The sequence below is a fragment of the Bacteroides sp. 11BF genome (assembly GCF_019633765.1).
In the GTDB taxonomy this organism is placed as follows: Bacteria; Bacteroidota; Bacteroidia; order Bacteroidales; family Bacteroidaceae; genus Bacteroides; species Bacteroides hominis.
In genome coordinates this window covers 57,672-115,342 of the sequence record NZ_JAFKPJ010000013.1, presented here as the reverse complement: position 1 = coordinate 115,342, position 57,671 = coordinate 57,672, and the positions used below count along the sequence as shown (strand labels likewise).

The following is a 57,671-nucleotide window of genomic DNA, read 5'->3' as shown; positions in this document are numbered from 1 at the left end:
AATGTTATCGTCACGAAGATAGGGACGTTTCATGTAAGGCGGATTATGATAATTCATTGTGCGTATTTTTGTGGATGACGGCTTTGTGCGGTTTGTCTTTTCCCACTTTTTCCCAAATGTTGCTGATATAGACTGATATTGAACTGATGGATAATGGTTTAAATACTCCGTTTTAAATATTCCGAATTAGTCTTTTTTCATTGATGTAGTGTGCGAGTGAAGCCTGGCATGTATTGATATTTTGTGTATCTGCATCCTCTGTGTAGGATTTTTATATATAAGTCAGAATTTTAAACCTCATAATAAAAAACATTTATTATGTAAGACAATCTCTTTTTATTAACTTGATTCTGTTGGAATAAAACAATAGAATCGATTATGGACAATAAAGTCAATAATGCCTAAATCTATTGCCGCATTTTTTACACTTGTAATTAACATTATAATGATTAATAATTGGCATTAAAATAAAACCTAGCACAACCATCATTAAAGCAATTTTATTTATTAAGGAAGACCTGAGTCCAAAATCTTCAGGCAAAGCAATATAAATACCAGGAGTAAGTATAAGAAACAGGCAAAGGAAAATTAAATAAGTAATATATTTGTGATTACCAATAATGGGTTTTACATTCTCACTTCCACATTTTGGACAAAATGTACTGGTGGTATTAAAATCTTTAAGAATAGGGGAAACTATAGATAAAGCCTTTTCATAATCCTTAGCAAATACATATATAGCAATACCAGTTACGGCACCATATGCACCAGCCCTAGGATTCTGATTCTCGTCATGCTGTCGTAGCGCAATATTATGTTCGTTGAGCAAGTTCACAATTTTGTAAGCGCGAATACTATTTTCGCACTTTAATAATAATTTTTCATCCATGTTTCTATTAGTAACATTCTCATGTAAACTAATTTTGTTCAATTGTTTAAATTCTAACTGTGCCATTGTTCATATTATATTTAAAGATTGAAGGAACATTTTTCTAATATAGTCAAAATAAATTTTATTGTAAGTATATACTAATGTGTTTTGCGTAATTTAACAAATTGTCTAATTTACGAGAAAATCAGATTGCAAAAAGAATATTGATTTTTATAACTCATATTCCAATTATTACTTAGATTTTGTTTTAAAATATAGTATATTCTATAAATAAAATTTAAAGTTGTAGAAAAGGACTAATACTCGTTCTGATTTTAGCAAAACGATCTTTCTATATACCGTTTTTATCTATTGTCTTTTTCATGGTAAGATGAATCTCCTCTACCAACAGGAAAGGCGGATCAATAAGTTTGAGAATGGGCTTTTCTTTATTGTTATGCTTCTTGTATTTTTTTGTATTACACCTCTTCGAGTTCCATCTTTACTAGGAAGAAATTTCTTCTGCAGCAAACAGGAATTATTAATTAGATTAAACTGAGGATTTTTCTCGCTCTTTCTGAGCTAATAAAAGAATTACTCCAATGGTGTAGCCTTATTAGGAAGTACATCACTTACCAATAGTGTAACAGTATCAATGCAACACCGTAGCTATGAGAGGATATTATGAAACCTTCCAATTCACTCATAATCAAATTATTGAAAATTGTTTGATTTTTTGTGTCTTTAGGTATCTCGTGCGACAAGAAGTCGTATAAGTAATTATTCAGCTTGCTGAGTGGAATATATATTGTTTTTATGCGCAAATATTTTCACTTGCATCTTTTACCTAAAAGATAATTATTATAAATATAATAATTTTAGTTATGGCCGTTATTAATTCTTTGGTAGTTAGAGGATACGTTTCTCCTCGTTCTTTTTGTGATAGCGTTGTCGAAACAGAAAACTTGATTCTATGATAAATCTGGTGCTAAACAATATAATTGCTACATAAGACTTTACTTTTCAAGAAATATTTTTTCGTCTTCCGGAAAACCAAAAACATCAGTGCTAACCATCTTCGCGGCTGTCGGTGATTGGTATAAAAATAAAAGACCGGTGTCAGTTCATTCGACGACACCGGTCTTTTATCCTTTTATTCATCAATCAAGTTTCTACTTTACTTCGATGCCCTTGTTCTTCAAAGTCATATTCAGTATTGTAGTATACTTCGTGTACTGAGCATCCGTCAACGTTTTTTTCATCAACTTCAGATTTCCGTAGACAGCGTTACGAACCAGGGTGTCTTTATTCTTTTTTGACGTAGTGGCTCTTCCCATCTGCTCGTCAAAGTAGTTACAAATGTTGGCTACTTCTTCTGTCTGTACAGAAGATAAATTCAGGTATTTACCCAATTTATTCACATTGATGTTACCTTCCCATTTTGCAACTGTAGGTTGATTTTCTGCTGCAAATGTGGTGGCAGCAAGGCAGAGTGCTGCTACTAATGTTAATCCTAATCTTTTCATAATACCTACTTTTTTAATTGTTATTCCTGAAAACTAATCTTTGTCCTTATCCTTATCATAAGGACCCCTAATACCTATTAAAAACAATTGTTAAGCTCTTAGCTTTTTCTTTTTACCTATGCAAATATACAAATATGTTGTTCAACATAAAAGGGGTAGGGAAGGGAAGTAGGCAATAAGGTGTCATTTCTTGATGTATATCAAGAAAGAAGTGTGAAAAAGATAACCTTATTGCGAAAATTGAAATAGTTTTGTAATAAGATGCCTATATGGAACAGAATAGTGTCACCAGAAACGGCACGCTAAAGTCCACAATGAAACCATGAAAGATAGAGACTATGACGAATTCCTGCCCTGAACAACGGGTGATAATGGGAAGAGTCGTATCCATAGTGGTAGCTCCTCCGACTGAAATGGGGGCCAGTTTTCCGAAGAACTTTACCAATAAAGGAGCACAAAGCAAGGCGATGATTTCGCGCATGATATTTGAGAGCAGTGCGATGGTTCCCAGTTCGGCTCCCTTGTATTCGGTGATGAAAATGCTTGAGAGTGAATAATACCCGAATCCGGAACCCACTGCCATGCAATCGGCCGGTGAGCGATGCGATAGAAAGAGACTGACTACGGCACATCCTGCCAGTGTGCCCAGAATGGTCATTACGGGCAGGAAGAATAAGCGCGGATTCAGTGACCGGAAACTTTTCAATGTTTGCGGATCATTGCCTATACTGATACCGACACAAAACATCAGCCCGCATAAAGCATAAAAACTGAGTTTGCTTTGGCTGAAATCATATGGAATCAGATGAAAAAGTCCGCACAGGGTGCCGACGATAAAAAAAGAGACGATAATAAGGCTGCCTTTCATGGCTTCACCTCCTTTTTCTGATAACGTGCATAAAGCAGATACCATAGTCCCCATGCAGCCAGTGTGCTTCCGGCTACGGCTGCTGTGGTGATGATGAAGGCTTCCAGCCCGATGGCGTGCAGTCCTTTCACGATGGCTTCGTTGCCTCCTACGTCGATGCCGAGGAGGAAGAGCAACAGCCATATTAATAATGTGATGACTTTATGTATCCATGTGAGTCTTTTGCTCCGTAACAGGTAGCCAAGCAGCATACCTGTAAGCATGATTCCGATTATTATAAACATATAAATGTGCTTTTAGGGCACAAAGATAGTGGTTTCTTTATAAATCCGGTACCATTGGGGGAACTGCGTGGTTTTTAACCGTCAGCATGTAGTTGGTTTCTGCGCTGAATCCAACCATTCCGGTACCGCCGTTCACATTGCTGGGGAAAGCAATGGGCTCACTTAAGGTATTGTCATAGGCATCTGAGTCGAGCAGGTTCAGTGCCCTCAGATAATAATATTCTTTTTCGGTGATGCTGAGTATGCGGATATAGACATCTGTTTTTATCCATGTATATTCACTTCCCCAGAATCCCCATCCGTAAATATCGTTATAGACAGTCATTGTATAACTTCCGTCCGCGAAACGTGAGTCGTCAAATACGGCATACTTGTTAGTGACACTGCCGAACAGGCCGTTTTCGTCATCTTCTTCCGTACTCGGCTTGCCGTCGGTCAATACCACATCTTCGTTTGTCTGCAACTTAAAACTTTTCGACATGGCCGATTCCCAGTTAATCTGGTCACCCTGTTGCCAATAGTATTTCCAGTATTTCCGCTGTTCCACAATGATCCGATAGAAATTCTTCTCCCCCGGACGGTCGTTTATTTGGATTTGATAACGGAGATGTCTTCTCGGCGGAGTCCCGTAACCATAGTTACTTGGTATTCTCATGATAGAGACTGTATCTACCTTTTCTATCTTCCCGATAGGTTGGGGGACGGTGACTTCCGCCCATGCATGATATGCACCGTCATCTGTCATGGCGTCTATGCGGACTACATCGCCCGGACGGAAAGTACTGTTGATATAAAAACGTCCTTTATCGCTGCTGTACGGATCGGGGCGCAGCGTTTCGCTGAGAGAACCGTTAATGCGTACTTCCACAGTGGCTCCGTCAATTTGTCCGATTTGGTTTCTGCCGGTAAAGTTCAGGAACAGTTCGTTGTAAGTGCTATCGGCGTTGATGATGGCGTTCATCACCAACTTAGGCGGATTCTCCTTCAGGTCGAAAGGGAGATCGTGGTTGCAGGCTGTGGCAGATATAATAACCAGCAGGAACAGGAGTATGTCGGGAATGGATCGTTTCATAAATACTTAGAATTTATATGTATAACTGAATGAAGGAATACAGGGCAACAAAGTGAATTTCCGGATGACCGGTATGCGGTTGCCTTGTGCTTGTTCGCCTTGAGTATATTCAGTCTTTTTGTAGGTGCGGTATACCAAGGTAGGGTTCATGGCATTGTATACATTATATATACTGACGTTCCAGATACGCATGCCATGCCGTGTTTTCTTGCTGAAATTAACACCTACATTGAGCCGGTGCGTGGCGGGAAGGCGATAGTTGTTGCGGTGCTTGACATAATCTCCTTCTTGTATCGATGAATTGTTATCGCCCGGACGGATGATAGCTGTCAGTTCAGTGGGGATTGTGGTTGTACCTCCGGTGGTAAATATCCATGAGGCACTTACGTCGATTCGTTCGTTGAACCGGTGGTTGAGGGTCAGGTCTATATTGTGCCTCCGGTCATATTTATATGGAAAGCGTGCCCCATTGTTTATCCCTCCTTTGGCAAACTTACGGTCACTCTTGGCCAATGTATATGCCAGCCATCCGGTTGTCTTCCCTATGGTTCTCTGTGCCATGAATTCTATACCCATGGAGCGTCCGCGTCCCATCTCCACTTTGTCTTCCCATCCGGTGGAAGAGCCGAGGAAACTGACTCCGTCTTTGTATTCAAGCACATTTTTCATTCCTTTATAGTAGCTTTCCACCGAGAATTCCCATCCGTCGATTCCTGTGTAATAGCCACCCAACGATACCTGATGCGCCTGCATCGGTTTGATTTTATTGGTCACCGGCACCCACAGGTCGGTGGGCATGGCGAACGGCATGGATGAAATCAAGTGTACATACTGGCTCATTTTGGTGTAAGAAGCTTTGATTACGATGTCCTTGTTGAGCTGATAGCGTGCGGAGATGCGGGGTTGTATGGAGAAGTAGTTCTTCTTTTGCACTTGGAAAGTCGAGAAGTGCAGGCCCAGATTCATACGCAGGCGACTGCTTAGATTGAAGTTATCTTCAAGGTAGGCAGATGCTTCGTGGGCAAGGATTTCGCTGTTAGAGGCGGTATAATACGTCGTATCCCGCTCGATGGTTTCTCCGGTCTTGTCGAATATCTTTGAGGTGGATACTTCCGGACGGAAACTATGGTGCAGGTATTGCATTCCGAACTTGACATGGTGTGCGGGGATAGGATTATAGTCAAAATCTATCTGAGCACTCCAGTCCCGGATTCCCGATTTATAGTCGGCTTTATAGCGGTTCCAGGTTATTTGGTTGTTTGTATGTATCTCGTTCTTGGTGAACGTGCTGACGTCAAACTTATAGTTATTGAAAGCGACTGTGGTATTGCTGAACAGTTTGTTGTTAAAGATGTAGTTCCAGCGTCCCGAAACGATGGTATTTCCCCAGTTCATCTTTCCGCCATCCCTGTACTTGTCTTCGTCACCGTAGTAAGTGTCGTCATACTTTGTCATGAAATGGTCTTTGCCATTGTATGCACTGAGGAAGAGGCGGCTCCGGTCGGAGAATTTATGGTTGATTTTGGCATTGATGTCATAAAAGTAATAACTGTACTTTTCTTCTTTCGGCATGAAGGGTTTGGCCAGCAGGTCGATGTAGGAGCGGCGGGCAGAAATGTTGAAAGAAGTCCGGTCCTTGATGATCGGCCCTTCGAAATTGAGTTTGCTGGTCAGGAGTCCTATACTGACTACGCCATGATAGTTCTTCATGTCGCCATCATTGGTGCGTACGTCAATTACGGAGGAGAGGCGTCCGCCGAAGCGGGCGGGGAAAGAACTTTTGAAGAGGGTTACTTTCTTTACGGCTTCGGGAGTGAAGACAGAGAAGAATCCTAATAAATGGTCTACGTTGTACACCGGTACACCGTCCAGCAAGATCAGGTTCTGGTCGGGGCCGCCGCCACGTACATACAATCCGGCAGATCCTTCCATTCCGGCCTGTACGCCCGGCATCAACTGGATGGCTTTCATTACATCTGCTTCTCCCAGTATGCTGGGAGTGTTTTTTATTTGTGTCATCGGTATCTCGCTGGCACCCATTTGAGTGGCCATGATCCCCGATTCGGTCTTGTCCGACACGACGACCACTTCTTGCAGCATGTTGCTGTCTTTCATCCGGATGTTCAGCAGGGTGTCACGGGTCAGGGTCAGTACGTGTTGCTGGCTGGTGTAACCCAAATAGGAGAAGCTCAACTGAGCTTCTCCTTCTGGCAGCGTAATGCTGTAGAAACCGTAAGGATTGGTGGTGGTTCCTTGATGATGACGACTCTCAAGAATATTGGCACCAATCAGCGTTTCGGCAGACGCCCCGTCGGTTACGTATCCACTGATAGTAAACCTGCGGCTTACGGGTTTGGGAGGTATTTTTTGTAACAGGATGTGCTTTCCTGTTATTTTATAGCTTATCGGTTCGTTGGCAAACAACTGGTTCAGAACTTCTCCGAGAGGTTTCTTCTGTACGTTGAGGCTGACTTTATGGTCGAGTTTCACCTCTTCACCGTAGATGAAAGAGAAACCGGTGGCTTGTTCTATATGCCGGATAATCTCTGAGAGGCTGGTGTTTGGCAGCTTGAGGGTGATCCTGGGCTCCGGTGTCTGCGCGTTGATAGTCGAAAAGAATATGGAAACCACACACATCAGAATGTAACTTCTGATGTGGTGGAAATCCGGATTGGATTTTCTCATGTTTAGTTAAGTTTAGTAGTAATCGTTATTTCTTCATTGTTGTGTGAATAGTTGAATTTACCGACTGTATGCAGCAGATCGAGAATCTGATCGAGTCCTTCTCCGTCGGAGAATCGTGCCGTAATCCGGTAGTTCTGCAATGCTTTGTCTGCTATGGAGATGTTTACACCAAACGTGTTGGACAACTGTCGGGCGATCTCCTGCAGGGGAAGGTTGGTGAAGACTAATTCGCCATTCCGCCAAGCTATCTCTTCAGCAGCGCGATCTGAAACTTCAAGGGTCATGCTCTTTTTCACCTTATTATATATAGCACTTTCGTTTGGCTTCAGAACCATGCGCACAGAATTGGCTTTATTGCTCACCATCACGGAACCTTCGAGTAGGGTGGTTTTCACTTCCGGATCGTCCGGATAGGACTCTACGTTGAAGTGAGTTCCCAGTACCTCTACATTGACCGACTCTGTCTGTACGATGAAAGGGTGTTCCCGATTCTTCGTCACTTCGAAATACGCTTCTCCTTTCAAGTCCACTTCCCTGTGTTTCCCCTTGAATTTCTTGGGATAGGTGAGAGAAGAGAAATGGTTCAGTGTCACTTCCGTTCCATCGGGTAACTTTATAGTCCGTGTGTCGGCCAGTGTAGAAACGGTTTGCAAGGCGGCAGGTTTCAGATAGCAATAAGTGCTCCATCCGATGTAGCAGAACAAAGCGATGGCGGCTACTGCCGAGAAAATGCGTATAGAGAAAAGCCGGTGTGCCGGACGTGGCAATCGCTTCTCTAATATCTGATAGCTTGCCGCTGCCGAGAATCTTCCTCTGGGCGAGCGGGTGGAGGCTATGAGTTTCTCCAATAATCGGTTAAGTTCCTGGTCGGTATACTTCATTTTTTATTTCGTTATTTTTTCACCAGCCGGATAGACATTTGGGTCGTTTCCGACTTTCCGTTCTGAGGCCGGCAGATAAGCTGAATGTATTCATTCGTTCCCACTTTCTGGGGATAGACCAGAATAGTGGCTTTGGCCGATTTACTGCCTCCCTTGATGGTGACTTTATTATCTTTAATCTTAAAAAACTGTGCCGAAGAACTTCCGGGTTTCGTCGGACGTGAGGGTGATTCGATGAAGACAATCCGGTCTTCTTTCGTTTTATCAACCGCAATGATCTTTACCTGGAATTCGGCTTCCGCAGTATTCTTTTGGTAAGAGAAGTCCTGCGCTTTCTTTTCGAATCCCAGATATTCCTTGGGATAGGAGTTGTTGCCGTTTTCGCATGCAGTGAAACACAGTGCCATCGTAAACAATGCAAAGGTTGTAGGTCTTAATAACTTCTTCATAAGCTAAGTCTTTGTGTTTTGATTAAAATGAATTTCACTGATAAAGACAGAGCGTTCGAAGGATCTCCCTATCGGGAATATGCAAATAAAAGTTAAACCTTGTCCATCGTTTCCGGTCGGTGGTTCATTGTTTATCGTTCATCGTCAATATCGCTTCTTTCAGTCGGATTGTTGCTTTCTGGAGTTGGGCGTCTACGGTCTTTGTGCTGATGCCCAATTCTTCGGCCACCTGTGCATAGCTTTGTTTTTCTTCGCGGACGCGGATGAACACTTCTCTGCAACGTTCGGGCAGGCGGTCGAGCGCCTTCACATAGATGGCGAATAGCTCTTCACTGATCATTGATTCCTCGGGCGAATCGCTTTGTGCTTCCGGTTCCGGCAATACTTCGGTGGATACGGTTGTGCGCCTGTTTTCTTTTTCCAGATAGTTGAGTGAGGCGTTTTTCACCAGTATGAAGCAATAGTCCTCAATGCTTTTGACTTCGGGCAACGAACTGCGTTGTTCCCAGAGTTTCAAGAATACATCAAGTACGATCTCCTGCGACCATTCTTCCCGCTTTACGTAATAGTAGGCAATGCGGTAAAGCCGGTCGTACGTCATATCGTAGAAGGATCGGAACGCCGTTTGCGAGTCCAGCTCCTTCATTCGTCTTAATAGTTTTCGAACCTCTGATTCGGTCATGACTTTATAATTTTAGTTGTCCACCCGGAGAAGATCGCTCATGATGCTGTCGGAAATAAAAATTCCTTCTCGGGTGAGGCGCAGAGCACCTTCGTGTATTTCTAATTTGCCGTTTTCTAAAGAAGGACGTGCCATCTTGAGGCAGTATTGTTCCAGTTCGGTTCCATAATCGTTGCGGAGGCGTTCGAGTGAAATTCCCCATTGAGTGCGGACGGAGGTAATGACAAATTCATTGTACCGGGTAGTTAAATCCCGTTCTTCCCGTTCAAAGTCCCGTTTGCCGCTTTCGATGCCTGCTATGTATTTCTCTATCGACGAACAGTTCCATTCGCGTGTTGCTCCGTCGAAAGAGTGTGCCGACGGACCACAACCGAGGTAACTGGCCCCTTGCCAGTACGAAGTGTTATGGCGTGAATACATTCCCGGCTTGCAAAAGTTGGATATTTCGTAGTGCTCATATCCTGCTTCCTGCAGCCGGTCTATCAATAAGGTGAAGAACCGGACACTGCTGTCCTCGTCCACTTCTTCAACCTGGTGTTTTTGCAACATTCTATAAATAGGAGTACCTTCTTCATAAATCAGGTGGTAGGCCGAAACATGCTCCACATTGAGGGCAACGGCTTGTTGCAGGTCCTTTTCCCAACGCTCTGCTGTCTCACCGGGAAGTCCGTAAATCAAGTCGATGCTGATGTTGCGGAACCCGTAGGTACGGCATAATTCTACTGCACGAATGGCTTGAGTGGCATTGTGGCGTCGCTTCAATAACGTAAGCGTGGCATCATCAAAAGTCTGGATACCCATACTGATGCGGTTGAATGGCAAGCGGGAGAGCATTTGCACATATTCCGGACAGAGGTCATCCGGATTGGCTTCAAGCGTTATTTCATGGCAATTTTCCATTCCGTATACACGCCGGACGGTGTCGAACACTTTCCGGAAGTCCTCTTCATCAAGTTGCGAAGGAGTACCTCCACCAAAGTAGAGCGTTTCTATGGGCTCTCCTTTCAGGTAAGTATATCTCATTTCCAGCTCCTTGCAGAGGGCTTTGATGTAGTGTCCTTTCCGTTCGCTTCGCGTGGTGGAGTAAAAATCGCAATAAATACAGCGTGTCTTACAGAAGGGGACATGTATGTATATGCCTGCCATGATAGTCTGAGTTATTTTTGCGTTTTAAATTGCAAAAGTAAGGTTTTCGTTTTAGTAAACAACTTTGCAGGGCATATATTCTTTCTTATTTAACGGGAGGAAAGTTCCTTTTTAACCATTTGACAATCTGATTATCCGATGATCTCAGAATGCTTTCGTTTCGTGCCGCTCTGAAGGTTGGAGAAAAAAACGCCTGCATTTGCCGGTAGGATTTTCCCATGTGTCACAGATCTGTGATATCTGTTCTCCAATAGATAGCTGTGCGGCGGAATCCTGCCCTTTTTCTTCTATTTCCCTCTTCTTTCGGTGATTCTGTTATATATAGTTTGACTGGCTTTACAGAACAACCGGAGGAGAAAGAGGCATTCATACGGCCTTTTTGTTATAACAATATATGTAATGTGGCAAAACATGAGGAGATTTTCGGAAATGAAGTAAGCATTTCCGGAAAGTGCTTACTTCTTTGGGTCCGAATACTTACTTCTTTTTCCGGAAATACACCGTCTTTGTGCTGAAAAACCGCCGTCTTTTGCCTCAAATACTCCCGTTTTGCGCCGAAAACTCTGTTACTGAATCCTATTTCATTCAGTTTGGCAGAAGGTAGTGTAAGCAGATGTGAGGTGGATAATGCTTTTTAATAGATAATAAAGGAAAAGACTTTCATTCTGACAAACGGTTTATTCTCTTCCTGTTTGTATCAACATGTTACATAACATTGTTTAGTAACACTGTCAGTTTTATTGCTTTTCATTTGATTAATGCCTAATTTGCGCCTCAGTAAAAAAAGGGTATGCGAAAAACACATACTGAATCATTCATTTAAATCTTATATATCATGAAAGTATATCAGACTAACGAAATTAAGAACATTGCCCTTCTTGGCAATGACGGCTCAGGAAAAACCACTCTCACAGAAGCGTTGCTCTATGAGAGTGGTATTATAAAACGTCGCGGCAGGATTACTGCCAAGAATACCGTAAGCGATTACTTTCCGGTGGAACAGGAATATGGATATTCCGTCTTTTCAACTATTTTTCATGTGGAATGGAATGGAAAGAAACTGAACATCATAGACTGTCCGGGCAGCGATGACTTTGTAGGTGCTGCCATGACGGCACTCAACGTAACCGATACAGCTATTTTGCTGCTGAACGGACAATATGGACCGGAAGTGGGAACACAAAATCATTTCCGCTATACCGAAAAACTGGGTAAACCGGTAATCTTCCTGGTGAATCAACTCGATAACGAGAAGTGCGATTATGATATGGTGCTTGAACAACTGAAGTCCATTTACGGACCGAAAGTGGTTCCCGTCCAGTATCCTTTGGCTACAGGCCCGAATTTCAACTCACTGATCGACGTGCTGCTGATGAAGAAATACTCTTGGGGACCCGAAGGTGGAGCACCCACTATTGAAGAGATCCCGGCCGAAGAGATGGACAAGGCTATGGAAATGCACAAAGCCCTGGTAGAAGCCGCTGCTGAGAATGATGAAGGCTTGATGGAAAAATTCTTCGAACAGGATTCACTGACAGAAGACGAAATGCGTGAAGGTATCCGCAAAGGATTAGCTGCACGTGGCATGTTCCCCGTATTCTGTGTATGTGCAGGCAAAGATATGGGTGTACGTCGTCTGATGGAGTTCCTGGGTAATGTAGTGCCCGGTGTATCCGAAATGCCGAAAGTGCACAATACCCGTGGTGAAGTGGTGGAACCCGATCCCGATGGGCCTACTTCACTCTATTTTTTCAAAACAGGTGTGGAGCCGCATATTGGCGACGTTCAATACTTCAAGGTGATGAGCGGAAAAGTGCACGAAGGAGATGACTTTACGAATGCCGACCGCGGTTCGAAAGAACGTGTGGCACAGATTTATGCTTGTGCCGGTGCCAACCGTATCAAAGTAGAAGAGATGGTGGCCGGTGATATCGGCTGTACCGTGAAGCTGAAAGATGTTCATACCGGAAACACGCTAAATGGTAAAGGTGCCGAAAACCGGTTTAATTTTATTAAATATCCGAATTCTAAATATTCACGCGCCATCAAACCGGTGAACGAAGCCGATACAGAGAAGATGATGGTTATCTTGAACCGTATGCGCGAGGAAGATCCGACTTGGGTCATCGAACAATCGAAAGAGTTGAAACAGACCATCGTACATGGTCAGGGTGAATTCCACCTCCGTACTTTAAAGTGGCGTCTGGAGAATAATGAAAAACTTCAGGTGAAATTCGAGGAACCGAAGATTCCTTATCGTGAGACCATCACTAAGGCGGCCCGTGCCGACTATCGTCATAAAAAACAATCGGGTGGTGCCGGACAGTTTGGTGAAGTACACTTGATCGTAGAACCATATTATGAAGGAATGCCGGTGCCCGATACATATAAGTTCGGTGGACAGGAATTTAAGATTAATGTGAAAGGTACCGAAGAAGTTCCATTGGAATGGGGCGGAAAATTGGTATTTGTTAACAGTATTGTCGGTGGTTCTATCGATGCCCGCTTCCTGCCTGCTATCCTTAAAGGTATCATGTCCCGTATGGAGCAGGGACCTCTCACCGGTTCGTACGCCCGCGATGTACGTGTCATCGTATATGACGGAAAGATGCACCCGGTAGATTCTAATGAAATCTCGTTCATGCTGGCCGGACGCAATGCTTTCAGCGAAGCATTTAAGAATGCGGGACCGAAGATTCTCGAACCTATTTATGATGTAGAAGTCTTTGTGCCTTCCGATAAGATGGGTGATGTGATGGGAGATCTCCAGGGACGTCGTGCCATGATCATGGGCATGAGCAGCGAAAACGGTTATGAAAAGCTGGTCGCTAAAGTGCCTTTAAAAGAGATGGCTTCTTATTCGACAGCGCTCAGCTCGCTTACCGGAGGTCGTGCTTCGTTCATTATGAAATTTGCAAGTTACGAACTTGTTCCGAGTGATGTACAGGATAAATTAATAAAAGACTTCGAATCCAAGCAAACAGAAGAATAATGTGGTTACAGCCTGCCGGACTACGGGCTGCAAATGGCTGAACTGCTGAGTTATAAAGCTACGAGGAGTGTACAATGTATGTGCAACTGCTCGTAGCTTTGTTCTTTTAAGGCATTCTGCTTGTGGTTGTAGCTGCCGTTACATGCCATTGACAGTTCGTCGGTCGTCTCTTGAAACCTGCTTACTCATTAACAATGATTAAAGAAAGTAGATTTTCTGAAGAGAAATCTTTAATTTTTTATTAAATTTGCAAACCAAAGGCATATACGTTTTGTTATAGTGGTCAGAATACGACCTAAAAAACGTCTTTCGGTTAATTATAGAGAACATCCTGTTAAAACAGGTTAAGCTGTTAGGAGTGTTAATTAGGGAGTGTTAATTTTGTTGCTATGAAAAAGTCAACAATCTGGATATTAGGCATTATTATGGGTCTTTCCTTTCTGAGTTTGCTCTATTTACAAGTGAGCTACATCGAAGAAATGGTGAAGATGCGTAAAGAACAATTTAATACATCCGTGCGAAATGCTTTGTTTCAGGTTTCAAAGGATGTGGAGTATGATGAAACGCAACGTTGGCTGTTAGAAGACATTACTGAAGCGGAACGTAGAGCACTGGCTCAGTCTTCTTCTACTACCGAACAGAAAAATGGTTTGATTCAGCAATCGGAGCGTTATAGGTTCAAGTCACCGGACGGAACCCTGTATTCGGAGTTTGAACTAAAGATGATTACCACCGAGCCGTCGAAGGTGCCCAAAGCCATGATTTCGGAGAGACATGGCCGGAATACCATTCCGCAGACATCGCGAAGCTTGACCGACGCTATTAAAAATAGGTATATGTATCAGCGTTTCCTGCTCGACGATGTAGCTTTGCGGATGATTTACAAAGCAAGCGATAAGTCGATTGGCGAACGGGTGAACTTTAAGAAGCTGGATAATTATCTGAAGTCTAACTTTATTAATAATGGTATAGAGCTGCTATATCATTTTTCGGTAATCGATAAAGATGGACGTGAGGTATATCGCTGTTCGGATTACGAAGAGGGAGGAAGTGAGGATTCTTATACCCAACCTCTGTTCCAAAATGATCCGCCTGCGAAGATGAGTATTGTGAAGGTGCACTTTCCGGGAAAGAAAGATTATATCTTCGACTCGGTTAGTTTTATGATCCCTTCGATGATATTCACTTTTGTACTGTTGATTACATTCATCTTCACTATCTACATCGTCTTCCGCCAGAAGAAGCTGACAGAAATGAAGAATGACTTTATCAACAATATGACACACGAGTTCAAGACACCGATATCTACCATCTCGCTTGCCGCGCAGATGCTGAAAGATCCCGCAGTCGGGAAATCACCGCAGATGTTCCAGCATATATCGGGAGTCATTAATGATGAAACGAAGCGGTTGAGATTCCAGGTGGAGAAAGTTCTTCAGATGTCTATGTTCGACAGACAGAAAGCAACACTGAAGATGAAAGAACTCGATGCCAATGAGTTGATTTCCGGGGTTATCAATACGTTCGCTCTGAAGGTGGAACGCTATAATGGTAAGATTACATCGAACCTTGAGGCTACCAATCCTGTTATATTTGCGGACGAAATGCATATCACCAATGTGATATTCAACCTGATGGATAACGCGGTGAAATACAAGAAGCCCGAAGAAGACCTGGTGCTCGACGTGAGAACTTGGAACGAACCCGGTAAACTGATGATTTCGATACAGGACAACGGTATTGGTATTAAAAAAGAAAACCTGAAGAAGGTGTTTGATAAGTTCTATCGCGTGCATACAGGTAATCTGCACGATGTAAAAGGTTTCGGTCTGGGACTGGCTTATGTGAAAAAAATTATTCAGGATCATAAGGGAACCATCCGGGCGGAGAGTGAACTGAATGTAGGAACTAAATTTATTATTGCATTACCTTTATTAAAAAATGATTGATATGGACGAGAAACTGCGTATTTTATTATGCGAGGATGATGAAAATCTTGGCATGCTTTTAAGAGAATATTTACAGGCGAAAGGTTACTCTGCTGAGTTGTATCCTGATGGAGAAGCCGGATTTAAGGCTTTCCTGAAGAATAAATATGACTTGTGCGTGTTCGACGTGATGATGCCTAAGAAAGATGGTTTCACGCTGGCACAGGAGGTTCGTGCGGCCAACGCTGAAATTCCGATTATCTTCCTGACTGCAAAGACACTCAAGGAGGATATTCTGGAAGGATTTAAGATTGGTGCGGATGATTACATCACCAAACCTTTCAGTATGGAAGAACTTACTTTCAGAATTGAAGCGATCCTGAGACGTGTTCGTGGAAAGAAGAACAAAGAAAGCAATATCTATAAGATCGGTAAGTTTACGTTTGATACACAAAAGCAGATTCTGGCTATCGGTGACAAACAAACTAAGCTGACTACCAAGGAATCGGAATTGCTGGGATTGTTGTGTGCACATGCCAACGAGATTTTGCAGCGTGACTTTGCTTTGAAGACTATCTGGATTGATGATAACTATTTCAATGCCCGTAGTATGGACGTATATATCACCAAACTGCGTAAGCACCTGAAAGATGATGATTCGATTGAGATTATCAACATCCACGGAAAAGGTTACAAGTTGATTACCCCCGAACCGGAATCATAATGGAGAGGGGGATATACAGAAATAAAAAAGCCGGAAAACATTCGTTTTCCGGCTTTTTTATTTCTGTTGAAAATATTAATCCGCAATTCTTTTATTGATCGCAATGTAAGAAATGAGTCCGAGTACCACCAATACTATCGAGCCTCCCAAGATAGCGTTGTTGTTCACGTCTCCGGTCAGAGAACAAACAATCAGAATGATTATTCCGACTAAGATTAATATCAATCCTAAATTCTTTAATAAGCCTTTCATGTGTGTGTATTTTAATAGATTATTATATTCCAGTCACAAATTAACGCATAATTCTTTAACGAGCGAAATTATTTTCGCAAAAAAACCATTAATTAGCCATAAATAGTTGATTTGGTTGCTTTCACTTCTCCGTATTGATTAATCTTTGGTATTGAAAAATATCTTTCTCAATACTTCCTGGCTTACGCTTAATTCTTCGACTGTGATGCCGTGCAACGCCTCTTTCAGTGTTCGGTTGGCTATAACACGGGCTTTTTCTTCCAGTTCTTTTCCTGTTTTGGTCAGGTGGATCAGATTGGTACGACGGTCCTTTTTGTCGGAGATACGGACAACCAGATGCTGGCGTTCCATATTGTCGATTAAGCGGGTCATACTCGGTTTATCTTTAAAAGTTGCATTGCACAACTCTTGTTGGGTCACTCCGTCTTTTTCCCAGAGAAAAATAAGAACCGTCCATTGTTCCGGACTGATCTCCAGACCGTTCTGTCTGAAGTTACGGTATAGCTTACGGTTGATGGCGGCAGAAACTTTGCCATTCAGGATAGCAAAGATTAGTCTGATATCAAAATTAAATTGTTCGATCATGAAATTATTGTTTAAGCAACTTTGCAAAGATAAATGTCTTCTTCGACAAATCCTATCCCATGGCATAAAAAAAGATTAAATGTTTGCAGTTCAAAATAAAATGCCTACCTTTGCACCGCATTTTTAAAATCAAATAATTTATTTATTTAATTAAAACGAGTATGAATCAATACGAAACCGTTTTCATTTTAACTCCCGTTTTGTCTGATGTTCAGATGAAGGAAGCGGTAGAAAAATTCAAAGGCATTCTTCAGGCTGAAGGTGCTGAGATTATCAATGAAGAAAACTGGGGACTGAAGAAACTGGCTTATCCAATCCAGAAGAAGTCTACAGGATTCTATCAGCTGATTGAGTTCAATGCAGAACCTACTGTTATTGACAAGTTGGAATTAAATTTCCGTCGTGATGAACGCGTAATCCGTTTCCTGACTTTCAGAATGGATAAATACGCTGCAGAATATGCTGCAAAGAGAAGAAGTGTTAAATCAAACAAAAAGGAGGATTAATCATGGCACAACAAGTTCAATCAGAAATCAGATATTTAACTCCGCCTTCAGTAGACGTTAAGAAGAAAAAATACTGCCGTTTCAAAAAGAGTGGTATTAGGTATATCGACTACAAAGATCCTGAATTCTTGAAGAAATTCTTGAATGAGCAGGGTAAGATCCTTCCGCGCCGTATCACCGGTACTTCTTTGAAGTTCCAGCGTCGTATTGCGCAGGCTGTGAAGAGAGCACGTCACCTGGCGTTACTTCCATTTGTAACTGACATGATGAAATAAGGAGGAAAAGTATGGAAATTATATTGAAAGAAGACGTAGTAAACTTGGGTTATAAGAATGACATCGTAACTGTTAAGTCTGGTTATGGTCGTAATTACTTGATCCCCACCGGAAAAGCTGTTATTGCTTCTCCTTCTGCAAAGAAAATGTTGGCTGAAGAACTGAAACAGCGTGCTCACAAACTTGAGAAAATCAAGAAAGATGCTGAAGCACTGGCTGCTAAGTTGGAAGGTGTATCTTTGACTATCGCTACAAAGGTTAGTTCAACCGGTACTATCTTCGGTTCTGTTGGTAACATCCAGATCGCTGAGGAATTGGCTAAGTTGGGTCACGAAATCGACAGAAAGATCATCGTTGTAAAGGACGCTGTAAAAGAAGTTGGTTCTTATAAAGCTATCGTTAAACTGCACAAAGAAGTTTCTGTAGAAATTCCTTTTGAAGTAGTAGCTGAATAAGCCTATCATATGACATTGAGAAGGGACATTCCAAAACGGGATGTCCTTTTTTTTGAGAGATTATTGGGAAAGTGTCTTTGTTTATAAATAAAGAGATACCCGGCAGAGGTGCTCAGTGTTGAAGAAGGGGAGATGTGGAGGAAACGACTTCCGTAATGGAAAGGTACGGATATAAAAAAAGTCTGTACGTGCTTTTGCACGGCAGACTTTCAATTCTCTCTAATGTTGTTCGAGATTATTCAGCTACAACTGCTTCAGTTGCAGTAGAGTCAGTTGCTGTAGTATCAGCTACCTGAGCTGCTGCTTCAGCTGCAGCTGCTTCAACTGCTGCGATAGAGTCAGCGATACGGATAGAATCTGCAGTTGCTTTTTCAGCGTCAGCTGCTTTGTTACCACAAGATGCGAATGATACTGCTGCGATAGCTACGAACATCAAAACTAATTTTTTCATTTTCTTTGCTTTTTAAATCTGTAATACAATCAATTGCTTATTAAAACGATGCAAAGGTATGTACTTTTTGCATATGTTGTACTCCTAAACCCAACTTTTTTTTATTTTTTTTTTAGAAGAATGTTTCATTATGTTTTTTTGTATGTTTTAAAACATATCTAATCTTCTGCTATACTGTTATATAGATAGCGTTTGATACTTCTTTTCGGAGTCTTCTCAAACTCAGTGGGGTAGAGTTGAATCTGGCTTACTTTTTCGTAGGCTGCCACGCTATTATTCAAATTCTTCAGGTTTTCGTCCATAATCGTTTTCAGGTTATCTTCGTGGTTGAGTCCTAAAGAATCCAGCGCTTCATAATCGGCATATACCAAGGCAACCAGTTTCTTGTTTCGTTCTATGATAAGACTTTCGAGAATGAAAGGCAGATTATTAAGTTTAGCCTCAATTTCTTCGGGAAAGATGTTCTGTCCGCTCGAACTGAGTATCATCGTCTTCAGGCGGCCACGGATGAAAATATTACCTTCATCGTCCATAGTGCCTAAGTCCCCGGTGCGCAACCAACCGTCTTTAGTGAAAACTTCGCGGGTGGCTTCCGGATTTTTATAATATCCCGTCATTACGTTTTCTCCACGCACTTGTATTTCTCCGGTACCGGCTTCCGGATTCTCCTTATAAATACGGGCTTCCATGATATCGAGTATTTTACCTGATGAGGAAGGGACGAATTTATCCCAGGGAGCATAACTGATGAGCGGCCCACATTCCGTCATGCCGTAGCCAATGGTGAAAGGGAACTTGATTTTATGGAAAAACTCTTCTACTTCCGGGTTCATAGCGGCTCCGCCGATAATAATTTCCTTGAAGCGTCCTCCAAGGGCATCAATCAGCTTCTTGCGAATCTGTCCGTATATCTGGCTGTCGAGAAGAGGGATGCTCAACGCCCATTTCATGCCTTTCTTGCTGATGATGGGTTGGATTACATTTTTATAGATCTTCTCGATGACAAGCGGTACTGTGATAATCAGGTTGGGTTTGACCTCTTCGAAAGCTTTCATTATGATTTTTGGGGAGGGAACTTTGCCAAGCAGAGTTACGTGCGTGCCAACTGCCGTAGCGGTCAGAAAGTCGAAAGCACATCCGTAAGCATGGGCAAGTGGGAGGAAAGAGAGCACTTTATCACCTTTTTTTAGCAATTCCGTTCGGATACCGAAAGTCACATTACCGGCCAGGTTGTTGCCGGTCAGCATTACCCCTTTACTGAATCCGGTAGTGCCGGAGGTATAATTCAGTAACATAACCTTGTCGTTGGACAAGGTGGTGTAAAGGACATCTTCTTTTTGGAATCCTTTCGGGTAAGTTTCTTCCATGCACTGATTGATATGTTTCAGGAATTTCTGAACCGTTTCGCCGTCGCGTTGGTGCAGGCAACGGAAGTCTGTCAGTGAAAAGACGGCACGAATGCCGGTCAGTCGTTCTTCTTCCAAAGTTTCCCAGATGGTGTCGCTGGTGAAAAGGAAGACAGATTCAGAATGATTTACGATATGGTGTACATCATTCGGATTGAAGTCTTGCAAGATAGGTACTACGATGGCCCCGTAGGTAATGGTCGCCATGTAGGCGATGCACCAACGGGCATTATTTTTTCCGATGACTGCGATTTTATCTCCCCGGCGCAAACTACAGTGCTTGAAAAGCAAATGAAGTTTGGCTATTTCTTCGGCTACTTCACCGTAAGTATAACTTTCCGGTTCACCATAATTGGTGTAGCAGGGCAAATCCCAGTTTTCACGGAAACTATTTTCGTAGAGTTTTATAAAGTTTTCTTTTATCATTGCACGTTTTTTGAAGATTTGTGCAAAAGTAGGTATAAACTTTCAGAATAGAAAACCTCTAACTCCTTTTAACTCCTTCTGCATCTTTACTCCTAATAATAATGTGTAACTTTGTACCGAATATGCGTTTTTACAGATTATGATAGATACCACTGTATTTCAAGATAAGACAGCCGTTTACTATACTTTAGGCTGCAAGCTGAATTTCTCAGAGACTTCGACGATTGGTAAAATCCTGCGTGAGGCAGGTGTGCGTACGGCCCGGAAAGGTGAAAAGGCTGACCTTTGCATTGTCAATACCTGTTCGGTGACCGAGATGGCGGACAAGAAGTGCCGTCAGGCTATTCACCGCCTGGTGAAACAACATCCCGGTGCGTTTGTGGTGGTGACAGGTTGCTATGCCCAGCTGAAACCCGGTGATGTGGCAAAGATAGAGGGAGTGGACGTTGTGCTTGGTGCGGAACAAAAGAAAGACCTGCTTCAATACCTGGGCGACTTGCATAAACACGAAGGAGGAGAGGCTTATACAACCGCAACGAAAGATATCCGTTCCTTTGCCCCGTCTTGTTCAAGAGGTGACCGTACCCGCTTTTTCCTGAAAGTACAGGATGGGTGCGATTACTTTTGTTCTTACTGTACCATTCCTTTTGCCCGTGGACGGAGTCGCAACGGGACTGTCGCATCTTTGGTGGAGCAGGCACGGCAGGCTGCTGCCGAAGGTGGGAAAGAGATTGTGCTGACGGGAGTCAATATCGGAGATTTCGGAAAGTCCACCGGTGAGACTTTCTTCGATTTGGTGAAAGCACTCGATCAGGTAGAAGGCATTGAGCGTTATCGCATTTCTTCTATTGAACCCAATCTGCTGACGGACGAGATTATAGAATATGTGTCCACCTCCCGCAGCTTCATGCCTCATTTCCATATCCCTTTGCAGTCCGGTTGCGATGAAGTGCTCCAGTTGATGCGCCGTCGGTATGGAACGGAGCTTTTTGCTTCGAAGATTGCAAAGATAAAAGAGGTGATGCCTGATGCGTTTATCGGCGTGGACGTAATTGTGGGTACACGTGGCGAAACCGACGAGTATTTTGAGAAAGCCTATGAATTTATTTCCGGACTGGATATCACGCAATTGCATGTGTTCAGTTATTCGGAACGCCCCGGTACCCAGGCACTGAAGATAGACCATGTGGTGACTCCTGAGGCGAAGCATCAGCGAAGCCAGCGTTTGCTTGCGTTGTCGGATGGGAAAACGAAGGACTTCTATGCCCGTCATATCGGCCAGACTATGCCTGTCCTGATGGAGAAACCTAAGGCAGGAGCGCCTATGCACGGCTTTACGGCAAACTACATTCGTGTAGAGGTGGAAAGTGACCCGGCATTGGATAATCAAGTAGTAAATGTTCTCTTGGGAGATTTTAACGAAGATGGCACTGCACTGAAAGGAACTATAACACAATAAACATGAAATCGAAACTTCTTTATTTGTTAACCTATGTGGGGATGTGGCTTTTGGCTATTCTTCCGTTTCCGGTGTTGTATGCCCTGTCCGATTTTATTTACTTCTGGTTGTACCACGTGATTGGTTACCGGAGAAAGGTGGTGGGTACCAATCTGAAGAACTCTTTTCCGGAGAAGTCGGCAGCAGAATTGAAGGCCATTGAACGTAAGTTCTATCATTACCTTTGCGACTATATGCTCGAAGATGTGAAAATGTTGCGCATGTCCGAGAAAGAGCTTTGCAAACGTATGACTTACGAAAACAAGGAAGCTTATCTCCGGATGATTGACGAACGGGGCGGGATTGTCCTGCTGATCCCCCACTATGCTAATTTTGAATGGATTACGGGGATGGGAATGATTATGCGTCCCGGCGATGTACCTGTACAGGTATACAAACCTTTGAAAGATGTTTATCTGGATGGTCTTTTCAAGTACATCCGCAGCCGCTTCGGAGGGTACAACGTGCCGAAGCACTCCACCGCCCGCGAAGTGATCAGGCTGAGACGTGACGGCAAGAAGATGGCTATCGGACTGATTACCGACCAATCGCCCAATACGAACGAGGCGCACCATTGGACTACTTTTTTGAATCAGGACACGGTGTTCATGGATGGTGCCGAGCGCATTGCCAAGATGATGGACTTTCCGGTTTTCTATTGTGAGTTGCGCAAGGAGCGGAGAGGGTATTGCCGCGTAGAGTTCGATCTGGTCACCGATCGTCCGAAAGAAACCGCCGATGGTGAGATTACCGAAATCTTTGCCCGCAGATTGGAGCAGACCATCCGGAAGGAACCTGCTTACTGGCTTTGGTCACATAAGCGCTGGAAGCTGAAACGCCCCGAAAAGAAAGATGAATAAGATATCTGTCGTTATATTGAACTGGAACGGTTGCGAAATGCTCCGTTCGTTTCTTCCCTCCGTACTCCGGCATTCCGAGGCGGAAGGTGTGGAAGTTTGTGTGGCTGATAATGGTTCTACAGATCAGTCGGTAGAGATGCTGCGGCACGAGTTCCCTTCGGTTCGCCAGATTCTGCTGGATGAAAATCATGGTTTTGCCGACGGTTATAACTTTGCCCTCCAACAGGTGGAAGCCGAATATGTAGTTCTGCTGAATTCTGATGTAGAAGTAACAGAGCATTGGCTGCAACCGATGGCTGATTATCTGGATACCCATCCGGAGGTTGCTGCCTGCCAGCCTAAGATACGCAGTTGGCGACAAAAGGACCTGTTTGAATATGCCGGCGCTTCCGGCGGATTCATCGACCGTTATGGTTATCCGTTTTGCCGGGGACGGGTGATGGGAGTGGTCGAGGCGGATAAAGGACAATATGATACAGTATTCCCCGTGTTCTGGGCTACCGGTGCCGCCCTGTTCATTCGTCTGGCAGATTATCGTGAGGCAGGCGGGCTTGACGGGCGTTTCTTTGCCCATATGGAAGAGATAGACCTTTGCTGGAGGCTTCGTGCCCGTGGACGGGGGATCGTTTGCATTCCTCAAAGTACGGTGTATCATGTAGGAGGGGCCACATTGAAAAAAGAGAATCCGCATAAAACCTTCCTCAACTTTCGTAATAATCTTGTCATGCTCTATAAGAACCTTCCGGATGAAGAGTTGCCCGGAGTGATGCGGGTACGTTGCTGGCTCGATTACATTGCGGCAGCTACGTTTGTTCTTAAAGGACAGCTGCCCAACGCAAAGGCCGTTCTCCATGCCCGTCGTGAATTTAAACAATTGCGCGATAGCTTCCGGGATGCAAGAATGGAGAATCTCAGAAAAACTTCCTCACACTTTATTCCCGAACGGATAAAAAGTAGTATCTTAGTGCAGTTCTATGTGAAAGGGCGGAAGTTCTTTTCGCAATTACCAGATTTTAAAGGATAACGTTATGGAAAAACTAATTCGAAGAATCGGGCTGGTAGCACACGATGCTATGAAAAAAGACCTGATTGAATGGGTTCTTTGGAACTCGGAGTTATTGATGGGACATAAGTTTTATTGTACAGGTACCACTGGTACGCTGATACTGGAAGCATTGAAAGAGAAACATCCCGATGTGGAATGGGATTTTACCATTCTGAAGTCAGGTCCTTTGGGGGGTGACCAGCAGATGGGATCGCGTATTGTGGACGGAGAGATCGATTATCTTTTCTTCTTCACTGACCCGATGACCCTGCAACCGCACGACACGGATGTAAAGGCACTGACCCGTCTGGCAAGTGTAGAGAACATTGTTTTCTGCTGCAACCGTTCCACTGCCGATCATATTATTTCGAGTCCGCTCTTTGTTGATCCGGATTACGAACGGACACATCCGGACTACTCCGGCTATACGAAACGTTTCGAAAACAAACCGGTAGTTACCGAAGCAGTAGAATCGGTAAAGAAAAGAAAGAGAAAGAAATAAGAGCCTATTCGGCTGCAAGTATATTTCACTACAGAGTACATAGAGGGCACGGAGCTTTAATTATATAGAATTACTATATAATAACTCCGTGCCCTCTGTGCGTTCGGTGGTACATCTACTTTGTGGCGTATCGGTTTTGCCTGTCGTTTATCTTTCTGTTTTTGTCAAGAGCAGATTTATGTATTGTTAACTTCCAAGCCTTCATCTTTCCCGCCGTTGATTATCAATAGGAGAAAAAAGATTATCTTCTGATGAAAACACATTTTCATGCCGGGAAATGTGTCCCGACATACCGGGAAAAGTATCGGAAGCAACCGTCTGAATGAGTAAAACTCAGGCTCTAAATGGGGGGAACACCGGCTCTGCAGGCTTCAAACCAACGCTCTTCCGGAATTTTTTGATGCAGGTACAAAAAAATAGGGAGAAACATTTATTCCTCCCTATTACCGTATTTTAATTCGAATATACTTTATGATTACATAGGCAAAGATACTCTGTTTTCTTGCAGAAGTCAAGCTTTTGCCTGTTTTTATTTTTCCAATGATCCGGTCGGGAATATGTTTTCACTCATTATAATAGGTGCTCAACTGTTCTATTACCTTTTCCGGTTCGTCCGGGGCGGCTGCGTGTCGGATAGCTATTTTTCCTGTTTTATCAATAACGACAAAGCAGGGGATACTCAGTATTTGTCGTTCGTTTCCAAGTTCGGCATACAACGATTTTCCTAACTTTTCGTTTACCAATAAGTGATAGCCTTTCAGTTGGTGATATCCGATGGTTTTCTCCCATTTCTCCTTGTCCTGAGGGCGGTCTATTGAGATGTATAGGTACACAATGTCCATGTTATGTGTTTTTTCTTTGAGGGCGGGCAGGTATTGGAACTTTTTGATGCATGGGCCGCACCAGGTGGCCCATACGTCGATATAGACCACTTTGCCTTTGAAGGGTTTTACCGCATCTTCCAGATTTTCAACTGTGGAGTCGCAAGGCAGAATGTGATAGTCCTTGTCGTCGATGCGGCTGTTTTGGAAGCGGAGGTTTTTATTAACGCCCGGTTCAAGAACAGATAGAAAGGGGCTATTGGGGAATTCGGCCTTATATCTTTCGTATAGTTGGGGGATTGAGGGAGTGTTTCTTGTTTGAAATTCGTCTTCGTAGATAAGTAGCGCTTGTGCATATTGCAGATTGTCGCCTTTGAAGAATTTCCGGTAGCGGTCGAAGCGGAAGGCGCAATAGTCCTTTATCTCTTCGGGTTTGCCATTTTCCAGTTTTATGAATTGTGCGCCGATCAAGTCGTTTATAAAGAGTCCGATTCCGCGGTAGGAACGCAGATAATCACTGTCTACGGGTTGATTGATGATTTCTGCAAGTTCTTTACGCCAATTTTCGGTAAAGTTTTCATTTTTCACCAGATACATTGCGACGTGCAGAAAGATAGACCGATAGGTGTAATCGATGTGTGCACGCTGCTCTACGAGAAACTCTTTATCAAGTCCGGAGGCATTTACAGAGTCGAGTGCCTGTTTCATCCTGGCATCTGCCAACTGATGATATTGTTCCAATGAAGTCACCCCTTCGAGTTCGTGAGGCTGCATGTATATCAGATTGTCGCTATATTGCTGATAGTCGTCCACCGCTTTCAGACATCGGTTGTAGACCCGGTTGGTGCCACTGAAGTTGATCGTGTCTTTGGCCACAGCGATAGTATCTTTGCTTCCCGGTGTCAGGTAGAGCGTGAAAGAATTATTCCCTTTGGCCCATACATGAATCGTAGTGGGACGGCTCACGCTGAATTCATGAACGAACTGCCCCTGAGGGTCAGCTTGTGCCTTAGTGCCCAAGGTAATGAAGAACAGGTGATCTTTTCCTGTAGGCCAGTAAGCGATTTCGTTGTCCGGGGTGGTCTTGACTACAATTGTCGCAGTTTGTTGTGCGCTGATTTCTCCCGTTAGCAACAACAGGAGGATTAATAAAAGGTTTTTCATCGTATTAGTATATTAATGTTGATTCAGTCTCTCGTGCAATGCATCTCTACTCCGGCAGAGTCGATGTCTGCTCCCATGGGCGGATTCCTTTTCGACAGTTTGATTTCTATTTCCCTGATTTTCGGAAAGTCCCGGAAGAGCCTTTTCACGATTCGTCCGCAGGCGTGTTCCAGCAGTTTAGAGGGAATATCCATTTCTTCTTTCAGCGCGGCGTGTATGTCTGCATAGCTGACGGTATCTTCTACTTCATCCGTTTCGGTGGCTTTGCCAAAATCGGTTTTCAACCTCAGGTTGATGATGAACTCGTTGCCAATCGCAGTCTCTTGTGGAGCTACTCCATGATAACTGTAGAAACGGACGTTTTCCAGAAAGATATAATAGTGGGTAGTCATAAATATAAAGATTGATATTGTCTTCTGGCAAAGATAAGATAATAAATGCAATTATGATTTCTGTTGTTGCGATTGCTTGGTTTTGATAAAGTCTTTTTGCGCCACAGCCTGCGGAATCAGTTTCAGAAATATGGGAGTTGCGGCAATGCAGATTGTCAGAGTGAGCAATAGCAAGACAATGGCTTGTCCCCATTCATTATGGATAAACCGGCTGACAACCGGATATTCGAAATGTAAAAGGGGGGCATGTATTCCCAATGTAATGACCGAGTAACGTCCCAGATAAGAGATGACAGGGAGCTTTTTAAACTTTTTGCAGAAAAGCATAATCATAAAGATGCCGGCAAACGCTGAGGCCCAGAACTGGAAAATGTTGCCTGCATAATTGTTGGTACGCATACCGACAAACGTGGCGGTGAAGTACATCACAACCAAGGCTGCCAGGATACATAGCGGAATCAGTTTGTCGAAACGGTGGGGAAAGAGGAAAAAGTTGTAACGGCGAATCCAGAATCCGGCCACATAGAAGGGCAGGGCGGTCATGGCTATGTCTATGTACAAGGGCAGTTCGATCTGGTGTTTACCCATATAGAATCCGGCGATTCCGATCAGGAGGGTGAGGGCAAACATCAAACCTAACTTCCGGTCGCGCAGGCTGTGGACCAGATAGAACAGGATATTGCAATTGAAAAGTGCCAGCAAAAACCAGATAGGAGGGTTGAACTTGATCAGGGCATGATCATGAAACACAACTAAAAGCTCTGTCCAACTGACCGGGAGTTGAAATACACCCGGAGCAATTTTCCATACAATATACTTCAGGAGGAATGCGCTGAGATAGAAAAAGAGGAAGGGGACGATCAATTTGTTTATCTTCCGGATGAAGAATCCGAAAAGCCCCTCGTACGACTTGAAGAAGATACCTGAGATAAAGAAATAAAGGGGCATACGAAAACTGGCGATCATCGAATGGTAATCGAGCTTTTCGAAAGCTCCACCTATGTGTGCCATCACCACCAGGATGATGCAGACTCCTTTCGTCAAGTCTACAAAATCAATTCGTTTGTTTTTGTCGTCTCCCATTCTGACTGTTTGTGCATTGGTGCAGCAAAGATACTGAATATTACTGAAAAGCAAGAGAGAAGAGCGAAAAACACACCGGTTCGCTCTTCTCTCTTTGTTCTTTTTCTTCCTTGGGAAACTGACGGATATTATTTTTCCGGATTTCTGCCGGTTTGCTTAACCAGTTCTCTGATTTTCTCATTCAGGCTTTCGGCTTTCATGAGCTGTTCCAGTGTCAGATGCATCCGGTAACGCCAGTAGTGACGGGGATTGGCAGGGACATTAATCCGTTCTTCCTGCACATTCGGGTTGCGCCATCTTCCGTCCATCGACAACCAATCTTGTAGTGACAGGATGCAAAGGATGGAGTTACTGTAGAGGTGGTTGCGGACCACTTCTTCACACAGTTCCGGTGTTGCTACGGCAGGGGCGGTGCCATAATGCCCCAGCATCTGATTGTAGTAACGTTGAGTCTGTTGATAATCCTCTTCCCACCATCCGCGTAAAGTCGACATGTCATGGGTAGAGAATGTGCAAACCGAGCGATACGGGTATTCGTTCAGACGACCGAACTCTTCAGCCGGGTTCTTGGGCATCCGCTGGATTTCGAGACTCAGGATGCGTAGGTCATTCATCACCCATGCCACGCAGTCCGGTATCATTCCCAAATCTTCACCACATACCAGCATGCGGGTCGACTGAGTCAGTTGTGGCAGTTTCTTCATGGCTTGTTGTTGCCAGAAGTCATTATGGCGATGATAATAATACTGATCGTAAAGTCGGTTGAATGCTGCTTTCTCCCAATCGTTCAGGGCACGGTAGATGAAGTCGTGCTGTACTCCGATACGCGGATGAAAGAGGTTCGTATCCTTACGGTCGGGCACAAACAGTACGTCGCTTATCAAGGCGTACAATCCGTCTCTGATCCATATGCTGTCTTCATCGTTCTTGCCGGCAAAGAAAGCTTCCACTTTGCGTTGAGTGTCGAACTCCGGACGCATGCGGTACACTTCGTACGTGTCGGTCGGCTCAATAAAGGTTTGTTTGACGTAGGCGGTGTGGGGACCAAACACTTGTCCGAGGAAGTACTCGTGGATATAAGGCGTCAGGAATTCTTCGCGGAAAGGTAGTCCGTAGCTTTCTATTTCTTCACGGCTCATGGGCAGTGCGGGAACAAACTGCCCCAATAATCCATGCACGGCATTCATCGGGATTTCCCAAATGCGGAAAAATCCCAGAATGTGGTCGATGCGGTAAGCGTCGAAATACTCGGCCATCTTTTGGAAACGTTTCATCCACCATTTATAGCCATCCTTTTCCATTACGTCCCAATTGTAGGTGGGGAAACCCCAGTTCTGCCCGTTGACAGAAAAATCATCGGGTGGGGCACCGGCCTGTCCGTTGAGATTGAAATAATAGGGCTCTGTCCAGGCTTCCACACTGTTGCGGCTGATGCCGATAGGGATATCTCCCTTTAGTACCACTCCGTGCTCGCGGGCATAAGTGGTTGCTTCCAGCAGTTGTAAGTGGAGGTTGAACTGTATATAGAAATAGATGGCGATATTGGGGTAGACTTCCGTACCGGGACGGCAAAGCTCTTCAATCTCTTGTGCATTATATTCCGAATATTTAGGCCATTCGCGGAAGTTTGGTGTCCGGTATACGTCACGCAGATAACTGAAGGCAGCATAGGGTTGCAGCCATTCTTTGTTGGCCTCAAAGAAATCACGGAAGGCTTTCGAAGCCAATACTTTTTCTCCTTCTTGCTTGAATAGCTGATGGAAATATTCCCATTTTCCCCGGTTCACTGCTTCGTAGTCGATGGCAGAAAGTGAATTCAACTCTTTCTGTTTTTGGTTGAAAGCGGTAGCGACTTCTTTATCTTTCAGGGTACCCATCTGTTTAAGGTCGGCATACATCGGGTGGAAAGCATAGATGGAAATACTATTGTAAGGGTAGGAATCTGTCCATGTATGGGTCATGGTGGTGTCATTGATCGGTAGAATCTGTACCACTTTCTGGTTGGTACTGACTGCCCAGTCCACCATTCGTTTCAGGTCTCCGAAGTCTCCTACACCGAAGCTTTTCTCCGATTTGAGTGAAAATACGGGGACAGCCACTCCTGCACCTTTCCAGGCCGGAACGTCAAAGTAGACATATCGGTCGGAAATAACCAGTGTTTCGTTTGCTTTAATCTCGGGGGCAGCCATGTAACGGTTAGGATTGTTTTCCCAAGCTTCAGCTTTCTTCTCTTCCTTATTATATAATACAAATTTGTACTCTAATGGAAATTCCAGTTTAGATGCATCCAATTCGGCTTGCCATTCCGGGAAGTTGATGTCGCTCATAGGCCATGCTTTGTCCGGGTTCCAGTTGCCAAAGACTTTCTGATTGCCACAGATGGCCAAACAGTAGTTGCCGTTGATGCGTGGAGCATAAGCCTTGATCACCAATCCTTTTTTGTAACTTTTGGGGGTTGCACTCCGGTCACGGTGTGCCAGAAGCGATTCGGTGAATGCCGAACTGTAGAAATACTGCTGCTCCGGAAGGTTCTTCCAGCAATCATTGATGCGCAGACTTTTTTTGTCATCCGCAGGCAGGTAGACACGCCGGGGGAAAGAGTGCCATTCAGTACGGATGTTCTTGTTGTCGCGATAAATGTGATAACTGTATTCTATAACTCCTTCTGCCGGTGATTGAAGAGCTATTTCACTGCTCCAATGGATACCGTCTACTGTGGCGAGGGAGATAGCTTTATCCGGATCATTGTTTCCAAGTTCGGGTACAGAACCTAATATTCTGACTTCTTCTCCCCAACTTGTGCGATACTCAATATGAAATGATACTATCATATATATTAGATTTAATTTTTGACTAATGATTTTGCAAGTATAGAAATATTCTACGTATGTCGTATCTTTACTTTCATCGAACTACTTTAAAATAGTATGCAAACGTTTGTGTTGTTTATGTTATTAAACATTGAAAGGAGCCAAGAGGCTCCTTTCAATGTTTTTGCTTACATATTAATCATTTACAAGGCTGTGCTTTTATCCGCATCTGGATGCACCGCAAGTGGTACAGATGAGGCAACCTTCCTGATAAACCAATGTCTCATTTCCGCAGTTCGGACATTTTTTGCCTTTAGCTTCCGTTCCGTCCTGCACATATTTCTTCAGCGCACGTTCTACACCATTCTTCCAGGTATTGATGTTTTCGCTGTCCAATTGTAGCGAACCTACCAGTTTGATGACTTGTTCGATCGGCATTCTCCAGCGTAGCACACCTGAGATCAGTTTGGCATAGTTCCAATATTCTTTGTTGAACTTCTCGGACAGACCTTCGATTGTCATTTTGTATCCGCGTTTGTTTTCAAACTGGAAGTCGTAACGTTTGTTTCCGTTCTCATCGACATTCTTGATGATGCGTCCGGTATTTACACTTTTCGGAATAATGATTCCTTCGTCGTCGTCTTGCAGACCGGTGAATATTTCGTAAGGTCTGCCGTCGAGCAGGCCGACCAAAGCTACCCATTTCTCTTTATTGTTCTGGAAACGCACAACATCAGCTTCAAGTACCGGCGGACGTACTTCAACTACCGTTGGCGGCTTGCAAGGAGGAAGCTCTTCTTTCTTGTCTTTGTCGGACTTCGCAGAGATAAGCACTCCTGAACGGGAACCGTCACGGTAAACCGTACAGCCTTTACAACCGGACTTCCATGCTTCGACATACAGGCGGTTCACCAGTTCTTCGTCTACATCGTTCGGCAGGTTAATGGTCACACTGATGGAGTGGTCTACCCATTTCTGGATTTTGCCTTGCATACGGACTTTCATCAACCAGTCTACGTCGTTTGAAGTTGCTTTATAATAAGGTGACTTGGCCACCAGTTCGTCCACCTCTTCCTGAGTATATCGTTTGGAGGGATCGTAACCGTTCGCTTCCATCCAGGTCACGAATTTGTGGTGGAACACGATGTATTCTTCAAAAGCGTCTCCGGTTTCGTCTACAAAGTCAACGCGTACGTTGGTGTCATTCGGGTTCACTTTTCTTCTGCGTTTATATACCGGGAGGAATACAGGCTCGATACCTGAGGTTGTCTGAGTCATCAGACTGGTTGTTCCGGTAGGAGCGATGGTCAGACACGCAATGTTACGGCGACCATATTTCTTCATGTCTTCATACAATGCCGGATCAGCTTCGCGCAAACGGTTGATGAACGGGTTGTTCTTTTCTCTTTCCGTATCGTATACATCGAATGCACCACGCTCTTTGGCCATATCCACCGATGAACGGTAAGCACCCAGTGCAACGGCTTTGTGTACTTTCTCAGAGAAGTCAGTCGCTTCTTCTGTTCCATAACGCATTCCGAGTGCGGCGAGCATATCGCCTTCGGCAGTGATACCGACACCGGTACGTCTTCCCTGACCGCTCTTCTTATAAATCTTTTCCCACAAACCGCGTTCAGTGTGTTTCACTTCTTCGTTTTCCGGATCCAGATCTATCTTCTCCATGATGCGTTCTATCTTTTCCAATTCCAGATCGATGATATCATCCATGATGCGCTGAGCCAGTGCTACATGTTTATGGAAGAGCTCAAAGTCAAAGTAGGCATCTTTAGTGAATGGGTTGACTACATATGAATACAGATTGATGGCCAACAGGCGGCAAGAATCATAAGGGCACAAAGGAATTTCTCCACAAGGGTTTGTCGAAACCGTTTTATATCCCAAATCTGCATAACAGTCGGGCACTGATTCACGGATAATGGTATCCCAAAACAATACGCCCGGTTCAGCCGATTTCCATGCATTATGCACAATCTTCTTCCACAAGTTGGAAGCATCGATCTCTTTCACCGTAGTGGGATGGTCAGAGTCAATGGGGTATTGTTGGGTATACTTTCTGCCTTCTACAGCTGCTGCCATGAATGCATCATCCAGCTTTACTGAAACATTGGCACCTGTTACCTTGCCTTCTGTCATTTTTGCATCAATGAATGCTTCGGAATCCGGATGCTTGATCGATACACTGAGCATCAACGCACCGCGGCGTCCGTCTTGGGCAACTTCACGTGTAGAATTAGAATAACGTTCCATGAATGGGACCAGCCCGGTAGAAGTCAGGGCTGAGTTTTTCACAGGAGAACCTTTGGGACGGATATGGGAGAGGTCATGACCTACACCTCCGCGTCTTTTCATTAGTTGCACCTGCTCTTCATCTATTTTGATGATAGCTCCGTACGAATCGGCAGAACCATCAATACCAATCACAAAGCAATTGGAAAGTGAAGCAACTTGATAATCGTTACCGATACCTGTCATCGGACTGCCTTGCGGCACGATATACTTAAAATGGTCAAAAAGCTCAAACAATTGTTCGGAGCTTAGTGCATTTGGGTACTTTGCCTCGATGCGGGCCACTTCGTTAGCAAGTCTCCAATGCATGTCCTTCGGTGATTTCTCGTAAATATTTCCGAAAGAGTCTTTTACTGCGTATTTGTTTACCCAAACTCGCGCAGCAAGTTCATCGCCCTGAAAATATCGTAAAGATTCTTCGTAGGCTTCCTCGTAAGAGTAAATTTGCTTTTCCACGATGCAATGTGTCTTAGATTTCTTTATTAATAAGTAAATATGTAGAAGCTTACTTATCATTAACAAACGTGCCTGCAAAGCTATGAATGTTTTTTGGTATATCAAAATAAAAACGAGATAATTTATTAACCGGTACTAAGTTATCCGTTTATAAATGATAAGCAATTGATAAACAAATGAATGATGGTTTTGTTCAGTGCCTGAAGTTTTCCAAAAAGAAAATTAATCTAAATTGGAAATGAGATAGAATGATTATTCTTTTTATATCTTTGCAGAAAAAAGATATGATGGATACAGTTAAGAACAGAAGAACTATCCGCAAATATCAGCAAAAAGATATTACGTCGGATTTGTTAAATGATTTGCTTGAAACTTCATTTCGTGCTTCTACGATGGGCGGAATGCAGCTTTATAGTGTAGTTGTCACTCGTGATGCCGAGAAAAAAGAAATACTTTCTCCGGCACATTTTAATCAGCCGATGATAAAGTCTGCGCCGGTGGTGTTGACATTTTGCGCAGATTTCCGTCGTTTCTGCAAATATTGTCAGGAAAGGAATGCGAAACCGGGATATGATAATTTAATGTCTTTTTTGAATGCGGCTATGGATACTTTATTGGTTGCACAAACCTTTTGTACGCTTGCCGAAGAGGCCGGACTGGGTATTTGTTATTTGGGTACTACTACTTACAATCCTCAAATGATAATCGATGCTTTACACTTGCCGGAACTGGTATTTCCCATTACTACTGTAACGGTGGGATATCCGGCGGAATCTCCTAAACAAGTAGATCGTCTGCCTATAGAAGGTATCATACATGAAGAGAGTTATCACGATTATACAGTCGAAGATATAAACCGGCTGTATGCTTATAAGGAGTCCTTACCAGAGAATAAGCAGTTTATAGAGGAGAATCATAAGGAGACTTTGGCTCAAGTGTTCACAGATGTTCGTTATACAAAGAAGGATAATGAATTTATGTCTGAAAATCTGTTGAAAGTACTTCGCCAACAAGGTTTTATGAATGATGGGCAATAACTGGCGGTGATTAATAAACAGCGAACGATGAACAGCTTGCATGATTGGTTGCAAATGTTCATCGTTCACTGTTTATCGTTCACTGTTTATATTTCTTTTCTTTAGTAAAGTTTCTATGTTTTCCAGATCGGACCGGAAGCTCTTATCAACTTCGCACTGGCCTTTTACTGTTTTGCATGCATGCAATACGGTGGCATGATCTTTATTGCCTATGAATTTTCCGATTTTGGAAGTAGAGAAGTCTGTATGTGTCTTGGCCAAATACATGGCAACCTGACGTGCCTGTACCACTTCTCTTTTTCTTGATTTGGTGTGGATGGCTGATGATTCCAAGTCGAAATGTTTGCAGACCACATTAATGATATCATCGATGGTCACAGCTTTCGTTTCACTGCGGACTACTTTGCGGACAATGCGTTGTGCCAGATCCAAATCGATTTCTTTATTGTAAATAGTCGAGTGGGCCATGATAGAAATAACAATGCCTTCCAAATCACGCACGCTTTCGTTTACATTCTCGGCAATGTAGTCTATTACTTCAGAAGGGAACTGTAACCCATCCCTATGAATCTTATTTCTTAAAATGTTCTTTCTGAGTTCTACAGTCGGTTTTTCCAGTTCGGCTACCATACCCCATTTGAAGCGGGTTAACAGACGCTCTTCCATGCCTTGCAGTAATACGGGAGCACGGTCGGAAGTCAATATCAACTGTTTGCCGTTTTGGTGTAGGTGATTGAAGATATGGAAGAAAGTATTTTGTGTTTTGGTGACACCGGCAAATTCTTGAATATCATCAATGATCAGTACATCGATTGTCTGGTAGAAGTTGATAAAATCATTCGTTGTATTATTGCGCACAGAATCGGTGTACTGTACCTGAAATAAATGTGCTGAAACGTAAAGCACTCTTTTGTCCGGATACAACTCTTTTATGCGAGTTCCGATGGCGTTGGCCAAATGGGTTTTTCCTACTCCCGATGCTCCATGAAGAAACAACGGATTAAAGACCGTCTTGGCCGGATTTTCGGCAACGGCCTCGGCAACACTTCTTGAAAGTTTATTACTATAACCTTCAATAAAGGTTTCGAAATTATAGTTCGGATTTAGATGTGGGTCAAGGTCTTGGACAGCCGGAGCACGCAATAACCCCGGAGCTTTCCTTTCGTCAACCCGGGGGAGTCCGGACTGAGGGATAGCCGTAGAGCGGGTAGTAGACTCCTGGTTCACGGTTGTCCCTGAACTTTTGTCTACCAGCACATTGTACATCAACTTAGTGCCGTCTCCTATAACCTTATATAACGTCTTACGTAGCAAGTCCACAAATTTATCTTCCAGAAATTCATAGAAAAACTGGCTGGGAACTTGTACGATTAACGTTTTGTCCTCATATTTTAAAGGAACAATGGGAACAAACCATGTTTTGTATGTCGACTCAGGAACATTGTCTCTTATAATTTCAAGACAGCGGTTCCATAGGCCGACATGACTCGATTCACTCATAGCGGCTGTAATACATTTATTAATTAAGCAAAACTTCTACGATTGCAAAATTGGGAATCTTATTTGAGAAAAACAAATCTCTTTTTTCTTGTATTTCTCACTGAAAGAATAATGTGTTTACTTTCAATGACTTATCATTTTCCAGTAAAATACCCCTTGCCGGAAGCTATTGCTTTTTTGTAACTACTTGTTGATTAATTGTTTATCAGATAAATTTCCACATAATATTCTTGAACCTGATAGCCGGTACAGATATCCTTTCTGTCTATGGATAGACTTTTAAAGGATTTCATCCTGTCCTTGTTTCGTAGGCGCTTATTTAGATAAATTCTATTTAAGAGGCTTCACCTACTTATCTTTTTTGCCAAACAGGGAGAAGTGGACATATCGTTTGGGATGTTCCTTCAGGTCTTCAAGCAAACTTGCTGCATTGATGGTAGTTTGGTTCAGGTTATTGTATAATTGTGGATCGTTTAGCAGCAAACCAACGGTGTTGTCTTTGCTGTTAAGCTTTTCTGTAAGCATTTTTACGTTACTAAGGGTTGCGTCTATTTTTTTGAACGTAGTGGCATAATCAATTTCTTTCAGATTGCCACTGATTACGATAAAGTTGTCTCCGATGGTATTCAGCTTCCCTGTTAATTGTGGAATATCATTATTCATCAATACTTTCAGCTGGCGGCTGGTAACTTCCAGATTGGCCGTCGTCTTTTCAATAGAATGCAGAGTTGCCGGGATACTTTGATCCGCCATAATCGTGTTCAGTGAAGTAAGGATAGAATCTAATTTAGGTAGCATCTTTTCTACGGCGGGCATCATAGCTGCTACCTTTTCCATCATTCCGTTGTTCAGAGTTCCGGGAATTGTATCACCTACCATATAACGTTCGCGCGGATTATTAGCCAATAAGATATTCATTCTTACTCCTCCCATCAGTTCGGGCACCAATTCGGCAGAGCTTCCTTTCGGTATGCGAAGATCAGTGTCTACTTCTACTTCCACAATGACATTTTCCGGTTGGTTATAATCATAGGCAATATCACGGACAATACCTACACGGACACCGTCGGCAAATACCGGGCTGGACTGTGCCAGACCGTTTACATTATGGAATTTTACATAAAAATAGCTGGCAGGCTTAAACATATTAATGCCCTTCAGATAGTTAATCCCGAAGACAAGTAAGCACAAGGCCGCAATACCTGCTATTCCTATTCTGACTTCTTTCGTAATGAGTTTCATGTTTTGTTATTTAGTCTTTTTATTTATTTCTTCTTTTCTTAAATTCGGCTATAGCCTCATTGATATTCATTTTCTCTCCGTTGCGGAATGCAATGATGAAAGCATCCTTAAATAATGGAGTTACCGTATTACGGCGCGTCCGCAGCACCTTGTTATAATCAGGAGATGCCCCGTAAGTGTATTTGTATATTCCGCCTTCTTTATAGTAATCTACGTCTTTCAATCCCTTCAGTCGTTTGTCATTTTTGGCCAATGGACGTGAGGAAGTAAGTATTTGTATCTTAAACGTAATTTCGGAGTCGTTTGTTGTGCTTTCTGCAACAATTGGACGTTGAGTTTTCGTTTCTGCTATTAACTCTTTGGGACGTGAAGAGTTTTTAGGTCTTTCTACTGCTTTTTCTTGTGTACTATCTGTCTGTGCAATCACAGGTGCTTCTGTAGCTTCTTCGTCATCATTTGGCAAAATGGTACGACTGGCACCGGTCAAACGGATTTCGTGTTCTCTTTTATAAGCCAGAAATGCCCGATAGATTCCTCTTGACAAAGTAGTGGTTCCTTCATCCGTATTCAGATAGCGTTCCTCTTCAGGAGTGGAAATGAAACCAAGCTCAACGAGAATACTTGGCATGGCACTGGCCTTTAATACCAGAAACCCGGCTTGGTGTACACCACGGTCTATCCGTTTGCAATGATGGCGAAACTGTTTTTGAACCAAAGATGCCAGATGCACACTCTGCTCCATATATTTATCTTGCATGAATTCGAAGATGATATATGATTCTGCAGAATTAGGGTTGAAACCTGCGTAACGGGTTTTATAATCATCTTCATATAAGATTACAGAGTTCTCCCGTTTGGCAACTTCCAGATTGGCATCCGATTTGGCCAGACCTAATGTCCAGGTAGAAGCACCTTTGGCTGTCCGGTTATTGGCTAAAGCATTGGTGTGGATTGAAATAAATAGATCGGCTTTGGCATTATTGGCAATTTCGGCACGGCGATCCAGTGGTATAAAAACATCTTTGCTACGGGTATATACTACTTTTACGTCGTTGCAGTTTTGCTTAATCTGATTGCCCAATTTCAATGCTACCTTCAGATTGATGTTTTTTTCTTTAGATATCTTTCCGATGGCTCCGGGATCATGACCGCCGTGTCCGGCGTCAATAACGACAACAAAATCTTTTGCCCAGGCACTACCGACGTTTAGTGGAGAAACGAGTACCCAAAGGCAAATCAGTATATATAATATGTGTGGTCTACGTAGTTCCATATAAAAATAATGTGCAAATGTAGCAGAATTTTGTTGAAAACTCACTATTTAGTGTTAAGTTTTGAGTTTTTTACCTTACTTTGCACTCGAAATTTAAATGATATAACGATGCTGAAGTTCTTGAAAAATTGGACGCTTCCGGTAGCGATGTTGTTAGGCGCCATTGGTTATCCTGTATTTATCAGCCTTTCTTTTTTGACTCCGATACTGATTTTCACTATGTTACTGCTTACTTTTTGTAAAGTATCTCCTTGTGACCTGAAGCCTAAACCCTTACATTTGTGGCTTTTGTTGATCCAGATATTCGGTTCATTGGCGGTTTATCTTCTTCTTTATCGTTTTAATAAAATTGTAGCGGAGGGAGCAATGGTTTGTGTCATTTGTCCTACAGCTACGGCAGCGGCGGTCATTACTTCTAAATTGGGTGGAAGTGCTGCCAGTCTGACTACTTATACGTTGATTGCAAATATTGGGGCGGCTGTTGCAGTTCCTATTTTCTTTCCGTTAATAGAAGCAAATCCGGATATTAGTTTTATAGATGCATTTCTGGTTATTTTGAGTAAAGTCTTTCCATTGTTGATTTGTCCTTTTCTGGTGGCCTGGTTTCTGCAGAAGTTCATTCCTAAAGTTCATCAGATATTGTTAAGCTATCACGAATTAGCATTTTATTTGTGGGGTATTTCTCTTGCCATCGTAACGGCACAAACTATTTATTCGCTGATTAACGATCCGGCGGACGGACTGACGGAAATCATGATTGCAGTAGTTGCTTTGATAACTTGTTGCTTGCAATTCTTTTTAGGGAAAACCTTGGGTAGTGTCTATAATGACCGAATCAGTGGAGGACAAGCTTTGGGACAGAAGAATACGATTCTTGCCATTTGGATGGCTCATACTTATCTGAATCCACTTTCGGCTGTGGGACCGGGGAGTTATGTTTTGTGGCAAAACATTATTAATAGCTGGCAATTGTGGAAAAAGAGAAAGAATGATATGAAATAGAGAATGTAAGATACCGATTTGAAGCTGTTGGACTTTGTTTGTCCCTTTGTTTTTTCCTTTTTCCTACTTATTACTGGATTACTATACTGGCGATGTTGTCAGAAAATAAATAAGGATGTAATTATGAATATTGTTTCATTGCGAAAGAATCCTCAATATTTAGAGGAAGCGATTGCTTATTTCCAAAGTAAATGGGCTGACGAAAACAGTAAAATGGTCTATGATAACTGTTTTAGAACCTGTGTGGTGTCAGAATCTCCCTTACCACAGTTCTATCTTCTGATGGATAACGAAGAAATAATAGGTTGTGCCGGACTTGCAACAAATGATTTTAATTCACGAATGGATTTGTATCCGTGGCTGGTTGCCTTATTCATAGAGGAACGATATAGAGGACATAATTATGGAAGATTATTAATCGAAACCGTAGAAAAAGATACCCGACAATTGGGGTTTGGGGATTTATATTTGTGTACAAAACATATAGGCTATTACGAACATTTCTGTTTTAATTATATAGGAGATTGCTATCATCCGTGGGGGGAGCATACACGAGTTTACCAAAAACATATCACTTTCTCAGCTGATCTTTAGAGATACTTCTGGCATTTACACGTTTGCCACAAGTTTAGTATATTCCTTTGTTTATATAGCAAACTAAACCTTTTGTTACCTTTGTGTATCAGGCCCATTATTCGGTGAATATTTTTGTTTTCTTACTATCTTATTCCCCCGTTATTAATTATAAGAGTATATTTAGTTTGGTATATCTATAGCCGGTATAATGTACAGTGGAGATAAAGAATTTAAAGTGCCCTCTATCCGGTGGGACGGAACTATAAAATATTGGATTATGGATAAAATATTGCGAGCTTTCTGGAATCGTTATTTTCATTATGATTGGGCTTTTGGTCTGTTCCTGATTTTATTATTCGGTGTTCCCCGGTTTGTTATTGTCCTGCAATCTTACGTGACAAGAAGTTATGGTATAGTGATGTTTGTTTTTTTAGCCATGTGGTTTGTACCCTTTATTTTCCTTACCGGATACGGACGAAAATGTATTGGCATAAGGAAGCCTGATCACTGTGGACGTTTGTTTTTGTCTTTTATTGCGGGAGGGATGTCTTGTGCTGTTATATTTGCCCTTTTCTTTTTATTATATGATAAAACAATAGATAACGCGTTTGTATATATAGGAGGGAATAATCCCGGGGCATTCATTTCAGGACCTGATAAGCAGCTTTATTTTTGGATAGCTGTTATTCCAAGTATGATATTTAGCCCGATAGGGGAAGAGTTTCTATACCGTGGGGTGATACATGGCAGTTTTGTTCAAAGGTTTGGTGAGTCGAAGGCCTCTGTTTTAGATTCATTGGCCTTCGCTGTTACCCATGTTGCCCATTTTGGTATTGTTTATGTTTCTGGTATTTGGCAATTTCTTCCTTTCCCGGCTATTCTTTGGGTTTTATCCATGTTCGTAGTCAGCCAGATTTTTTTCAGATGTAAGCAGTTTTGTAATTCCATTTGGGGAGCCGTGTTTGCACATGCCGGTTTCAATTGCTTCATGATGTATTTTATTTTTTATCAGTTATAGAACACACTCTCACTTTCTGAATTTAGTTAAGTTCTGATAGTTTCATGTGCTCTACATCGAATACTACTTTTTTGTTTGCTCTGCTTAATTCCTGCAAAGAAATCTGTTGGGCATTGGGAGTGGGATTACCTATCGAATACCGTTTTGTATTGTCGTCCGGATCACGGAAACAGAATGTATAGTTTATCAACAGTAGCGGGTATTGTTTGGCATTGGGATAGGTCTGAGGGTGTTGTACCAATACGATCCTTTGATTCTCAATAGAAAACTGAGGAAGCAGGCGTATGAAAGTGTTCCCTAATACAATTTCTGTTTCCTCTGCGATGTCGAACTGTACATTGTTTATCAATAGGTCACCTAACCTCAATTCATCGGCTATTGCCATGCGCTTCTTGCCACCTTTACCAGTACTGTCTTCAAATTCAATGATTTTCATTTTAAGTTTCTGGGCATCGGCTTCCGATATGCTTGAAAAACTGTGGTCTGGAGCAAAGTAGAGTTTACTTTTTATTTCATTTATCTTTCCCCTTACTAAAAGTCCTTTTTCGTCAAGAGTACTACTGATAGATACTTCCGGTTTTGTCCATATGAGCCGCTGTGCCCCGAAAGGCTCTAAAGCTACGCATTTATTGTATCCGTTTATTATGTCAGGGACAGCTTGTACACAGATTTTCATTAATTCGCTTGCCTCTTTATACATTCCCAGATAGGCTAATGAAGCAGCGCGCAGGTTGAGTATAGAAAGTATACCTCCCCCAAGCTCCTGTTGGTATTTGCCTAACAAACTGTCTGTGTAGTGGATACAGCTTTCCGGATTATTTTTCATAAACCCGATAAATGCATTGGTGAGCCATCTGCCTATTTCGTCGGTAGTTTTCTCTATCCGTTCATATTGGGCATCCAAGCCCATAATGTCTCCGCTATTGATATATTCCGAATAACTTTTACGTAACTGATAATTTTTGCCGGAGAAGTTCATACGGTCGAAGTTGAGTGTACAGGTTTCGAATCCGTAGAAGAATGGGAACCCTAATAATCCGGATTGTCTGGTTATGGAATCCGCTGTATATGTATTGAAGAATTGTACCGGACAATCATTCACGTCCATCACTTTGACGGAAGCCGTGTCCGGTGTGTGTATGAAACTTCCTTCTCCGCCTGTGTCTAATAGATAACTCCGGTTGTTCGCGAATAGAAAAACACAACCGGTTTCTGCGAAACATATATTGGGATCGATGGGCTGCCTTTGCTCCTCTTTCTTGAAAGTTAATTTGCCAAATTCGAATTCTATTTTAGAGATTCTCCGGAGTTCTTTTATTCCTAAGATGGCGTCGTGACCGGAAAAGATAGGATCCTTTTCAACAAGAGAAACATGGACTACCGTGTTGTGGAAAGTGATATTACCCAATTGTAAAGTCTCTACGAAACCGGTGGTAGCTTGTGAAGTACCGAACATGCTGTTTACGGATATGGTATCTCCCATACATGTCACGTTACATTTGCGTGCCATCTCCTGAGTGAGAAAAGTATAGGGTGCTCCTGTATCGAAGATGGTGTTAGGCAATTCGGTTTCATTTATTGTCATTGAGAGTATTAACGGATATGTATAACTTGTAGGAAGTGTACAGGATGTTCCTGGAAAATCTATCCGGAAATTATTTTTTTCCGATAAACCTTGGATTGTTTTTTCTGAACAAAGGAAGTTTCCTTTTCCTTCTATTGTCTGGTAGAGCTTTTTATCTTTGCGCAAGGTCTGCCACCAGGAATTGAGTTGTCTGTAGTTCCCTTTTTCCAGAAGTTTCTCTGTTTTGGCATAACAATAGGCCAACTTTTGTTCCGGAGTACATTCTTTCGGATATAGAGTGAGGAGAGAGTCTACGCATTGAAGCATTTCGTCGGGGCGATTAAAATAATAATTCAATGATACTTTTGCATGTAACCGGGTTGCTTCATCCATCACAGAAGAAGAATCGTTATACAATTTCCACAGTTGTGGAGCATCCTGATAATAGTCTAATGCTAATATTTTCGACCTTAAAGAAGTGGTTGTTTGTGAAAAGGCAGTCATTGAAAAACAAATTGTCCAAGTAAGAATGCCGAGCTTTAGTTTTGCCATGGTAGTATGTATTATGTTTTAATTCAATTAATTCGCGTAAATTTATGTGTTTTTTAACGCGAAGTCATCGGTGCCGATATCAGAGCCCGGCATCTTTTTCGTATAAGCCATAGATTACATTGAAGGTAGAACTGACAGATTATCTACTTTTAGTGTAATCTATGGCATATTAATGAAGTTTTGTTCGTTGACCCGAATCTTTAGTATGCGAACAAGTCATTTGTCGGAATTTCATTTCCTTCGCTACCTGTTACATTCATTTTCAGTTGTCCACCGTTTTGATCAAAGTATCGTACTTCTATTGGGTGGTATCCTTTGGCCAATGCTTTCTGTCCAATCACTTCGCGCGGTCCGTGAGGTCCGTCGTTGTTGATAACTTCTTCACCGTCTATCAGTAAGGTGCTACCGTCATCAGACAGCAGGGCAAAAGTGTAAATGTCATCTTTCGGTGCATTGATAAATCCCTTGATTACCAAACCGATGTTTCCCTTTGCTTTTTCTGGGATCATTATTTTCTCAATGACATAAGTTCCGTTCAGTGGAGCTTTGGGGATGTCATCGCATTTGCTGCCTTTAAATTCATACCATTCAGCTTCCAAACCTTTGCTTGAAGGAGTGGTAGTTGTGGCTGGAGCATATTCGCTCTTAATGAAACGTGTACGTGCGATATCGCCGGCTTTCCCGTTAGGACGGAACGTACGGAAGGTAAAATCGGTTGTTTCTTTCACTGGGATAGGACCTTCGTATCTGGATGATTGCAGTGTCGGAATGCTTCCGTCGGTAGTATAACGAATATCTGCACTCGGATCCAGGCAAGTCACACTAACACTTCCCTCACCAATGAAAGCGTTGTTGCGGTGGAAACCTTCCAGATCGGGGATACGATAATTGATACCCATGATGTTGAGGCGTTCGAACTGATTGGCCAACCGTTGTGCAAAGGCATCCCAGTCTTTCTGCGAAGCTCGGCTCCATCCCAATTCGGCAATAGCCAGCAGACGTGGAATAGCCATGTATTGCATCCGTTCGCGTGAGGGAATCCATTCGCACCAGATGTTTCCTTGTACGCCTTTGATCAGTCCTTGTTGTTCAGGAGTCACTCCCTCGATCGTCAGGTCGAGATCGTAAATGTTGCGTACAGAATTCTTGTCTTGCTGATAATCCAGGTAGAACTGGCTGTTGGGGGAGAAGATGATTGGGTTGCCCTGTTTGGTAGTCTTTTGCGGAGCATCCTTGACCCAACTTCTCCACCACATGACGGTAGCAGTCGGGCTTAATCCACCTTCGATGATTTCGTCCCAGCCGATCATCTCTTTGCCTTTTGAGTTGAAAAACTTTTCCATGTTATGGATAAACCAGGCTTGCAGTTCTTCTTCTGTCTTCAATTGGTTGTCTCGCATACGTTTCTGGCAGTCGGGACATTTTTTCCAGTTTGTCTTTTCCACTTCATCGCCGCCGATGTGCACGTATTTATAAGGGAACAGGTCAATCAGTTCGCTATATACGTTTTTACAAAACTCTATTGCGGACTCTTTTCCGGGACAAACGGGAGAAGAGAATGTGCTTCCCCAACCTACTTTGTCGGTACAGGCTACTCCGGAATAATTGCTGACGGCTGCCAGCATGTGACCCGGCATGTCAATTTCGGGAACAATGTCGATGCCGCGTACTTTGGCATATTCTATCACTTCTTTTATATCCTCTTGTGTATAATATCCGCCATACAGCGTGTCACCTTCCACGATGCGAAGCTTGTTTACCGGAATCTGATAATCGGGGTTATCTTCCGATTTAGCCAGTTCCATGCATGATCGGTCGTGTGAATTGAACGTACGCCAAGCTCCTTTTTCGGTGAGTAACGGATATTTTTTGATTTCAATGCGCCATCCCTGGTCATCTGTCAGGTGCCAGTGGAACTTATTCATTTTATAAAGTGCCATTACGTCAAGCAGTTCTTTTACTTCTTCTTTGGTATAGAAGTGGCGGGATACGTCGAGCATAATACCACGCCATTCGAAGCGCGGGGCATCTTCAATCTGTACGGCGGGTATGGCCCATGTCACGCTGTCCACCACCTGCTTCGATTCAATCTGAGGTGGAAATAACTGGCGGAGTGATTCGATACCGGCTATCACACCGTTATAAGAATTTCCCGTAATCTCTATTTGATCGGGTTTTGCGGTGAGCGTATATGCCCCCTCCTTGCCTTCTATAGCAGTGGTAGAAAGAGTGATGTTTCCTTTGCCTTCTTTCACCTGGATGTTATATCCGGTGGCTACTGACAGAATGCCTTTCAGGTACTCTGCCGCTGGAAGCAGTTCCGGATTGGTGGTACCGATGATGGTGTTTGGGGTTAATACAAACGCACCATGGTTCTGTTGCACTTTGTTTGGCAACGGTACAATAGAAACATCTCTGGTAGCGGGAGTGGGGCTACAGCCCGTCAGCAGTAATGCGCCGGTGAAAGCACAGGTTGCTAACCATTGTTTGTAAGACGGTTTTGTCATAAGGATAATTATTGGATTGTTTTTCAAAATTAGTTTTAGTCTGCTTACTTTTACTGTATGGAAAGCACAAATATACAATCAATTCTTTTGATAATCTTCATTCCTGATTGAAAAACTGTTGCTATCTTTGCTTTTACGTAAACTTTCGCAGTCGGCTGTATGTTTCTTCTTCAGAAGAAATCGGTTTATTAAGTTGCTTTTTGCCTGTTTGTCAGTGTGTGTCATGGGGTGGCTAATGCTTTTGACGTATTGTTTCTTTCGATTTATGTACGTGCCTTCTTGAGACCACGGCTGTGATTCAAAGAGATCACAATTGTGAACTGATGGAACCACAGTTGCAGATTGAACTGAATAACAAACTAAAAACTGTTGATAAAGGCGTGAAATCGATAAGATAAACAGTGTGAATTTGCTTACTGAATAAGGAATGAGCAAGCCGGAAATTATAAAAAGTGAATAAAATATGGGAGCGCTTGATTTAATTGATAAATATTATCCTCAGGATAATGAGTTAAGAAATATATTGTTGGTTCACAGTCGTTCGGTTGCCGATAAGGCATTATGGATAGCCGATAAGCACCCGGAGTTGAACCTTGATACCACTTTTCTGAACGAAGCTGCCATGTTGCATGATCTTGGAATTTTTCTGACACATGCTCCGGGCATTAAGTGTTTGGGTAAGGAGCCATATATTTGTCATGGATATCTGGGAGCCGAGCTGGTGCGCAAAGAAGGTTTTCCGCGACATGCTTGGGTTTGTGAGCGTCATACCGGTGCGGGACTTTCACTGGAAGAGATTATTAAACAGCAGCTTCCTATTCCGCATCGTGAAATGTTGCCGGTCAGTATAGAAGAACAAGTGATTTGCTTTGCTGATAAATTCTTTTCGAAAACACATCTTGATCGTGAAAAATCGGTGCAAGATGCCCGTAAAAGTATTGCCCGGTACGGTGACGAAGGACTTCGACGCTTTAACAATTGGTGTGAGCTGTTTCTTTAGTGCCTAAAAAAGAATTAAAAATCAAGATTCTCAAGTATATTTGGTGAAGATTGTGTACTTTTGCCCCTTCAAGCGTAAACTATTAGTTAATGACGCCATTGAAAGCAAATACAATACTATCATTTATACTATTATTGATCCTCTTGATGCTTCCGGATGAAGCGATGGCTCAACGTCGCCGTGTCAGAGAGGTGAAGGGGCCTATCACTTATTCGCCCCAGCAAACTGATTCATTAAAAGCAGACACGTTGAAGGCTGATACCTTGTCGTTGCAATCTGCCAGGAAGAAGAAACAACCTCTGGATGCCCCTGTGGTTTATTCGGCTAACGATTCCATTGTTTTTACCGAAGGTGGCTTTGCACATCTGTATGGCGATGGTAAAGTGAATTATGAAAAAATAGAATTGGGAGCACAGATCATCACCATGAATATGGATAGTAGTACGGTGTATGCTCGTGGTGTGACTGATTCGTTAGGGGTTGAACAAGGCAAACCTGTGTTTAAGGATGGCGATACGCCTTATGAAACCAAAGCAATCCGGTATAATTTCAAAAGTAAAAAAGGATTTATCAATAACGTTGTAACTCAGCAGGGTGAAGGATATGTTGTGGGTAATAATGCCAAGAAAGGAGCTAATGATGAACTGTTTATGGAAAACGGACGTTATACGACCTGTGATCATCACGATCATCCACACTTCTACATGCAGTTGACCAAGGCCAAAGTTCGTCCCAAGAAGAATGTGGTGACTGGGCCTGCCTATTTGGTGGTAGAAGATGTACCGTTGCCATTGGCTGTACCTTTCTTTTTCTTTCCTTTTTCCAGCAGTTACTCTTCAGGTTTTGTGATGCCAAGCTACATGGACGATTCCAGTCGTGGTTTCGGATTGACGGGAGGTGGTTATTATTTTGCCATCAGCGATATAATGGATCTTAAGTTGACCGGAGATATATTTACTAAGGGGTCATGGGCCGGTAATCTGGAGACTAATTACAATAAACGTTATAAATATTCCGGTTCGTTACAGGCCGGCTATCAGGTTACTAAATTGGGAGATAAGGGATTGGCTGACTATTCGGTTGCCAAAGACTTTAAGATTGTATGGAATCATCGGCAAGACCAGAAGGCCAGTCCGAACAGTACTTTCTCGGCAAGTGTGAATTTCGCGACCAGTAGTTATGAGCGTACCAATATCAATAACCTTTATAATTCTCAGCTGATGACTCAGAATACGAAAACTTCGAGTGTGAGTTACTCCCGTAGTTTTCCGGATCAGAAGCTGACGCTTGCAGGTACTTTCAACATAGCCCAGACCATGCGTGATTCTTCAATAGCTGTCACTTTGCCTGACTTGAATATCACTCTTAGTACTATTTTTCCTTTTAAACGCAAACGTGCGGTAGGTGAAGAGCGTTGGTACGAAAAGATTTCCTTGCGTTACTCGGGGCGTCTGACCAACAGCCTGAAAACTAAAGATGACCGCTTGTTTAAAGCAGGTTTTAGAGAGTGGGAGAATGCGATGCAGCATAACATTCCAGTGCAGGCTACTTTCACTCTTTTTAAGTATTTGCAGGTAGTGCCTTCATTCAATTATACAGAGCGTTGGTATACCCGTAAGGTGATGAAGAGCTATGATGAAACTACTCAGAAATGGGATACACACCCCGGCGATACGATTCATGGGTTCTACCGGGTATTTAATTATTCGGCCAGTTTGTCGTTGAGCACAAAGATGTATGGTATGTATCAACCTCTGTTTATGAAGAAAAAGGAAATACAGATTCGTCACGTCTTTACACCGCAGATTTCGTTGAATGGTTCTCCAAGCTTCGGACAGTTTTGGGAATACTACCGTGATGCAGACGGTAATGACCAATATTACTCTCCTTATTCCAGCCAGCAGTTTGGTACGGCTCCGCGTGAAAAGTCTGGAACGGTTAGTTTCGATGTATCGAACAACCTGGAAATGAAATACCGTAACAAGAAGGATTCTCTTATGAAAATAAGTCTGATCGATGAGATAGGCTTTAATCTTTCTTATAATATGGCGGCAAAGAAACAGCCGTGGAGTAACCTGAATATGCGTTTGCGTATGAAGTTTAAAAAGTTTAATAACTATACGCTAAACATGAATGCGGTGTTTGCCACTTATGCTTATACATTCGATAAGTCGGGTAATGTAATAGTCGGTGATCGTACAGAATGGTCTTACGGACGTTTCGGACGATTCCAGGGATGGGGATCTTCTATCAACTATACTTTTAACAATGATACTTGGAAGAAGTTGTTCGGAAAAGATAAAGATAACGATCAAAAAAAGAAAAAGGATAGTGCTGACGATGAGGGAGGAGAGTCAACCGGTGACGAAGTGGTTACTGAAAAGAAAGTTGAGAAAGCCCAGGCAGACAGTGACGGATATCAGGTTTTCAAGATGCCATGGTCACTGAATGTTAACTATTCGTTCCGTATTAGTGAGGACCGTAGTAAGCCGATCAACCGTAATACCATGCGTTATCCGTTTAAGTATACGCAAAATATCAATATGTCGGGTAATCTGAAGATTTCCAATAACTGGTCGTTTACATTCAATTCCGGATATGATTTCGAAGCGAAGGAGATCACTCAGACCTCTTGTACGATTACTCGTGATTTGCACTGTTTCAATATGTCTGCCAGTATTTCTCCTTTCGGACGTTATCGCTATTATAACTTTACGATCCGTGCAACGGCCAGTATCCTGCGTGATTTGAAGTGGGATAAGAGAAGCCAGACTCAAAGCAACATCCAGTGGTATTAATAAATATCTATGAATGATAAACGGTGAACAATTTGTAGCACGAAGGCGTAAATTGTTCACCGTTTATCGTTCATAGATGGCTGTCTTCACTACCAGTTTATCTCTGTTTTTCCGTGGATTTTCAAGTATTCATTCGTTTTGCTGAAATGCTTATTCCCAAAGAAGCCGTTGTAGGCAGAGAGGGGAGAAGGGTGTGCCGAACTAAGTACCAAATGCTTGTTACGATCAATAAAGGCACCTTTCTTCTGTGCATAACTTCCCCATAGGATGAATACCAGATTTTCTCTTTCTTCCGCCAGAACACGGATAGCAGCATCTGTAAATTCTTCCCATCCGTGGCGTTGGTGCGAACCGGCCTGATGGGCACGTACTGTCAAAGTAGCGTTGAGCAACAGGACACCTTGTTCAGCCCACCGTGTCAGATTACCAGTGGAAGGAGTTGCCGTACCAATATCTTCTTTTATTTCTTTGAATATATTCACCAAAGAAGGTGGAAAGGCTACTCCATCATTTACCGAGAAACAAAGACCATGTGCCTGTCCGGGACCGTGGTAAGGGTCTTGTCCGATAATGACTACTTTTACTTTGTCAAAGGGACATAAATTGAATGCGTTGAATATCAACTTTCCAGGAGGAAAGATCTGGTACTGGCTATATTCGCTTCTGACAAATTCGGTCAGTGTGCGGAAGTAGTCTTTCTCAAATTCTGGTTGTAAATGAGCTTTCCAGCTCTCTTCTATTTGTACGTTCATAGGCTATTAAATAAGGTGTATATTAAGGGCTGTACATTCACGACGCATTTCTTCAGGCCAGATACTTGCTTGAATCTCACCGATATGCGCTTTGCGCAAATAGAACATGCATAAGCGTGACTGACCGATACCTCCACCGATAGAGAGTGGAAGGGTATCATCCAATAATCTCTTATGGAAATAGAGTTCCAGTCTTTGTTCTTGATTTTCTTGTTTTACTTGGCGCAAAAGAGCTTCTTTATCCACACGGATACCCATGGAAGACAATTCAATGGAACGTTGTAGTACATCGTCCCATAATAACAGGTCACCGTTCAGGCCGGGTAAGTCGTTCAGCCCTTTGCTGGTATAGTCGTCATAGTCCGGAGCACGTCCGTCATGTTTTTTACCATCACTCAGTTTGCAACCGATACCAATGATAAATACGGCTCCATACTTTTTACAGATGGCATGTTCACGGCATTTAGGTTCCATATCCGGATATAACTGGCGTAATTCTTCAGAGTGGATGAAGTGTAACTTTTGTGGCAGGCAAGGTTTGATCTGCGGATACATTTCGTATACCATATATTCCGTACGGATCATGGCGGCATAGATACGGTTGACAATCTCCTTAAGGAAGTCTGCATTGCGGTCCTCGGCAGTAATCACTCGTTCCCAGTCCCACTGGTCTACATAAAGTGAATGCAGGTTACCCAGTTCTTCGTCCGAACGAATTGCGTTCATATCCGTATAGATACCATAACCCGGTTCAATGTGATAATCTGCCAAAGTAAGTCGTTTCCATTTAGCAAGTGAGTGGACTACTTCAGCTTGTGCATCACCCAAGTCTTTAATAGGAAATGAGACCGGACGTTCTATGCCATTCAAATCATCATTGATACCCATTCCTTTGAGCACAAAGAGTGGAGCTGTCACACGTCGCAGACGTAATTCCGATGAAAGATTCAACTGGAAGAACTCTTTAATTTGTTTGATGCCCAATTCTGTCTGTTTCAGGTCAAGCAAAGGTTTATAATTCTGAGGTTTTATTAGGTAACTCATAGGTTTATTGATTGTTATTTGTCGGCAAAGATATGAATAATATCTATATCTGTACGAATAATTGGCTAAAATGTTATCAAATTGATCGTTTTATATAGCATAAGAGTTGCAAAATAATATTTGAGGATATGGCGTTCGGTAGATAGATACTACAAAAAATGGTGAATCATTAGGAAAATGCGAAGTTTTTTTATACTTTTGTCGTCGCATAAAACAATGCTCCTGTAGTTCAACGAATAGAATGTAGGTTTCCGGTACCTAAGATAAGGGTTTGATTCCCTTCGGGAGTACAAAGATATAGCTGATAATTATTTAATTATCAGCTATTGTTGTTTTAAGGGGCGGTTAATGTAAGAACCGGGCTAACGCTTCCCATGACTCACATAGAGCTTGCATGGAAGGAAAGAGTAAATCGGCTCCGGAGTTTAACAGTACCTGCCCATCCAATGGACCGGTATTAACAGCAATGGTGAATATTCCGGCTTTGTGTCCGGCCTCTACTCCCAAAGGGGCATTTTCAATAACAATGGCTTCATAAGGCTTTAATCCTCCCTTTTCCAGTGCCATCAGATAGGGTTCCGGATTCGGTTTTCCGTATTTGACGTCGAAAGCAGTTACCATCAGTTCTTGTCGGAACATTCCCGGAAAATTGTGTTCAAGTCTGTCTAATAATGAAGCTTGTCCGGATCCGGTGACTACAGTTGGAATGATACCTTCAGATTTAATTTTTTGTAGTAATTCCCAGGCACCCGGCATACGTTCGGCTTGGGGATGCTTGTTGAACTCAATGCTCTTTTCATGATAAATACTCTCTATCTCTTCCGGCGTGGCGTCGCGTCCCAGTTGACGCTGACATACGATGTTGATGGTTCCCGCTCCGGTGCGGCCTTCGTGCAAATAAGCTTCTTCTTTGCTCAAATGAAGTCCGTGAGCTTCCATCGTTTTGTGCCATGCTTCGGCGTGATAAGGCATGGAGTTGAAAAGTACGCCGTCCATATCGAAAAGTGCGGATTTCAACTGAATGGATTGATAATGATTTTGTTTGAGATATTGCGTAATTGCTTCCTGAAACATGATATATACCTATTGATTTGGAGTGCAAAGATACGATTATTTTGGTGAATCGAACAGAATATGTATTTTTGCAAAATCTATAAAGTGATATGATTGCATGAGAAAACTATTTTTTCCTTTACTGTCGTTATGCTTGCTGACTACTGCTTGCAAAGATTCTGTTCCCAGTCCTACAATCGAAATGGAAGGGCTTTATATCAATGACGGAGAGATGGATTATGCCCGGCAAATGGAGGCATTACCCCCTCTAAAAGTAGATGATGAACTTGAAATTTCGCTGAAACTGGATGGAAACGGAGAAGAACTAAATACGTTTCTGGTGAAGGAAGAGACTTTGGGCAGTGAGGTAAACGCTGTGGCGATTGATTTTAATGAATTGCCGGAAGAAGCTCTCAGTGATGATAAGGAGTTTACGGATAAGGATAATGGTAAATTAGGTTTTAAAGATGGAGTCTCTCAGACTAAAGTGGGGCTGCGGGCAAAGGTGCAGCAAGTCACCGAGGACGGAGTGAAACTTAAGTTTTACCTTTTTTCCAAGCCCGTCAATTGCGAGGGAGCTAAGTATGAACTGGAAATTAAAACTTCCGAGAATCAAACAGATTAATTGGATGGCCCGATATATAAAAAGAGCGATGCTGTTGGAAGCATCGCTCTTTTTATATATCGGTAATCTTATAGCTTTTTACAGTTTCGCCCGGATTGCTTTTGATTCTTCTTCATATCCCGGCTTGTTCAGCAAAGCAAACATATTCTTTTTGTATGCTTCCACACCCGGCTGATTGAATGGGTTTACGCCCAGCAGATAACCACTGATACCACATGCTTTTTCGAAGAAATAGAGTAACTGTCCGATGCTGTATTCACTCAGTTCAGGAATGACGATACGCATGTTAGGAACACCGCCGTCTACATGAGCCAATTGAGTTCCCAGTTCGGCCATCTTATTCACTTCGTCTACACGTTTGCCTGCCAGGAAGTTTAAACCGTCCAGATTAGCTTCGTCCGAAGGAACTTCCAGCTTATGATTCACTTTATCTACCGAGATCACTGTTTCAAAGATGGTTCGTTCACCTTCCTGAATCCACTGACCCATCGAGTGCAGGTCTGTAGAGAAGTCTACTGCTGCCGGGAAGATACCTTTGTTGTCTTTTCCTTCAGATTCTCCGTAAAGCTGCTTCCACCATTCACTCACGTAGTGCAGTTTCGGACAGAAGTTTACAAGAATTTCTATCTTCTTTCCACTTTTATACAGTTCATTGCGGGTAGCGGCATAGATTGCTGCGGGATTTTCCGCAAAAGGAACCTCGGCTCCACAAGTTTTTTCCATATCGGCGGCACCTGCTACCAGTTTTTCAATGTCGAATCCGGCTACTGCAATAGGCAGCAAACCTACCGGAGTCAGTACAGAAAAACGTCCTCCGACATTGTCAGGGATAATGAATGATTTGTATCCTTCTTTATCTGCGGTGACGCGGGCTGCGCCTTTCTTTGCATCTGTAACGGCAACGATTACTTTTTTGGCCATCTCTTTGCCGCGTTGGTCTTCGCATTGCTTCTTCAGCAAACGGAATGCCAAAGCTGTCTCTGTAGTCGTACCGGATTTGGAGATATTGATCACACCGAATTTCTTGTCTTTCAGGAATTCTGTCAGTTCATACAGATAATCTTCACCGATATTATGGCCGGCATAGATGATGACCGGAGCTGTTTTCTTTTCCTGCAACCAGGTGAAGCTGTTTGACAATGCCTCGATCACCGCACGGGCGCCCAGGTAACTTCCGCCGATACCGGCTACGATCACTACTTCACAGTTGTCTCTCAATACTTGTGCAGTAGCCTTCAGGTCAGCCAGATGCTCTTTGCTGATAGAAGAGGGTAAATGCAACCACCCCAGAAAGTCATTACCTTTACCTGTGCCGTTTTCCAGCGCTTCCTGTGCGGCTTTAACCTGAGCTTCATAGGCAGAAACCGATTCTTTGGAGATGAATCCAAAAGTCTTTTCAATGTTCAAACTAATCATATCTTTTTTATTTTTACGTTATTAACTATCTAAACGAGTCAGTCAACAGTTTAATTTCAATCATCGGAGATATGCGTTCGTATAAGATGTTGTATACAGCATCGAGTATCGGCATATTTACATGATGATGTTTATTGATTTCCTTAATACATTTTGTTCCGTAATATCCTTCCGCTATCATTTCCATTTCTATCTGGGCACTCTTTACGGAGTATCCCTTCCCGATCATGGTACCGAACGTGCGGTTACGGCTGAAGTTAGAATAGCCTGTTACCAATAAATCACCCAAATAAACAGATTCGTCCACGTTTCTGTTTATGGGATGCACCGTATTTAAGAAACGGTTCATTTCTTGAATGGCATTTGATATCAATACAGCCTGGAAATTATCTCCGTATTTCAGACCGCTGCAAATACCTGCTGCGATGGCATATACGTTTTTCAGTACGGAACTGTATTCAATCCCTATCACATCGTCGCTGACAGACGTTTTGATGAAGCTGCTGCCCAGTCTACGGGCAAAAACACGTGCCTTATCCTTGTCCGGGCAAGCGATGGTGAGATAGGAGAGACGTTCCAGTGCCACTTCCTCGGCATGACAGGGACCAGCCAATACAGCGATGTTTTCGGGAGGAACACCATATTCTTTATTAAAGTATTCCGAAACAATCAGATTGTCATCGGGAACAATACCTTTGATAGCGGTAATAATGAACTTGTCTCTGATCCGTGTTTTCAGCTTTTTCAGGTGAGCTTTCAGATATGGAGAAGGAGTGACGAAAATAAGCGTATCAGATTCTTTCACTACATCGTTGATGTTAGAGCTGAAATTGATGCGCTTCATGTCGAATTTTACGCCTGTCAGATAGGCTGGATTATGTCCGAGTCGTTTAAAATCGGCAATGCGGTCGTCGCGCCTCATGTACCAATTGATAGACTCTTCTTGAGCCAGACACATCTTTGCGATGGCTGTAGCCCAGCTTCCTCCGCCCATTATCGCTATCTTACCGGGTAATTTCATTTCTATAAATTAAGAATTAAAAATGAAGAATGAAGAATGGTGCATGAAAGATAGGGAGACAAATGTTCCGGTTCTTCATCACCATTCTTCATTCTTGATTTATTTAATTTTCTGTATCCACTCGGCTACATCGTTTACTGACGGATTAGTCAGTTCCAATTTGTATTTCTTATTGATGCCACAAATATCCTGATGTAATTTCTGCGGATTTACATCTTTCATATCGGCTACCAGGTTGTATCCGGCTTTTTGAATTGCAGGCACCCAGTCTTCGGCAATGCCTAACTCCATGAATTTGGCGGCACTATCTTTCGGTACGACTTTTTCCGGACGCATCTGCGGGAAGAACAATACTTCCTGGATAGTTGATTGTCCGGTCATCAACATAGTAAGGCGGTCCATGCCGATACCCATACCCGAAGTAGGAGGCATGCCGTATTCCAATGCACGGACAAAGTCTTTGTCGATAATCATTGCTTCGTCATCTCCTTTTTCACTTAGCTTCATCTGATCTTCAAAGCGTTCCAACTGGTCGATCGGATCGTTTAACTCAGAATATGCATTACACAATTCTTTACCGTTTACCATCAATTCGAAACGTTCTGTCAGTTCAGGGTTGGTACGGTGCTTTTTGGTCAGCGGAGACATTTCGATCGGATAGTCAGTGATGAAAGTCGGCTGGATATAAGTTCCTTCACAGAACTCACCGAATATTTCATCGATCAGTTTACCTTTACCCATCGTTTCGTCGATTTCCATATTCAGTTTCTGGCATACTTCGCGGATTTGCGCTTCGTTCATACCTGTCAAGTCGTAACCGGTATGTTCCTTAATGGCATCCAGCATGGTGACGCGTCTGTACGGAGCCTTGAAGTTGATGATATTGTCTCCTACTTTTACTTCAGTAGTACCATTTACGTCCAGACAGATCTTTTCAATCATCTTTTCGGTAAATTCCATCATCCAGTTATAGTCTTTGTAGGCTACATATATCTCCATGCAAGTAAATTCTGGATTGTGCGTACGGTCCATACCCTCGTTACGGAAGTTTTTACCGATTTCATATACTCCCTCAAAGCCACCGACAATCAGACGTTTCAGATACAACTCGCTGGCAATACGCATATAGAGTGGGATGTCCAAAGCATTGTGATGGGTCATGAACGGGCGTGCGGCAGCTCCTCCGGCGATGGCCTGGAGAATAGGAGTTTCTACTTCCATGTAGCCTTTCGAATTGAAATATTCGCGCATAGAACTGTACACCTTACTGCGTTTCATGAATATATCTTTGATACCTTCGTTTACGGCCAGGTCGACATAACGCTGACGGTAACGGAGTTCAGGATCTTCGAAAGAGTCGTAAGCCACGCCGTCTTTGTATTTTACGATAGGCAGTGGTTTGATCGATTTGGCAAGTACAGTCAGTTTCTGTGCATGAATACTGATTTCGCCCATCTGAGTGCGGAACACGAAACCTTCAATTCCGATAAAGTCGCCTAAGTCGAGCAGGCGTTTAAACACAGTATTGTACATCTCTTTGTCCTCTCCCGGACAGATGTCATCGCGAGTGATATACACCTGAATACGGCCTTTAGAATCCTGTAGTTCGATAAAAGAGGCTTTGCCCATCACGCGGCGGCTCATCATACGGCCAGCTACAGATACCTGGCGAGGTGCTTCGTCGTCTTTGAATTCGGCTTTAATATCGGTTGAGAAAGCGTTGGTTACATACTCTGCTGCGGGATAGGGTTCGATGCCCATCGCGCGAAGTTCATTCAGACTGTTACGTCGGATGATTTCCTGTTCACTTAGTTCTAATATGTTCATTTCGTTAGATATTAACTCAATTTTGGAGGCAAAAATACGAAACTTTTCTTAGAAATACGGCATTGTAACTCTTATTCTTTATTCTTCACCTTTAATTCTAAATAGATTTGTATCTTTGCACCCTCAAAACAATAGGTATGACAGGACAAAAGACACCCACTGCGCTGGGTACTGAAAAGATTGGAAAACTTCTGATGCAGTATGCCATTCCGGCTATTATCGCCATGACTGCATCTTCTCTTTACAACATGGTGGACAGCATTTTTATAGGTCACGGAGTGGGTCCGATGGCTATTTCCGGACTTGCTCTGACTTTTCCCCTTATGAATCTTGCCGCTGCTTTCGGCTCCTTGGTTGGAGTGGGAGCCGCTACGCTGATTTCGGTTAAACTGGGGCAGAAAGATTATGATACGGCACAACGGGTATTGGGCAATGTGCTGGTATTGAATATCATCATCGGGC

Annotated in this window: 48 protein-coding genes and 1 tRNA gene (1 of these 49 only partly in view); 19 read left to right on the top strand and 30 right to left on the bottom strand. The window is 42.9% G+C overall.

All coding sequences use genetic code 11. The annotated features are described in order from the left end of the window. Positions 1-391: 391 nt before the first annotated feature. The 10 genes from JZY04_RS14580 to hemW form a co-directional block, all read right to left on the bottom strand. Positions 392-955 (bottom strand): DUF2007 domain-containing protein, encoded by a 564-nt coding sequence (locus tag JZY04_RS14580; RefSeq protein WP_122142689.1) that lies wholly within the window; start codon positions 953-955, stop codon positions 392-394. 1,088 nt (positions 956-2,043) lie between these two features. Next, positions 2,044-2,397, bottom strand: coding sequence for a hypothetical protein (locus tag JZY04_RS14575; RefSeq protein ID WP_122142688.1), 354 nt, complete (start codon positions 2,395-2,397; stop codon positions 2,044-2,046). Between the two features lie 265 nt (positions 2,398-2,662). Beyond that, on the bottom strand, positions 2,663-3,265 hold the full coding sequence (locus JZY04_RS14570; protein ID WP_122142687.1) for a lysine exporter LysO family protein: 603 nt from the start codon (positions 3,263-3,265) through the stop codon (positions 2,663-2,665). Continuing rightward, the gene (locus tag JZY04_RS14565) at positions 3,262-3,549 is read right to left on the bottom strand and encodes a LysO family transporter (RefSeq protein WP_005808502.1); all 288 of its coding nucleotides are present in this window, start codon (positions 3,547-3,549) and stop codon (positions 3,262-3,264) included. Before JZY04_RS14565 ends, JZY04_RS14570 begins: the two co-directional genes overlap by 4 nt. A gap of 37 nt (positions 3,550-3,586) precedes the next feature. Further along, a complete protein-coding gene (locus tag JZY04_RS14560) occupies positions 3,587-4,621 on the bottom strand; it encodes a DUF4249 domain-containing protein (protein WP_122142686.1) in 1,035 nt (344 codons plus the stop codon). A 6-nt stretch (positions 4,622-4,627) separates the two neighbouring features. Next, complete coding sequence (locus tag JZY04_RS14555; protein WP_122142685.1) at positions 4,628-7,306, bottom strand: TonB-dependent receptor; 2,679 nt, start codon at positions 7,304-7,306, stop codon at positions 4,628-4,630. 2 nt (positions 7,307-7,308) lie between these two features. After that, entirely contained in the window at positions 7,309-8,187 is an 879-nt protein-coding gene (locus JZY04_RS14550; RefSeq protein WP_220575456.1) for a FecR family protein, read from the bottom strand. A gap of 11 nt (positions 8,188-8,198) precedes the next feature. After that, complete coding sequence (locus JZY04_RS14545) at positions 8,199-8,636, bottom strand: hypothetical protein (protein ID WP_122142683.1); 438 nt, start codon at positions 8,634-8,636, stop codon at positions 8,199-8,201. Between the two features lie 124 nt (positions 8,637-8,760). Then, entirely contained in the window at positions 8,761-9,318 is a 558-nt protein-coding gene (locus tag JZY04_RS14540; RefSeq protein ID WP_005808492.1) for an RNA polymerase sigma-70 factor, read from the bottom strand. Between the two features lie 12 nt (positions 9,319-9,330). Continuing rightward, the gene (hemW, locus tag JZY04_RS14535) at positions 9,331-10,464 is read right to left on the bottom strand and encodes a radical SAM family heme chaperone HemW (protein WP_122142682.1); all 1,134 of its coding nucleotides are present in this window, start codon (positions 10,462-10,464) and stop codon (positions 9,331-9,333) included. A gap of 835 nt (positions 10,465-11,299) precedes the next feature. Here hemW and JZY04_RS14530 point away from each other — a divergent pair. From JZY04_RS14530 to JZY04_RS14520, 3 genes are all read left to right on the top strand, one after another. After that, positions 11,300-13,456: a translation factor GTPase family protein gene (locus JZY04_RS14530; protein WP_005781460.1), complete on the top strand. Its 2,157-nt coding sequence runs from the start codon at positions 11,300-11,302 to the stop codon at positions 13,454-13,456. Between the two features lie 389 nt (positions 13,457-13,845). Then, a complete protein-coding gene (locus JZY04_RS14525) occupies positions 13,846-15,405 on the top strand; it encodes a sensor histidine kinase KdpD (protein ID WP_122142681.1) in 1,560 nt (519 codons plus the stop codon). A gap of 1 nt (position 15,406) precedes the next feature. After that, the gene (locus JZY04_RS14520) at positions 15,407-16,108 is read left to right on the top strand and encodes a response regulator transcription factor (RefSeq protein WP_005781457.1); all 702 of its coding nucleotides are present in this window, start codon (positions 15,407-15,409) and stop codon (positions 16,106-16,108) included. 75 nt (positions 16,109-16,183) lie between these two features. Here JZY04_RS14520 and JZY04_RS14515 read toward each other — a convergent pair whose 3' ends face one another. Continuing rightward, positions 16,184-16,360 (bottom strand): hypothetical protein, encoded by a 177-nt coding sequence (locus JZY04_RS14515; RefSeq protein ID WP_005781456.1) that lies wholly within the window; start codon positions 16,358-16,360, stop codon positions 16,184-16,186. Positions 16,361-16,498: 138 nt separating this feature from the next. Then, the gene (locus JZY04_RS14510) at positions 16,499-16,945 is read right to left on the bottom strand and encodes a MarR family winged helix-turn-helix transcriptional regulator (RefSeq protein WP_005781455.1); all 447 of its coding nucleotides are present in this window, start codon (positions 16,943-16,945) and stop codon (positions 16,499-16,501) included. Positions 16,946-17,106: 161 nt separating this feature from the next. Between JZY04_RS14510 and rpsF the strand changes: the two genes are divergently transcribed. Genes rpsF through rplI form a run of 3 tightly spaced genes read left to right on the top strand, consistent with a single transcriptional unit; the run spans position 17,107 to position 18,181 of the window. Next, positions 17,107-17,451, top strand: a complete 345-nt coding sequence (gene rpsF, locus JZY04_RS14505) for a 30S ribosomal protein S6 (protein WP_005781453.1) — start codon at positions 17,107-17,109, stop codon at positions 17,449-17,451. A gap of 2 nt (positions 17,452-17,453) precedes the next feature. Next, a complete protein-coding gene (rpsR, locus tag JZY04_RS14500) occupies positions 17,454-17,726 on the top strand; it encodes a 30S ribosomal protein S18 (protein ID WP_005781450.1) in 273 nt (90 codons plus the stop codon). A gap of 11 nt (positions 17,727-17,737) precedes the next feature. After that, positions 17,738-18,181: a 50S ribosomal protein L9 gene (rplI, locus tag JZY04_RS14495; protein ID WP_005781448.1), complete on the top strand. Its 444-nt coding sequence runs from the start codon at positions 17,738-17,740 to the stop codon at positions 18,179-18,181. A gap of 235 nt (positions 18,182-18,416) precedes the next feature. On the opposite strand, the gene JZY04_RS14490 is transcribed toward rplI, so the two are convergent. After that, positions 18,417-18,632 (bottom strand): hypothetical protein, encoded by a 216-nt coding sequence (locus JZY04_RS14490; RefSeq protein ID WP_005808476.1) that lies wholly within the window; start codon positions 18,630-18,632, stop codon positions 18,417-18,419. A gap of 158 nt (positions 18,633-18,790) precedes the next feature. Then, positions 18,791-20,464 (bottom strand): long-chain fatty acid--CoA ligase, encoded by a 1,674-nt coding sequence (locus tag JZY04_RS14485; RefSeq protein WP_005808472.1) that lies wholly within the window; start codon positions 20,462-20,464, stop codon positions 18,791-18,793. A 139-nt stretch (positions 20,465-20,603) separates the two neighbouring features. On the opposite strand from JZY04_RS14485, the gene mtaB reads away from it, so the two are divergent. From mtaB to JZY04_RS14465, 4 genes are read left to right on the top strand one after another with little or no spacing between them, the layout of a single operon-like run. Next, a complete protein-coding gene (gene mtaB / locus JZY04_RS14480; RefSeq protein WP_005808470.1) occupies positions 20,604-21,923 on the top strand; it encodes a tRNA (N(6)-L-threonylcarbamoyladenosine(37)-C(2))-methylthiotransferase MtaB in 1,320 nt (439 codons plus the stop codon). A 2-nt stretch (positions 21,924-21,925) separates the two neighbouring features. Next, complete coding sequence (locus JZY04_RS14475; protein ID WP_032537576.1) at positions 21,926-22,822, top strand: lysophospholipid acyltransferase family protein; 897 nt, start codon at positions 21,926-21,928, stop codon at positions 22,820-22,822. After that, complete coding sequence (locus JZY04_RS14470; RefSeq protein ID WP_122142680.1) at positions 22,815-23,846, top strand: glycosyltransferase family 2 protein; 1,032 nt, start codon at positions 22,815-22,817, stop codon at positions 23,844-23,846. The genes JZY04_RS14475 and JZY04_RS14470 overlap by 8 nt, the downstream gene beginning before the upstream one ends. 4 nt (positions 23,847-23,850) lie before the next feature. After that, positions 23,851-24,369, top strand: a complete 519-nt coding sequence (locus JZY04_RS14465; protein WP_005781440.1) for a methylglyoxal synthase — start codon at positions 23,851-23,853, stop codon at positions 24,367-24,369. 563 nt (positions 24,370-24,932) lie between these two features. Here the strand turns inward: JZY04_RS14465 and JZY04_RS14460 are convergent. The 5 genes from JZY04_RS14460 to JZY04_RS14440 all read right to left on the bottom strand — a co-directional run bounded on the left by JZY04_RS14460 (position 24,933) and on the right by JZY04_RS14440 (position 33,402). After that, a complete protein-coding gene (locus tag JZY04_RS14460; RefSeq protein ID WP_122142679.1) occupies positions 24,933-26,354 on the bottom strand; it encodes a TlpA disulfide reductase family protein in 1,422 nt (473 codons plus the stop codon). A gap of 23 nt (positions 26,355-26,377) precedes the next feature. Next, positions 26,378-26,746: a dihydroneopterin aldolase gene (gene folB / locus JZY04_RS14455; RefSeq protein WP_005808461.1), complete on the bottom strand. Its 369-nt coding sequence runs from the start codon at positions 26,744-26,746 to the stop codon at positions 26,378-26,380. 51 nt (positions 26,747-26,797) lie between these two features. Continuing rightward, positions 26,798-27,829, bottom strand: coding sequence for an acyltransferase family protein (locus JZY04_RS14450; RefSeq protein ID WP_122142678.1), 1,032 nt, complete (start codon positions 27,827-27,829; stop codon positions 26,798-26,800). Between the two features lie 128 nt (positions 27,830-27,957). After that, complete coding sequence (locus JZY04_RS14445) at positions 27,958-30,660, bottom strand: 4-alpha-glucanotransferase (RefSeq protein ID WP_122142677.1); 2,703 nt, start codon at positions 30,658-30,660, stop codon at positions 27,958-27,960. 198 nt (positions 30,661-30,858) lie between these two features. Further along, positions 30,859-33,402 carry an adenosylcobalamin-dependent ribonucleoside-diphosphate reductase gene (locus JZY04_RS14440; RefSeq protein WP_122142676.1) on the bottom strand — a complete coding sequence of 848 codons (2,544 nt, stop codon included), beginning with the start codon at positions 33,400-33,402 and terminating at the stop codon, positions 30,859-30,861. A gap of 248 nt (positions 33,403-33,650) precedes the next feature. On the opposite strand from JZY04_RS14440, the gene JZY04_RS14435 reads away from it, so the two are divergent. Then, positions 33,651-34,439, top strand: coding sequence for an NADPH-dependent oxidoreductase (locus JZY04_RS14435; RefSeq protein WP_181996406.1), 789 nt, complete (start codon positions 33,651-33,653; stop codon positions 34,437-34,439). Between the two features lie 72 nt (positions 34,440-34,511). Here the strand turns inward: JZY04_RS14435 and dnaA are convergent, their stop codons facing one another. The 3 genes from dnaA to JZY04_RS14420 form a co-directional block, all read right to left on the bottom strand. Continuing rightward, positions 34,512-35,939 carry a chromosomal replication initiator protein DnaA gene (gene dnaA / locus JZY04_RS14430; RefSeq protein ID WP_005781424.1) on the bottom strand — a complete coding sequence of 476 codons (1,428 nt, stop codon included), beginning with the start codon at positions 35,937-35,939 and terminating at the stop codon, positions 34,512-34,514. Positions 35,940-36,287: 348 nt separating this feature from the next. After that, the gene (locus JZY04_RS14425) at positions 36,288-37,181 is read right to left on the bottom strand and encodes an MlaD family protein (protein WP_005781423.1); all 894 of its coding nucleotides are present in this window, start codon (positions 37,179-37,181) and stop codon (positions 36,288-36,290) included. 19 nt (positions 37,182-37,200) lie between these two features. Beyond that, complete coding sequence (locus tag JZY04_RS14420) at positions 37,201-38,454, bottom strand: N-acetylmuramoyl-L-alanine amidase (protein ID WP_122142675.1); 1,254 nt, start codon at positions 38,452-38,454, stop codon at positions 37,201-37,203. A 108-nt stretch (positions 38,455-38,562) separates the two neighbouring features. Between JZY04_RS14420 and JZY04_RS14415 the strand changes: the two genes are divergently transcribed. The 3 genes from JZY04_RS14415 (at position 38,563) to JZY04_RS14405 (ending at position 41,050) form a co-directional block, all read left to right on the top strand. Further along, positions 38,563-39,456, top strand: a complete 894-nt coding sequence (locus tag JZY04_RS14415; RefSeq protein WP_122142674.1) for a transporter — start codon at positions 38,563-38,565, stop codon at positions 39,454-39,456. Between the two features lie 123 nt (positions 39,457-39,579). After that, on the top strand, positions 39,580-40,050 hold the full coding sequence (locus tag JZY04_RS14410) for a GNAT family N-acetyltransferase (protein WP_005781417.1): 471 nt from the start codon (positions 39,580-39,582) through the stop codon (positions 40,048-40,050). Between the two features lie 259 nt (positions 40,051-40,309). Continuing rightward, positions 40,310-41,050, top strand: coding sequence for a CPBP family intramembrane glutamic endopeptidase (locus tag JZY04_RS14405; protein WP_022012171.1), 741 nt, complete (start codon positions 40,310-40,312; stop codon positions 41,048-41,050). A 22-nt stretch (positions 41,051-41,072) separates the two neighbouring features. Here JZY04_RS14405 and JZY04_RS14400 read toward each other — a convergent pair whose 3' ends face one another. Together JZY04_RS14400 and JZY04_RS14395 are read right to left on the bottom strand one after the other, a co-directional pair. Then, the gene (locus JZY04_RS14400; protein WP_122142673.1) at positions 41,073-43,166 is read right to left on the bottom strand and encodes a retroviral-like aspartic protease family protein; all 2,094 of its coding nucleotides are present in this window, start codon (positions 43,164-43,166) and stop codon (positions 41,073-41,075) included. A gap of 200 nt (positions 43,167-43,366) precedes the next feature. Beyond that, positions 43,367-45,673 carry a family 20 glycosylhydrolase gene (locus JZY04_RS14395; RefSeq protein ID WP_122142672.1) on the bottom strand — a complete coding sequence of 769 codons (2,307 nt, stop codon included), beginning with the start codon at positions 45,671-45,673 and terminating at the stop codon, positions 43,367-43,369. A 463-nt stretch (positions 45,674-46,136) separates the two neighbouring features. On the opposite strand from JZY04_RS14395, the gene JZY04_RS14390 reads away from it, so the two are divergent. Both JZY04_RS14390 and JZY04_RS14385 read left to right on the top strand, forming a co-directional pair. Next, positions 46,137-46,673, top strand: coding sequence for an HD domain-containing protein (locus tag JZY04_RS14390; RefSeq protein WP_122142671.1), 537 nt, complete (start codon positions 46,137-46,139; stop codon positions 46,671-46,673). Between the two features lie 89 nt (positions 46,674-46,762). After that, on the top strand, positions 46,763-49,471 hold the full coding sequence (locus JZY04_RS14385; RefSeq protein ID WP_122142670.1) for a putative LPS assembly protein LptD: 2,709 nt from the start codon (positions 46,763-46,765) through the stop codon (positions 49,469-49,471). 89 nt (positions 49,472-49,560) lie between these two features. Here the strand turns inward: JZY04_RS14385 and ung are convergent, their stop codons facing one another. Both ung and asnA read right to left on the bottom strand, forming a co-directional pair. Then, positions 49,561-50,223, bottom strand: a complete 663-nt coding sequence (gene ung / locus JZY04_RS14380; protein ID WP_122142669.1) for a uracil-DNA glycosylase — start codon at positions 50,221-50,223, stop codon at positions 49,561-49,563. Between the two features lie 6 nt (positions 50,224-50,229). Beyond that, positions 50,230-51,267, bottom strand: coding sequence for an aspartate--ammonia ligase (asnA, locus tag JZY04_RS14375; RefSeq protein ID WP_005781403.1), 1,038 nt, complete (start codon positions 51,265-51,267; stop codon positions 50,230-50,232). A gap of 218 nt (positions 51,268-51,485) precedes the next feature. On the opposite strand from asnA, the gene JZY04_RS14370 reads away from it, so the two are divergent. Beyond that, positions 51,486-51,557 (top strand) — tRNA-Arg (locus JZY04_RS14370). A gap of 55 nt (positions 51,558-51,612) precedes the next feature. Here JZY04_RS14370 and JZY04_RS14365 read toward each other — a convergent pair. Next, positions 51,613-52,341 (bottom strand): HAD family hydrolase, encoded by a 729-nt coding sequence (locus JZY04_RS14365; RefSeq protein ID WP_122142668.1) that lies wholly within the window; start codon positions 52,339-52,341, stop codon positions 51,613-51,615. A 97-nt stretch (positions 52,342-52,438) separates the two neighbouring features. Here JZY04_RS14365 and JZY04_RS14360 point away from each other — a divergent pair, with 97 nt between their 5' ends. After that, positions 52,439-52,945, top strand: a complete 507-nt coding sequence (locus tag JZY04_RS14360) for a DUF5035 family protein (protein ID WP_005781399.1) — start codon at positions 52,439-52,441, stop codon at positions 52,943-52,945. A gap of 78 nt (positions 52,946-53,023) precedes the next feature. Here the strand turns inward: JZY04_RS14360 and JZY04_RS14355 are convergent, their stop codons facing one another. From JZY04_RS14355 to lysS, 3 genes are all read right to left on the bottom strand, one after another. Continuing rightward, on the bottom strand, positions 53,024-54,361 hold the full coding sequence (locus tag JZY04_RS14355) for a glucose-6-phosphate isomerase (protein WP_005781398.1): 1,338 nt from the start codon (positions 54,359-54,361) through the stop codon (positions 53,024-53,026). 25 nt (positions 54,362-54,386) lie between these two features. Continuing rightward, positions 54,387-55,382 carry an NAD(P)H-dependent glycerol-3-phosphate dehydrogenase gene (locus JZY04_RS14350; protein ID WP_005781396.1) on the bottom strand — a complete coding sequence of 332 codons (996 nt, stop codon included), beginning with the start codon at positions 55,380-55,382 and terminating at the stop codon, positions 54,387-54,389. 99 nt (positions 55,383-55,481) lie between these two features. After that, positions 55,482-57,209: a lysine--tRNA ligase gene (gene lysS, locus JZY04_RS14345; RefSeq protein WP_005781393.1), complete on the bottom strand. Its 1,728-nt coding sequence runs from the start codon at positions 57,207-57,209 to the stop codon at positions 55,482-55,484. A 107-nt stretch (positions 57,210-57,316) separates the two neighbouring features. Between lysS and JZY04_RS14340 the strand changes: the two genes are divergently transcribed. Further along, positions 57,317-57,671: the beginning of an MATE family efflux transporter gene (locus JZY04_RS14340; RefSeq protein WP_175413957.1), read on the top strand. The gene runs 1,034 nt beyond the window's last position; the window shows 355 of its 1,389 coding nt (coding positions 1-355); its start codon is at positions 57,317-57,319; its stop codon lies beyond the right edge, outside the window.

What these genes read in the sequence shown, in the direction of transcription:
- JZY04_RS14580 (WP_122142689.1), bottom strand. Translation starts at nt 955, where the DNA reads ATGGCACAGTTAGAATTTAAACAATTGAACAAAATTAGTTTACATGAG.
- JZY04_RS14575 (WP_122142688.1), bottom strand. Translation starts at nt 2,397, where the DNA reads ATGAAAAGATTAGGATTAACATTAGTAGCAGCACTCTGCCTTGCTGCC.
- JZY04_RS14570 (WP_122142687.1), bottom strand. Translation starts at nt 3,265, where the DNA reads ATGAAAGGCAGCCTTATTATCGTCTCTTTTTTTATCGTCGGCACCCTG.
- JZY04_RS14565 (WP_005808502.1), bottom strand. Translation starts at nt 3,549, where the DNA reads ATGTTTATAATAATCGGAATCATGCTTACAGGTATGCTGCTTGGCTAC.
- JZY04_RS14560 (WP_122142686.1), bottom strand. Translation starts at nt 4,621, where the DNA reads ATGAAACGATCCATTCCCGACATACTCCTGTTCCTGCTGGTTATTATA.
- JZY04_RS14555 (WP_122142685.1), bottom strand. Translation starts at nt 7,306, where the DNA reads ATGAGAAAATCCAATCCGGATTTCCACCACATCAGAAGTTACATTCTG.
- JZY04_RS14550 (WP_220575456.1), bottom strand. Translation starts at nt 8,187, where the DNA reads ATGAAGTATACCGACCAGGAACTTAACCGATTATTGGAGAAACTCATA.
- JZY04_RS14545 (WP_122142683.1), bottom strand. Translation starts at nt 8,636, where the DNA reads ATGAAGAAGTTATTAAGACCTACAACCTTTGCATTGTTTACGATGGCA.
- JZY04_RS14540 (WP_005808492.1), bottom strand. Translation starts at nt 9,318, where the DNA reads ATGACCGAATCAGAGGTTCGAAAACTATTAAGACGAATGAAGGAGCTG.
- hemW (WP_122142682.1), bottom strand. Translation starts at nt 10,464, where the DNA reads ATGGCAGGCATATACATACATGTCCCCTTCTGTAAGACACGCTGTATT.
- JZY04_RS14530 (WP_005781460.1), top strand. Translation starts at nt 11,300, where the DNA reads ATGAAAGTATATCAGACTAACGAAATTAAGAACATTGCCCTTCTTGGC.
- JZY04_RS14525 (WP_122142681.1), top strand. Translation starts at nt 13,846, where the DNA reads ATGAAAAAGTCAACAATCTGGATATTAGGCATTATTATGGGTCTTTCC.
- JZY04_RS14520 (WP_005781457.1), top strand. Translation starts at nt 15,407, where the DNA reads ATGGACGAGAAACTGCGTATTTTATTATGCGAGGATGATGAAAATCTT.
- JZY04_RS14515 (WP_005781456.1), bottom strand. Translation starts at nt 16,360, where the DNA reads ATGAAAGGCTTATTAAAGAATTTAGGATTGATATTAATCTTAGTCGGA.
- JZY04_RS14510 (WP_005781455.1), bottom strand. Translation starts at nt 16,945, where the DNA reads ATGATCGAACAATTTAATTTTGATATCAGACTAATCTTTGCTATCCTG.
- rpsF (WP_005781453.1), top strand. Translation starts at nt 17,107, where the DNA reads ATGAATCAATACGAAACCGTTTTCATTTTAACTCCCGTTTTGTCTGAT.
- rpsR (WP_005781450.1), top strand. Translation starts at nt 17,454, where the DNA reads ATGGCACAACAAGTTCAATCAGAAATCAGATATTTAACTCCGCCTTCA.
- rplI (WP_005781448.1), top strand. Translation starts at nt 17,738, where the DNA reads ATGGAAATTATATTGAAAGAAGACGTAGTAAACTTGGGTTATAAGAAT.
- JZY04_RS14490 (WP_005808476.1), bottom strand. Translation starts at nt 18,632, where the DNA reads ATGAAAAAATTAGTTTTGATGTTCGTAGCTATCGCAGCAGTATCATTC.
- JZY04_RS14485 (WP_005808472.1), bottom strand. Translation starts at nt 20,464, where the DNA reads ATGATAAAAGAAAACTTTATAAAACTCTACGAAAATAGTTTCCGTGAA.
- mtaB (WP_005808470.1), top strand. Translation starts at nt 20,604, where the DNA reads ATGATAGATACCACTGTATTTCAAGATAAGACAGCCGTTTACTATACT.
- JZY04_RS14475 (WP_032537576.1), top strand. Translation starts at nt 21,926, where the DNA reads ATGAAATCGAAACTTCTTTATTTGTTAACCTATGTGGGGATGTGGCTT.
- JZY04_RS14470 (WP_122142680.1), top strand. Translation starts at nt 22,815, where the DNA reads ATGAATAAGATATCTGTCGTTATATTGAACTGGAACGGTTGCGAAATG.
- JZY04_RS14465 (WP_005781440.1), top strand. Translation starts at nt 23,851, where the DNA reads ATGGAAAAACTAATTCGAAGAATCGGGCTGGTAGCACACGATGCTATG.
- JZY04_RS14460 (WP_122142679.1), bottom strand. Translation starts at nt 26,354, where the DNA reads ATGAAAAACCTTTTATTAATCCTCCTGTTGTTGCTAACGGGAGAAATC.
- folB (WP_005808461.1), bottom strand. Translation starts at nt 26,746, where the DNA reads ATGACTACCCACTATTATATCTTTCTGGAAAACGTCCGTTTCTACAGT.
- JZY04_RS14450 (WP_122142678.1), bottom strand. Translation starts at nt 27,829, where the DNA reads ATGGGAGACGACAAAAACAAACGAATTGATTTTGTAGACTTGACGAAA.
- JZY04_RS14445 (WP_122142677.1), bottom strand. Translation starts at nt 30,660, where the DNA reads ATGATAGTATCATTTCATATTGAGTATCGCACAAGTTGGGGAGAAGAA.
- JZY04_RS14435 (WP_181996406.1), top strand. Translation starts at nt 33,651, where the DNA reads ATGATTATTCTTTTTATATCTTTGCAGAAAAAAGATATGATGGATACA.
- dnaA (WP_005781424.1), bottom strand. Translation starts at nt 35,939, where the DNA reads ATGAGTGAATCGAGTCATGTCGGCCTATGGAACCGCTGTCTTGAAATT.
- JZY04_RS14425 (WP_005781423.1), bottom strand. Translation starts at nt 37,181, where the DNA reads ATGAAACTCATTACGAAAGAAGTCAGAATAGGAATAGCAGGTATTGCG.
- JZY04_RS14420 (WP_122142675.1), bottom strand. Translation starts at nt 38,454, where the DNA reads ATGGAACTACGTAGACCACACATATTATATATACTGATTTGCCTTTGG.
- JZY04_RS14415 (WP_122142674.1), top strand. Translation starts at nt 38,563, where the DNA reads ATGCTGAAGTTCTTGAAAAATTGGACGCTTCCGGTAGCGATGTTGTTA.
- JZY04_RS14410 (WP_005781417.1), top strand. Translation starts at nt 39,580, where the DNA reads ATGAATATTGTTTCATTGCGAAAGAATCCTCAATATTTAGAGGAAGCG.
- JZY04_RS14405 (WP_022012171.1), top strand. Translation starts at nt 40,310, where the DNA reads ATGGATAAAATATTGCGAGCTTTCTGGAATCGTTATTTTCATTATGAT.
- JZY04_RS14400 (WP_122142673.1), bottom strand. Translation starts at nt 43,166, where the DNA reads ATGGCAAAACTAAAGCTCGGCATTCTTACTTGGACAATTTGTTTTTCA.
- JZY04_RS14395 (WP_122142672.1), bottom strand. Translation starts at nt 45,673, where the DNA reads ATGACAAAACCGTCTTACAAACAATGGTTAGCAACCTGTGCTTTCACC.
- JZY04_RS14390 (WP_122142671.1), top strand. Translation starts at nt 46,137, where the DNA reads ATGGGAGCGCTTGATTTAATTGATAAATATTATCCTCAGGATAATGAG.
- JZY04_RS14385 (WP_122142670.1), top strand. Translation starts at nt 46,763, where the DNA reads ATGACGCCATTGAAAGCAAATACAATACTATCATTTATACTATTATTG.
- ung (WP_122142669.1), bottom strand. Translation starts at nt 50,223, where the DNA reads ATGAACGTACAAATAGAAGAGAGCTGGAAAGCTCATTTACAACCAGAA.
- asnA (WP_005781403.1), bottom strand. Translation starts at nt 51,267, where the DNA reads ATGAGTTACCTAATAAAACCTCAGAATTATAAACCTTTGCTTGACCTG.
- JZY04_RS14365 (WP_122142668.1), bottom strand. Translation starts at nt 52,341, where the DNA reads ATGTTTCAGGAAGCAATTACGCAATATCTCAAACAAAATCATTATCAA.
- JZY04_RS14360 (WP_005781399.1), top strand. Translation starts at nt 52,439, where the DNA reads ATGAGAAAACTATTTTTTCCTTTACTGTCGTTATGCTTGCTGACTACT.
- JZY04_RS14355 (WP_005781398.1), bottom strand. Translation starts at nt 54,361, where the DNA reads ATGATTAGTTTGAACATTGAAAAGACTTTTGGATTCATCTCCAAAGAA.
- JZY04_RS14350 (WP_005781396.1), bottom strand. Translation starts at nt 55,382, where the DNA reads ATGAAATTACCCGGTAAGATAGCGATAATGGGCGGAGGAAGCTGGGCT.
- lysS (WP_005781393.1), bottom strand. Translation starts at nt 57,209, where the DNA reads ATGAACATATTAGAACTAAGTGAACAGGAAATCATCCGACGTAACAGT.